This window comes from Streptomyces sp. NPDC058157, from assembly GCF_042884105.1.
Lineage (GTDB): Bacteria > Actinomycetota > Actinomycetes > Streptomycetales > Streptomycetaceae > Streptomyces.
This window is the reverse complement of the sequence record NZ_JBHVUQ010000033.1, coordinates 1-55,558: the sequence shown is the minus strand read 5'-3', so window position 1 is coordinate 55,558 and position 55,558 is coordinate 1. Positions and strand designations below refer to the sequence as shown.

Genomic DNA, 55,558 nt, shown 5'->3' with positions numbered 1-55,558 from the left:
GAACAGCACCCACAACTCATCCGGCACCAGCCGCTCAACAATCCCCGCCACAGCCGACAGCCTACCTGTCAGCCCAAATGAGATGAGGTCTAAGGTCACGGCTGCGAACGCGCTGATCAGTGCTCGTTTCAACTTGCAAGCCCTTTCGGTGATCGCCAGGTTCTGGAGCGGTCGCAGTCTAGGGCGTGGGTCCGGGTTGCGGGAATGGTCGACAGCAGGCTGCGCGGCTTTCTTCGGCGCATGCGGGGGCGGAGCCCTTCGTCTGCTGTCCGTTGACCGTTTTCCGAACGCCAAGACGGCGGCTGCATCCGGCAGTCTGGGGGGAGGGGAAGGGGGGCAGGGGAGGGGGCAGGGAAGGGGGCAGGGCAGACTGCAAGTGTCTATTCGGTTGTTTGTCAGCCTGTTTTTCGCCATGCGTGGGGCGTGTACGCGGTGCTGCTCCGCGAGGCGTATTCGATTTGTTCGGGGCGGCACGGCCACCTAAGATCAACTCTGTTGGCGGATCCCGTTTCGGAGGGGAAACGGCGGGATCGCATTCGCTTCTTCGTGAGGCGTTCTATTTCACACTTCCATGGGGGAAATCAAGTCATGAAGCCTGGCCTTTTTCGAGCCTCTGCCGTCGGCGCAGCAGTAGTCGCCTTTTCTGGAATCATCTCCGTTTCGCAGTCCGCCAGCGCCGCAGAGACGTGCACGACCGTCGAGAACAGCCGGATTCAGTCGATGCCCGGTGGCATACCCGAGGCCCAGCTGTACGTACCGACCTGCATCGAGGCGCTGCCCGGCGGCAAGGTCCGGGGGAAGGCGAGCGTCAACTGGAGTTTCATGAACGACGGCCAGTCCGACCTGAGCAGCAAGCGCTTCACCTCGTTCAAGGTGACCGTCAGGCTGAAGGGCCGGGTACCGGGTGGTACCGATGCCGTGGTCACCAGCAAGACCTGTGACGTCACGGCTCGCATCAACACGGCGGCCGCCGGGGATATGGACTGCCTGGCCCCGTCGACCGCACTCGACGCGAAGAAGCAGTGGTCCGGCGACGCGACTGTCGTGTACGACATTGAAGGCGACGCCAAGGGCTCCTTCACCTGGCAGCTCACGAGCTCGCCCTTGATGGGTTAATCGTCCGAGGCGCAGGGCCTTCCGGTGTGGCACGGCGGATGGGAATTCGGCCATGTCGGCGGGGGTCGAGGGTGACGGCCCGGGCGGGGCTGGGAGTGTGGTGCCGGTCGGGGCCGTGAACAATGCTCCGTACCTCTGAGCAGTCCATGTGGCGATGGATTGGACGTCGGGGTTGGAGGAGCCCTGTGCTGCCTTGGCCACGTGGGCGAGCAAGGGCCATGCCTCGGCTTGGGCCAGGAGTACCGCCCAGAGGCCGCAGCAGTCGTCGTCCTCGTCGGTGAGCTGACTGACCGAGCTCGGTTGTGAGGACCTTTTCGAGGCTCGGGAAGAGTTGCTCGCGAGGAATGTTGACGATGGCCCGGCGTGCTTGTCGGGTCCAGGCGGGCCTCATCGCCAGTTCGACGAGTTGCGGCAGCAGGGCGACGTCGGCATGCAATTCCGCAAGGAATGCCAATGCCGCCGCTCGCTGCCGACCGCCGGCCGACAGGGCAGCGCCGAGTGTCTCCGTCTTGCTGGTCGCCTACTGGAAGAACTCTGAGCGCCGACGAGCCAGCTGTTCCTCCGCGTCGACACAGGCTTGCCAGAGATTCTCGTCGAGATCGGGTCCTGGTGAAGTCATCCGGTCATGATGCAGGGCGTCGGGAATGTGGACGATCGAGTATCGAGCGATGGCAGTGGGCGGGGCGGCGGTGGCTGGTTGCCGACCCTTCAAGATCACGGCTGGTGGCTGGTGTGGTGTGGTGTGGTGTGGCGGTGCGCGGGGGCGGATTCGGGTGATGCCGAGGGTGCGGCGTCTTGCCGCGGCTCCTGAGGTGCCGTGTCGTCGTGCCGTGATGGAGTTGGTGGGGAGGCTGGCCTCGGAGGCGGAGGAGGTTTCCGGGCGGTTCCTCGATGCCGGTTGGCGGGCGGCGGGGGATCGGGCCCTGCCTGAGGTGCTGGGGCTGTTGGGGGATCCGGAGCCGTGGGCTCGGCGCGATGCCGCCGGAGGTGGTGGGGGGCTGCGGGAGTGCTGGTGAGCTGGTGCTGCCTTCGATGCTGGAGCGGTGGGAGGTCGAGGAGGATCCGGCGACCCGGCTCGATGTGGTCCTCGCGCTCGGGCAAGCCGTGTACGCCTCCGACGTGCTCGATCTCTTGCGGGGGCTGCTCGATGACCCGGAGCCTCAGGTGCGCCTGGCCGCGGTTCGCGCACTCGCCGTGAGCGAGCCGGGCCTTCCTGAGCGGCGGCTGGAGCTGTTGCCGGAGGCCGTGCGGGATCCCGGTGTCGGGCTGTGGCGCCACACCGCGGCGATGGGCTGCGGGGGTATGGGGGTGTGGGGTGTCCGGGAGCGGACCGCGGCTCTGTTGTGCGGGCCCTGGCCCGGGTAGCCGGGGTGCTGGCCGAGTGGCGCTCCCCCGTCTCCGATCTTCTTCCGTCTGTCGCGGGCCGTTGGGACGACCCTGCCTGCGAGGTACGGTTCCGGGCGGCCGAGTTGCCGGCCTGCCTCGGGACGGCTGCCGCCGCCTACGCCGACGAGGTGGCCGCGCTGCTCGGGGACGACGCGGATGCCGGAGACCGTCGGCGAGGCTGCGTTGTGGGCACTGGCCAGGATGAACGATGCGCGGTGTGTTCCGGGCCTGGTCGGGATGGTGGCGAAGTCCGGTGCGCGGTTCGGGTTCGCGTCGTATTTCGCGTCGGGGAGCATGTGCAGCTGCTGCCGGTGGTCTGCGAGGTGGTCCGTGCGAGCGTGGACCAGCAGGTGGTGCGTCGTTTCTGTCAGGTGCTCGCCGGGTGGGGTCCTGCGGCGGAGGCAGCGGTGCCGATGCTGCTCGGTCTTCTGGAGGACGACCTGAACTGGGAGGGGGCGGCAGGGCCCGGGAGCTGCTGCTCTGGAGACACTCGAGCGGGCATCGGCTCAGGGAAGTATTCCGCGTCCTGCCTTGAGCAGGCTCGCGGGGCTCGGCCCGCCCGCCGATCGCTTCGCGGGCGGCTCCGGGCTGGGCCCTGCGGCGTGGCCCGCCGCCCGGCTTCTGCACGCCGTGCCCCGCCAAGACCGGCGGCTGCGCAGCAGCGACGCCTGGCGGGGCTTCACCCAGGACCAGGAGATTCGCGCTGCCGTGGACGAACTGCTCGCGGTCTGCGAGTGAACGGTCGGGGACTCTGGCCGGCCGAGCAGCCCACAGCGCCGCCGACGGGCAGGCTCTCCCACTCCGGCACGGCGTCACAGCGGGCGTTCAGCGGGGGGCCAGGGAGATGGCCGTCAGGGAGGCGGCCAGGCCGAGGTGGGACAGGGTGAGGAAGGCCCATTGCAGGGTGTCCATGCGCCATCGGCCGTGGGCCAGCAGGCGCCACTCGTAGGCCGCGGAGCAGATGGTGAGGAGCAGGAGCGGTGCCCACAGCAAGGCCCACCAGGACCAGACTTCGGCGAGGCGGAGGGCGGCGCCGGCCAGTCCGGACAGGAGCAGCGGCACGGACCAGCCGGGCTTCTGCTGCTCGGTAGCGGCCTGCGGTGGTGGGGGTGGGGATGGGGGCGCTGGCATGTCATGTCCTCTGGTTCGCGGGCATCGGGCGGACCGTTCGGCGCGTGTAGGGGGAACGTAGCGCAGCCTTCTGATCGTTCCCGTGGGGTTCCGGCGACGTTTTTGCGTGGGTGCCGGTGCGGTCGTCGTGGTGGTGGAGGAGGCGGGGGGCTCCGGGGGCGGGAGTTTGGGCGTACGGTGCTGGTGTGATCACGACTGCACCGGGGACCGCGTTGTTGCTCGCCGCCGCGCCGGCGGGCAAGGGGCGGCTGATCGACGCCACACGCGTCCTGCCCACGCTGGCGGCCTGCCCGTCCGCGTCGCTGACCGGGACTGCCGCCGGGACCATCGTCGAACTCGCCGATCCGGTCGACCAGCAGACGGTACTCACCCGTATCCGGGCCGCCGCGGCCGCGCCGGGTCCGTTGACGCTGATCCTCGCGGGTCAGCTCCAGCTCGACACCAAGCAGTACGGGATCCATCTGGCCCTCGCCCGGGCGACGCCGTCCACCCTGCGGTACACGGGGCTTCCCTGGGCCTGGCTGGTCAGTGAGCTCAAGCCGCGGCGGGCGGGGAGCACGACCGTGCTGGTCGATCTGGTGGCGGCGCCCGATACCTGGCAGAGCGTGCGGGCGGGGGGTCTCGTGCTGGGCGATGGGATATCGCTCTACGGCCGTGTCGCTCCTTCGCTGCCCCGGCACCGGGTGGCGGCCCCGGCGTATCTGCAGGCCGTGGCCGGTATGTGGAGGAGCGGGCTGACCCCGTCGCCGGCCGAGCTGCATGCGCAGGCCGCCGCCCAGGTCGGGTCCGGGGAGGAGCTTTTCCTGGCGAGGGGGGCGGTGGAGGACGTCGTGCCGACTGCCGGTGGTTCTTCCGGTGCTGTTGAGGTGGGTGGGGATCCCCTGCCGGGCATCCTCGCCGCCGCGTGGGCTGGGGAGCACGAGCGGGCGGCGGCGCTCGCGGTGGAGTGGGAGGGCCGGGCGGCGCGGACGTACGGCGCGGGGTCGGTCCAGGCGATCCACTGGCTCGAGGTCCGTGCCGACCTCGCGCACCTCGCCGGTGACGCCGCGCGCAGCTGCGAGCTGTGGATGGCGGCGGGCGAGGCCCGGCTCACCCGGCACCAGCCGCCGGACGCCCCGGAGGTGGAGGCCGCCGTGGACCGTGCGCACCACCAGTGGCAGTCCGTCCGGGCCCCCGAGCGGGCACGGGCGCTGGGGCCGCGGCTGGTTTCCCTGCGCTGCCGGGTTCCGGGGCAGCGGCCGGGAGCGACGGACGCCGCTCGGCGGCGGCTCGAGTTGCTGCACGGCCTGCCCCAGGCGGCGGCCGGAGGCTGGTAAGACCGCCGGCCGTCCGCCCCGGACGATGGGGGCCGGGCCGGGCAGCCGGCGGCGGAATGCCGTGCGTGGTTGCGCAGCGCGCGGTTCACCTTGTCGCCCCTGACCTCGCGGCGCACGGCTGTGCCGGTCCGGCGTGCCGGGTGCCACGGCGGTGTCCGGCGACGGTCCTGTCGTCGTTCCTCGGTTCCCTCGAGGATCGGCGCAGGCGCGGCCGTCGTTGCGGGGCGCGGGAGCCCGGGCCTCGGCCGGGTGGTCAGGTCCAGTGCTGGGCGCAGCGCAGGAGTTCGGTGTGGAGCAGGGATAACCGGTAGTCCTGGAGGGCTCCGTTGCGGACCGCGAGGTAGAGGGTGTTGATGGGTGGTACCTCCGGCTCCAGCAGGGGGACCACTTCGCCCGCCTCCAGGGCCTGGTGGCTCAGGCAGCGCGGGAGGACCGCGAAGCCCGCTCCGGCGGACACGGCGGCGAGGATGCCGCGCAGGTCCGGGATGACCGCCCCCACGTGTACGTCGGGTTCGGTGTCGAAGACGTACCGCCAGTACTGGGTCACCAGCGGCAGGGTCTCCGCGTAGGCGATGAGGGGGACCTTCTCCAGGCGGGAGTCCCCGTACTCCCCGATCCCGCCGGCGAACGCCTCTTGCGCGAACTGCGGGGAGGCGACCAGCACCAGTTCCTCGTCGCACAGCGGGGTCGCCTCGATCCCGCGCCGTCTCGGGCGGATGGTCGAGATGACCATGTCCAGGAAGCCTTCGCCGAGGCGGGACAGCAGTTCGTGGCTGACTCCGGCCTGGATGCGGACGTCGGTGCCGGATGCGACCAGGCCGGCGACGGGCGGGATGACCCGGGTGGAGGCCAGTTCCGCCGTGGCGCCCAGGCGCAGCGGCCGGTCTCCTGCGACGGGTGAGAAGTGGCGGTCGATCGCCGCGTTCAGTTCGACGATGGAGTCGCGTACGTCCTGGGCGAGGATCGTGCCGCGCGGTGTGGGGACCGTTCCCCGTGTGGTGCGTTCGAAGAGTTGGTGGCCGATCTCCAGCTCCATGCTGCGGATCTGCTGTGTCACCGATGGTTGCGACATGCCCAGCTGTCGTGCGGCCTTGGTGATCGATCCGGTGTGGTAGACGGCCATGAACGTCTGAAGCCAAGACAGTTGCATCGAGAAGCCGGCCCCCAGCTTCCGGCTCTGTGCACGGCGCGCCGTTCGGCGTGGTCCGTGCTGCCCCCTCGGCGGGCGGGCGGCCGGTGTTGCCGGTACCCGCCCGCCGAGGCTCTCTCATAGCGCAAACTCGTGCCCCCCGTTCACGGGCCGGTCGCGCAGTACGCTGCGCCGGACCTTCCCCGAGATGGTCAGCGGGAGGCTGTCCGTGAAGTGTACGACCTTGATCATCTTTTCCGGAGGGAGCACGGCGGCCGCGTGTGCGAGGATCGCCCGCGCGCTGGACGCGTCCGGCTCCCAGCCGGGGGCGGGCACCACGAACGCCTTGGGGATGGACAGGCCCTCCTGGTGCGGGACCGGCACGACCGCGGCCTGGGCGACGGCCGGATGGCCGAGGATCGCGGTCTCCAGTTCGAGCGGGGCGATCCGGTGGTCGAAGGACTTGAACATGTCGTCGTCCCGCCCGCGGTAGGAGATCGCCCCCGACCGGGAGGCGGTGACGAGGTCCCCGGTGCGGTACAGGCCCCCGGCGAACGCCCGCGCGGTCCGCTCCTCGTCTCCCAGGTAGCCGGCCATGAGGCCGGCCGGGCGCTCCCGCAGGTCGACGCAGAGCTGTCCCTCCTGCCCGGGCTCGGCGTCCCGGCCGGTGGCCTCGTCGACGACCCGCATCCGGTAGCCGGGCATCGGCCAGCCCATCGCGCCCGGCTCCGGCACCCGGCCGGGCGGGTTGCCCACCTGGCAGGTGGTCTCCGTCTGCCCGTACCCGTCGCGCAGCCGCACCCCCCATGCGGCCCGGACCGCGTCGGCGAGCGACGCCTCCAGGGGCTCGCCCGCCGAGGTGGCTTCCCTGAGCCCGGTCGGGCGGGTGCCGAGGCCGGCCGCCAGCATGCCCCGCCATACCGTCGGCGGGGCGCAGAAGGTGCTCACCCCCGTCTCCCGCAGGGCGGTGAGGATCCGTTCCGGGCGTGGCGCCGGATCCCGGAAGACCACCAGCGAGGCTTCCGCGTTGAACGGTACGAACAGGGAGCTCCAGGCGTGCTTCGCCCAGCCCGGCGCCGAGATGTTCAGGTGGACGTCGCCGGGGCGCAGGCCGTTCCAGTACATGCCCGACAGGTGTCCGACCGGGTAGCTGGTGTGGGTGTGCACCACCATCTTGGGCAGCGACGTCGTGCCGGAGGTGAAGTAGCAGAACAGCGGGTCGTCGGCGCCTGTGGGGGTGTCCGGCTCGAATCCGGCCGGCTGTTGCCGGGACGCCTCGTACGGTACCCATCCGGGAGGCGCCGCCGCGGTGCACAGGGGCGTCCAGGAGCCGGGCACCCCGCGGAACTTGGGTGTGAGTTCCGGTTCGGTGACCACGTGCCGTACCCCGGCGCGGTGGATCCGGTCCGCGAGGTCCTGCGTGGGCGCCGAGGGGTAGGTGGGGACGAGGACCGCGCCCAGTTTGATCCCGGCGAGGATCGTCTCCCACAGCGCGACGCCGTTGTCCAGGCACACCAGCAGCCGTTCGCCGCGGCGGACGCCGTTCGTGCGCAGCCAGGACGCCACCTGGTCCGAGCGTGCCGCCAGGTCCTGGAAGGAGATGGACTCCTCGCCGTCCGGCCCCAGTACGCGCACCGCGGTGCGCGGGTTGCCGGACGCGATCACGTCGAACCAGTCCAGGGCCCAGTTGAACCGGTCCAGGCGGGGCCAGGAGAACAGGCGGTGGGCGCGGTCGAGGTCGGTGCGGGTCTCCAGCAGGACGTCGCGGGCGGCCCGGAACGCGGCCGTCGCCCCGGTGCCCTCGCCGCTCACGCGGCCCGCTCCTGTTCCTGCTCCAGCAGGCCGACGTCCTGCAGCACGGCTTCGGCGATCGCCGCGGCGTCCTGCCTGAACAGCGTGTTCAGCCCGGGCTTGCCGCTGCCCACCTGGGTGAACCAGCGGGTGTGCTCGGTGGGGATGCCCAGGGCGTACAGGTCGTCGTGCACCGTTCCGTCGGCGGCGACCACCCGGAACGGGGAGCGGGTGATGTTCAGTCCGCCCGTGGGGCGGCTGTCGCCGTGCGGGCCGGTGCGCCGGTACTCGGACACCACCCCCGACGCCAGCATCGACCGGGTCAGCCACGAGGTGTCCCGGCGCAGGTCGGGGGTGGGGATGCGGGCGTCGACCAGGACGGCCGCCCGCCGCCGCGAGCCCGCCACGCGCGGCGACGACACGGTGAACATGCCGGTCTTCTCGCACGTGTCGAAGCGCGTCTCGGGGCCGGCGATCTCGACCGTGCCCTCCTCCACGAGCGCCACCAGCTGCTCGACCCGCTCGACGGGCGGGCCGGCGGACAGCAGCGCGTTGCCGGGGAGGAAGTCGCGTACGAACTCGGTGTCGTGGCTGGCGGGCAGCAACCCGCCGAAGTCCGTGGCCTCCCGCACCACGGCCCGGGTGTCCCGCAGGACGTCCAGGGCGGCCTTCAGCGGGCCCCGGGCGTTCCCGAGGTGCGCCTGCCGCAGGTCCTCCCGCATCACCTCCAGCAGCCGGGCGTGGAACGCCTCGGGGGACGCGAAGCCCTCGCCGGTGAACGGCCGGGCCAGCTTCTCCAGGTCCAGCGGCGGCAGCGGGTCCCTGCCGCCGGCCTCGCGGTGCGTCTGCTGGTGGACGTGTTCGAGCTCCTGGAGGATCAGCGGCAGCACGTGCCGGGAGAACGACAGCTGTTCGTGTCCGTGCGTACGCCTCTGCCGCTCTTTGGCGGCCTCGATCGCCGACTTGGTCAGGAACACCGGCCGGTAGGTGTGGTCGGGGGCCTTCTGGTTCACCCCGCGGGCGGGGATCGGCAGGGAGCTGCGCGACCCGGCGACGATCCTCGGTTCCTGTCCGGACGGCAGGTACACCAGCCGGTCCTCGGTGTTCCGCTTGAACTCGCCGCCGCGTCCGACGGTCAGGGCGAGCATCACGTCGTAGAACGACAGTCCGAGCCCCTTCACCGCCACGGTCGTGCCGGCGGGGATCGTCCGCGTCCCGAGCGGCATGTCGGCGGCCGAATCGCCGTGCAGGTAGTGCACGGCGTCGCGGGTCTCGGCGAAGTCGAGCATGCGCTGCTCGAACGCGTCGGGGGTGTTGACCGGGTGGCCGGTGGCGAGGAGGACCTGGTTGGCGGCGACGAGGAACGGCGCCCGGTCCAGTTCCACCAGCCAGCCGCCCACGGGCCGCCGCTCCAGCCCGGTCACCCTGCGGTGCAGGGGAACCAGTTCCACGTGCGCGGGCAGGCTCCGGCGGACCGTGTGGAACACCGACTTCAGGTAGCGGCCGTAGGTGCGGCGGCTCGCGTAGTCGTCGGGCCCGAGGTCCTCCTCCCCCTCGGTGGCCCGGGCCCACTCGTCCAGGGCCGGGCCGGCGCCGGGCCGCCACGGTCCGCCGTCCGGGACACCGGAGTACATGGTGATCTGCCCGGCCACCGTGTTCATCGTGTACCAGTCGTCCTGGTCGGTGCGCCACACCCGCCCGGCACCGACCTCGGTGTCGTCGACGGCGTAGACGCGGAGCGGCTGGTCCGGGTCGCCGGCGGCGAGCCGGGCGGCCATGGCCTCCAGCACGGAGATGCCGCGCGGCCCGGTTCCGATCACGACAAGGGTGCGCGGCAGGCAACCGGCACGGGTGTTGGTCATCGTCGTCACACCTTCGAAGGAGAGGGGATGAGCGCGGCGCGGCCCGGGCCCCGTTCGAGGACGGGTCCGTCGAAGCGGCGCTGCACGTGGGAGAGCATCGTCAGGAAGCCGCCGGCGGTCAGCCGCCGGGGGCCGGCCGGGGCCACCGCCCGCACGGGCATGGATCCTGCGGACAGCCATTGCAGGCGGCCGCCCGGGTCGACGTAGGCACGGGTCTTCCCGGCGTTGTCGGCGTGCAGGCAGAACGGCACGTCCAGCAGGCCGCGGGAGAAGGCCTTCAGCAGGGCCCGGCCCACGTCGGGGTCGAGTTCGAGGACGCTCTCCACCAGGGTGCGGGCTTCCTCGTAGAGGCCGCTGTCGTCCGCGTCCGCCGCCGTGGCCGGGTCGGCGGCGCGGGCCGCCGCGGCGGCCTCCTCCAGGGCGTGCACGTTGTCGGCGACGGTCGGGATGCGGAACGCCTCCGCCGCGGTCTTCACGATCAGCCGCTCGGTGCCCGTCACCTGCGCCAGGACGGCGCTGGAGCGCAGCAGTTCCCCCGCGCCGGCCGCGGTCTGCGGGAACACGCCCATGTAGGTGTAGAGCACCACGTGCCAGTCCACGCCGTCCAGGTACTCGGAGGCCAGGCGGCGCATCGCCGCGAGCGCTTCGCGGTCCTGGGGGAAGCTGGTCTGCTGCGCGTAGCTGAGGGAGAGGCTGGTCAGCCCGTGCCGGCGGAAGAAGATCCCTTCCAGGACGCTGATCGCGACCAGCAGGCCGGGCGGGCACATCTGTCCGAGCATGCATCCGCCGAAGGACTCCAGGTGCGCGCCCGGCACCCGTTCGGCCAGGAGCTCGCAGCTGCGGGCCCAGGCGTCCACGGCGTCCTTCAGGGGCGTGCGGCTGTACGGGAGGCAGTAGGAGACGGGGCCGCCTTCGGTGGCGTCCAGCCCGGCGTCGGCCAGGGCTTCGACGATCCCCAGGGGCAGCGGCGAACCGTGCCGGACCTGGATGGCGAACCGCGGGTCGTCCAGGGTGTCGATCATCCGGCGGGTGAGCTCCGCGCCGTGGGCGACGAGGGGGTAGCCGTTCAGGTCGCTGCCCTCGGCGAGGGCCTTGCGGGCGGAGGCGTGGTCGCCCACGCGGGTGTAGCTGTCGAGGGTGATGGTGCCGACGGTGGCCGCCCGCGCCCGGCGTACGGCTGCCAGGCCGGCCCGCATGTCGGCCGGCAGCGGCATGCCCATGCGCGGCTGGACCACCAGCTCCCCCCGTGCCGCGGCGGCCGCGACGGCCCCGGCGAACCGTCCCCGGCGCGGTACCGCGGTGCCGGTCATGCGGTGGCCTCCAGCTCGACCGCGTGCGGCGCCGACTCCAGGTAGGTGCGGAACGGCTCGATGCCGGCGGAGTCTTCGAAGACGGCGTCGAACCCGGCGTCCATCAGCCGTTGCCCGAACACCGACGAACCTCGGGTACCGAGCTTCCCGCCGATGACCACCGGCAGCCGGGACAGGTCCGGCTCGGCCCGCAGCGCGGTGATCAGCCGTTCGCCGTCCAGCGCGCCGTGGCCGTTGACGCTGGAGACCACCACCATGTCCGGGCGGTGGCGCCGGCACTCGGCGATCAGCAGGTCGTCCGGGACGCAGGAGCCGATGTTGACGACGTCGTTGCCCATCTCCTCCAGCAGCAGCTGAAGGAAGACGAGGTTCCAGTGTGCGAGTCGGACGAGGTGCTGGAGACCAGCACCCGGGGTTTCCCCGCGTAGGCAGGGTGGCTACCCTTTGCGGTCGAGGGCAGAGCCATGGTTTCACTCCCAAAGCGTGAATCGGACGGTTGTGCCTGTGACAAGGGCTGCGCCCCCGGGACTGTCCAGAGACCCGGGGGCGCAGCCGTTTCCGCAGCCGTACGGGGCGTCAGGCCGCGGGGGCCACCTCGCGGATCGGCTTGCGCGGTGTGCGCGCCTCGGCCGGCTTCGTACGGATCGCGAGCACGGTGCAGCCGGAGGCCGACGACATGCGGTGCTCGGTGCCGGGGCCCTCCACCACCAGGTCGCCCTTGACGTACGAGGTGCCGTCGGAGTGGTCGAGCTGCCCGTCGAGGACCAGCATCAGCTCGTATCCGGTGTGCTCGTGGAAGTCGCCGTGGGCGGTCGGCGGGAACCGCAGCAGCAGGCCCACGGAGTCCTCGCCCTGCTCGGCGTCCGGAGCCCACAGCACGTGGTGCTCGACGCCGATCCGGCCGGGCTCGTCCCATGACGTCCACTCGATGTCCGTCAGCTCGAAGCCGCTGCGGAACACGTTCCTGATGTACTCGATCTCAGCCGACATCGGTTCCTCACTCTCGGGTAGGGGGTTTCAGCGGCCGTCGCGGTGCGTGCCGTTGAAGTAGGTCTGCGCCTCGCGCCACACGTCGCGTGCGAGCTTGCGGCCCTGGGTGTCGGCCACGGTGTGGTCGAACTCCCAGTGCACGCCGCCGTACAGACGGGAGTCGCCGACCTCCTTGGCCGCGGCGCTGAACGTGGGCCACTCCAGGGGGATGTCCTGGGCGGGCATGTTCTTTTCGATCTTCGAGCTGCCCGCCTTGATCAGGCCGCTGCCGCCGAAGGAGTCGGAGCCGGTGTACTGCTTGAGGATCTCCGCGCCGGCGGCGGTGAACCCGGTGTGCCCGGAGCCGTACGCGGCGAACGCGGGGGTCTTCAGGTAGGGCTGCCAGGCGGCGCCGTCGATGGTCTGCGTGCCCTGGTTCGGCCCGGCGTAGCCCTGGATCTTCTGGCCCGCGTACATGTAGCGGATCATCGTGACGGGGCGGCCGTAGTCGTAGGAGACCTTCGTCTGCCAGTCGGCGCGCCCCTCGTCGCCTTCGGCGATGTTCAGCGCGAAGAACATCTTCACGTCCTCGTCGAGGCCGTGCCGGTCGCGGTGGGAGACGAACGCCGCCCACTCCTGCGGGATCGACGAGGACGTGCTCGCGCCGTACTGCCAGTACTCGGCGAGCGCCTTCTCCTTCTCCGTCAGGTTCGCGTTGCGTTCCATCTGCTTGGCGATGGCGGCCAGGGACTCCTTGCTGCCGTACGCCGGCGGCGGGGGCGGGAGGTAGCGGTCCGGGTTCTTGACGAAAAACGGCTTCATCGAGGCGAACTGCGGGGTGAGGAAGTCGTGCACCGTGCCGTTCACCCGCTGCGGCGCCCAGCGGGACGGGTCCACGATCGCCGACTTGTCGAAGGCGGCCACGTCCTGCGGCGGGTTGACCGGTGCGTAGTAGTTCTCGGGCACCGCGTACGGTGGCGTGGCCAGCTGGTTGGAGCCGTCCTCGTGACGGACCTGGGCGATCGCCGCGACGGCCTTGGCCGCGACGTCCGCCGGGGAGCCCCTGTGCGGCGCTGTGGCCTCGGCCGGGTCGTAGCCCAGCGCGGTGAGCTTCGCGTCGAAGGCGGCCTTCTGCCGGGGGAACAGGTCCGTCAGGGCGAGGGCCGCGGCGAACGACACCGCCTCGCGCTTGTTCGCGTACGTCCGCTCCGCACGGGGGCGGCGCAGCCCGTCGCCGAGCTGAGTGCCCACGGCCTTGGCGTCGTAGGCGGCCCACGCGTCGTAGATCGCCTCGTGCACCACGGCGAACGTACGGGCGCCGACGGGGGGCGGGGTCGGGTGCTCCGAGCCGATGTGGTCGACGGTGAGCGCCGTGGATGTCTCCTTGTTCCACTGGAGGACCACGTTCTCCGCGTCGGTCCCCGCGGCGGCGTGCTCGTGGGGGACGGCCGCCTGCGCGGGGAGCGTCACGGCCGTCAGGGCGACGGCGACGGCCGCGGACAGCACCAGGCGGCGGTGCGGGGCGTGCTTGCTCATGATCAGGGGGTCCTTTGCTCTACTCGGCCCAGGCGGAGTTCTTGATGACGTCCACGAAGTTCGGGCGGACGTAGCCGTCGGTGTAGGCGGCGAGCACGTCGGCCTTGACGTTGCCGAAGGTGGTGCCGGGGCGGCGGGTGATCCCGTCGTTGAAGGCCTGGAGGATGTTGTTCTTGAAGTCGGGCCGGGGGTGGGCGGCGACCACGGCGGCCCTGGTCTCCTCCGACACGTCGTGGTAGCCGATGCCGAGGACGTCGAGTTCCACGCCGGCCGTGACGAGGGCGATCTCCGGAGCCATGAGGCCGGGGATCTCCGGGGTCGTGTGCAGGGCGATCGCCTCCCACACGATCCGGGCGCTGTCGGCGTCCACGCCCCGGGCGAGGAGGAACGCGCGGGCCTCGTCCGCGCCGTCGATCTCGAACCGCCGGTCGTTGTCCCGGTAGGGCTCGGTCAGGCCCAGGTCGTGGAACATCGCCCCGACGTAGAGGAGTTCGGGGTCGAAGGAGAGGCCGCGGTTCGCGCCCTGGAGCGCGCCCCACACGAACACGCGGCGGGAGTGGTGGTAGATCAGGTCGTCCGTGGCCTCACGGACCAGCTCGGTCGCCTCCTGGGCGAGCTTGCTGTCGGGAATCTTGATACCGGCGATCTCGCTCATCGATGACCCTTTTCAATGCGAATAAACGGAGGGGATGACGGGGAAATGCGGTGGGGGTTCACCACCAGTACGCGGGGTATCGGGAACCGGCCCCGGTGCGCCCGGCGATGTTCCCGATCAGGACGAGGACGACCGCGGCCAGCACCAGAAGCGGAAGGAAAACCAACGCGTCGGGTTTTGTGGCCACCACGATCACCGCCGTCGCCGCGGCCGGCGAATGCGGAGTTCTGGCCAGCTGCATCACGCCCAGCGCCAGACCTCCCGCGACCGCCGCGGCCCACGCCGAACCGCCGGCGGTCCACAGCACGGCGAAACCGGTGAGGGCTGACAGGAGCTGCCCGCCGATCACACTGCGCGGCTGGGACAACGGCAGCCCGGGAGCGCCGTAGACCAGAGCGGCGCTCGCCGCCAGCGGCGGGATCAGCACGACCTGTTCCATGGCTTTCCCCACGGCCACGAGGGCCACGAGCCCGGCGACGGAAGCCGCGGTCGCGGTGGCGACCACCCTCCAGCCGGGGCGTGACGGCGCCTTGCCCGCCCAGGCCCTCGAACGCTCCCGAGGTGCCGCGGGCGACGGGGAATTCTCTGTGGACACTTCGGATGCGGCGATTTCTTCAGCCTCCTTGATATCTGCGGACACCGAGGAGAAGCACCAGCCTGAAAACAGCAGAGAACGGCCGCGCATGGAACGGATGCGACGGGCCGCCTTACCTGGCAGGCCGGTGCGCACCGTGGTAAATCCCCCGGTTTTGCGACGCCTTGCGGCGATGACCGAAAACTACGCGAGGGATTTCCGGACATCAAACAAACAACAGCGCGAGGGGGCATAGGCAGGCTTGCGCACAAGTCTGCCTATGCCCCCTCCAGGTGTTTCTATGGTCATCCTCTAGCCCGGCCTGACCTGCGGCGCGATCACACCGCGCCGGTGACGCGTCGCGGGGTCGGCGCCTCTGTGCCGTCCACATGCCGAGCATGGAGACGGGCGTCACTCGGCGGCCCGTACCAGTGGCGGAGGCGCAGGTGGGGCGGGGTTCAGGGGAGGAAGGTCACCGCCGGGAAGGCCGGGGTGGGGCCGTCGAGGAGGTGGCCGGGGTGGTGGCGGAGGTGCTCGTCGAAGAAGGCGAGGGGGAAGGCCTGCTGGATCCGCACCGCCTGGACGGGGTCGAGGGTGCCGATCGCCTGCCGGAGCTGGTCGGCGCTCCAGCCCTTGATCTTCGCCACCTGCGGGAACAGCGCCTCGTTGTCGCCGTACGAGATGTGGACGGCGCCCTGGGCCTGGACGTCCAGCCGCCAGCCGCGCAGGTGTGGCCAGAACGCGGCGGCCGCGGGGTTGGCGGCGCGGGCGAACCGGGCGGACATCATCATGAAGGGGCGGTGCAGGTCGCCGGTGAGCGGCGGGTTCATCTGCATCGGGCCGTCGAGGCTGAGCCCGGCCCGGATGCGTTCGTCGGCGAGCATGGCGCAGGCCGTGGCCGTGCCGCCCTTCGACCAGCCGAGGGCGCCCGTGCGCCGGGGGTCTAGGGAGCCGGGCAGTCCGGCCGGCAGCTCCTTGCCGTCGACGTCGGGGTTGTGCCCGGCGGCGAGTCGCTCGACGCAGTCGAGGAGGAAACGCAGGTCGGCGGCGAAGTCCGCGGGCAGGGTCGGGGCCTGCGGGTCGAAGAGGGGGACGGCGGTCCTGCCGTCGGGGTACTCGGTGTACGTGTCGTACTGGTGGGCCACCGTCAGCACCGCGTAGCCGTGGCTGGCGAGTTCCTGGACGATGACGGTGTGGTCGCCCTGGTGGCTGTGCGCGCCGTGGGCGAAGACGATGACGGGCAGTCGGCGGCCGCCCGTGCGCAGTACCGGGGCGCCCACGTGGCCGGCGGTGAGCGGTCCCAGGGGGGCCAGTTCGGGGAAGCCGACGTCGGTGAGGAACGCCTGGAGGGCGCCGGGCGGCATCCAGGGGGCGAGGGGGTACCGGGCGGTGTCGCGGGCGGGGTACCAGACGGTGGCCATCAGGTCGCGGAAGTGCCCGGGGCCCGCGACGGGGTCCGGGCGCGAGCGGTCGACGAGGTGCAGGGCGACCGTGCCCACGGGGTGCGGGCCGGTCGGTGCGGGCAGCGTCAGGCGGGCGGGTTCCGGTGTGGGGGCGGGGGTGCGCGGGGCGGCCCATGCCGGGGCCGTCGCGGTGGCGAGCGGTATGGCGGCCCCGGTGGCCAGCGCGGCTCCCAGCACGCTGCGGCGCGTCATGCCGTTCGGGCTGATCGGCGTGGTGGACAAGGTGTCTCCCCTGGTGATGGATCGTCAACTGTGCCGTCACGGGCGGGCCGTGGGCATGGGGGAACCCTGTCATGGGGGCGTTGGGCGGGGCATCGGCTCACGGGTTTACGCCCTGCGGCCGATGTGGGGGGTGAGGGGTGAGGGGTGTCATGTCGTGGGTGACTGTGGCTTCGCTGCCGGTCCCGGTCCCGCTCGCCCCGGTCTCTCCCGCGGAGCGTGGGTGCCGGCGGAGCCTACGCGGGCGGTGTGCCGTCGGTGAGGAGGCGCCAGGTGGTGAGGGCGAGGGCGGCGCGGAGGCGGCCGGTGGGGTTGGTGAGGTCCATGGCGAGGGTGCGTGTGATGTGGTCGAGGCGGCGGGAGACGCTGCTGTGGTGGAGGTGGAGGAGTTCGGCGGCTCGGCGCAGGGAGCCCGTGGCGCAGTAGGCGTCCAGGGTCCGCAGGTCCTGGGGGTCGTCCGCGAGGCGGGCGACGGCCGCCACGTCCGGGTTGGCCCGTACGGCGTCCTCGGGGATCTCCGCCAGCAGGGCGAGTGCGCCGAGGTCGGCGTGGCGGACGACGGGTTCGAGGGGGCCGGTGAAGCGGAGGGCCGCTCGGGCCCGGCGCCAGGAGAGGTCGGGGGTGGTGGCGGCGCCGAGGCCCGCGCGGGCGTCCGCGGGGAGGCGGGACGGGTCGAGGGCGGTGGCCAGGATGACGCCGACGTCGTCGACGAGCGCCGCCTTGACGGTGCCCGCCGGGCAGACCAGGGCGGCCGTGCGGTCGAGGGGCAGCGGTGAGCGGACGGCGAGGACGTGGAGCGGCGCCCCGGCGGGGAAGCCCAGCAGCCGCAGGGCGCGGGCCCGGTCGGCCGCGTCGGTGTCGGGGCTGATCGCCAGTTCGACGAGGGCGGGGTCGGCCATGGTGGTGCGGGCCGGGCCGTACCGTTCGACGGCTCCGGCGGCGGCGAGGGCGAGCCGGTCGAGGAGCACCTCGTCGAGGGGGCCGGGCGGGCCGGGGCGCTCCAGCCACACCGTGCCGATCTCCTCCTCGTCGAGGGTGATGGGGGTGGTGGTGGACGGGGGCGGCGGGGGGCCGGGGGCGGGGCGGCCGTCGGGGGTGGTGCGTACGACGCGTCCCGTGCCGTGGAGCCGGAGGCCGACCACGCATTCGGCGAGGGCGGCGGAGGCGCGGCCGAGGGCGGGCAGGTCGACCCGCCGGCGCATGAGCGTGTCGTAGAAGGCGACGATGCGCATCGCGCCGTCCACGTACGGATCGAGTCCCGACAGGCGTACGGCCAGTGCCTCCATGCCAGAAGGGTAAGGGGATGGTACGGGGCGGGGGCCGCGCCGGGTGGTGCGCGTCCGGGGGCGGTCGCGCGACGGGCGGCGGGCGACGGCGCCGGGTGCGGGCGCCCAGGATGGTCGGCATGGATCCCGAACTCGAAGCATTCGTCCCGCTGTTCCCGGTCTCCGACTGGACCGACCCGGTCGCCGACCGCAAGGCCTACGCGGAACTGGCCGCCGCTCGGCCGGCCCCCGACACCTCCGGCCTGCTCGTCGAGGACCGGCTGGTGCCGGGCGGCCCGGACGCGCCCGACGTGCCGGTCCGGCTCTACCGTCCGCAGCGGCCGCAGGGCGCCGTCGTCTGGATGCACGGCGGCGGGTTCGTCGTCGGTGACCTGGACACCGAGCACCGGTGGGCCGCCTGGATCGCCGTGGCCACGGGTGCGGTGGTGGTCTCGGTGGGCTACCGGCTCGCGCCCGAGCACCGCTACCCGGCCGCGCTGGACGACGTGTGGGCGGTCCTGGGCTGGACCGCGGAGCACGCGGCCGGTCTCGGCTGCGACCCGGCCCGGATCGCGGTCGGGGGGCACAGCGCGGGGGCGAACCTCGCGGCGGCGGTGGCCCTGCGGGCGCGTGACGAAGGGGGCCCGGCGGTCTGCTTCCAGCTGCTGAACGAGCCCGGGCTCGACGACCGGCAGGAGACCTGGTCGCAGGAACGGTTCACCGACACGCCCTGGATGACCCGGGACAAGCTGCGCGCCTCGTGGCGGCACTACCTGGGCGGCGGGCCCGCGACCGGGTACGCCGCGCCCGCGCGGGTGGGTGACCTGGCCGGGCTGCCGCCCGCCTACGTCGCCACCGCCGAGCTCGACCCGAACCGTGACGAGGGGATCGAGTACGGGCTGCGGCTGCTGCGGGCGGGCGTCCCGGTCGAGCTCCACCAGTGGCCGGGCACCTTCCACGGCTCCCTGGCGATCCAGTCCGCCGAGGTGTCGCAGCGTCAGATCGCGCAGCTGGGGACGGCCTTGCGGGGTGCGCTGGCCCCGTGAGGGGGGTGCGGGCGTGGGGGGGCGGGGCGGGTGGCTCGGGTGCGGGCGCGGGTGCCGGGGTGGGTGCGGGGCTCGCGGTGGTTCGGGCGTCCCCGTCAGGGGGTGGTGCGCTTTTCGAGGCGGGTGCCGTTGCGGAGGGTGATCGACACGAGGTCGGTGGGGCCGTCGAGTTCCAGGCGGTGCCAGCGGCCCCGGGGGACGATCGCGGCCGTGCCCGGCCGTAGCCGCACCGGGTCCCCGGTGTCGTCGCCGGGGGTGGCGGGGCGGAAGTGGAGGCGGGCGCCGCCGGTCAGGCAGCACACCGCTTCGTCCGCGTGCGGGTGCATCTCCCAGTGGTCGGCGTGCACGTCGGCGTCGGTCTCCACGTGGAACGCCGCGAACTGCCAGGCGCCGGGGTCGCCGTCCGCCATCCGTCGTCCGGCGGCCCGGACCTCGCCGTCGGGGTGGAAGTGCAGGGCCGAGGCGAACAGGTCGGTGGTCGTGGTCGTGGGCGGGTTCATGACGGTGTTCCTTCCAGGTGGCGGTGTGCGGGGGCGGTGGGCCGGGGGGCGGGCGGGGCGCTCCGGGAGCGGGGCAGGACGGCGACGGCCACCGCCGCCGCGAGGACGAACAGGGCGGCGGCGACCGCCAGGCCCAGGGCGTAGCCGTCGCTCAGGGCGGCGGGGCCGGCGGTGGTGCCGGTGCGGTGCGCGGCGAGGGTGGCCAAGGCGGCCAGGCCGACGGAACCGCCGAGCTGGCGGGAGCTGTTCATCAGGCCGGAGGCCATGCCCGCCTCGTGCGGGGTCACGCCCGTGGTCGCGGCCGCCACGATCGGGGCGATGACCATTCCGACACCGGTGCCGGTGACCAGGCAGGGGCCGAGGACGTCGGTGAGGAAACCGCCGCCGGGGCTGATGCGGGCGAACCAGACGAGGCCGGAGGCGGCGAGCAGGGCGCCCGGTATGAGGGCGGCGCGGGGTGTGCGTGCGCTCGTGACGCGGGTCGCGACGACGGTTCCGGCGATCAGGGCCAGGGAGAAGGGCAGGAACGCGGTGCCGGTCGCCGAGGCGCTCATACCGAGGACCTGCTGCATGTACAGGGACACGAAGTAGAACGCCGCGAACTGGCCGGCCGCGGCCAGGAACACGAGTACGTTCGCGCCGACGACCCAGCGGCTGCGCAGCAGGCCGAGGCGCAGCAGCGGTGCGGTCGTCTTCAACTCGGCCAGGACGAAACCGCCCAGCAGCGCGGCCGCGAGGGTGAGGGTCGCCCAGGTGGCCGGGGCGCCCCAGCCCAGGGTGTCGGTGCGGACGACGCCGAGGATCAGGAGTCCGGATCCGCAGGTCGCCAGGACCGCGCCCGGCACGTCGAGCCCCTTGTGCCGGCGGGCGGATGACGACCCGGCGGGAGGGAGGGCGGGGACGAGCGCGAGGGCGGTCGCGACGATGGGGAGGTTGACCAGCATGACCCAGCGCCAGCCCGCGTACTGCGTCAGCAGCCCGCCGGCCAGCACGCCCAGCGCGCCGCCCGCGGCGTTCACCGCGCTCCAGACCCCGAGCGCGCGCACGCGCCGGGGGCCTTCGGTGAAGGTGCTGGTGAGCATCGCCAGTGCGGCCGGTGCGGCCGCGGCGGCGCCCAGGCCCTGCCCGGCGCGGGCGGCGATCAGCTGCCAGGGCGCCTGGGCGAGTCCGCCGGCCAGCGAGCACAGGCCGAAGAGGGGCAGGCCGAGGGCGAGCATGCGGCGTCGGCCGTAGAGGTCGCAGGCGCGTCCCCCCAGCAGCAGGAAGCCGCCGAACGTGAGCGCGTACGCGTGCACGACCCACGACAGGTCGAGCGGGGCGAACCCGAGGGACGTGCGGATGGCCGGTAACGCGACGTTGACGACGGACATGTCCAAGGCGACGACGAACTGGGCGAGGGCGGCCGTCGCCAGCACCCGAGAGTTTCTATACATGTAAGAAAATCTAGCCGCGGGCGGGTGCGATGTCGAGGCCCGGGGAGGGAAGTGGGGCGCGGGGTGGGGATGATGGGGGCATGCCGCAACCTTCCGCACCGCGCAAAACCCCGGGCCGACCTGCCCGGATCTCCCGCGAGGAGATCATCGAGACCGCCCGCCGGATCGTGACCGAGGGAGGGGTCAAAGGGCTGACAATGCGTCGGCTGGCCACGGAGGTGGGCAGTACGCCCATGGCCCTGTACCACCACGTCCGCGACAAGGAGGAGTTGCTCGTCCTGCTGCTCGACGACTACGCCGCACGGACGCTGCGCCGGTTCGAGCCGCCTGCCGACCCCCGCGAGCGGGTCGTCGCCGCCGCAGGCGCGGTCCACGGGGCGCTCGCCGACTGCCCCTGGATCGTGGAGGTGCTGACCGCCGACGACCTGATGTCCACGTCCGCGCTGTGGTTCGTGGAGCAGATCGTGGACGGGCTGGTCGCGTGCGGTCTCCCCCTCGACCGGGCCGTGCACGGATACCGTGCGATCTGGTACTACACCGCCGGAGAGATCGTGGTCAGGGCGACGGCGGCGCGGCGGCGCGCGGACGACGGCCGGACGACGTACCGCGAGCAGGTCTTCGCCGAGCTCGACCCGGGGGAACTGCCGCGCTTGGCGCAGGCCGCGGGGCGTTGGGCGGAGCTGACCGCCGAGGACGCGTACGAGGACGGGCTGCGGGCCCTGGTGGACGGGCTGCTGGGCGGCGGCCGCCCCGCCTCCTGAGGGTCACCGGGGCGTCGGGTCGGCGGGGCGTCTGGGCGTCGGGTCACCCGGTTGTCGGGTCACCGGGGCGTCGGACGCGCCGACCAGGTGACGGTCGGGGGGCGGACGGCGGCGCAGCGGGGGTGGCCGTGGGCGTCGGTCAGGCCGAGGCGGGCGATCAGCAGGCCGCCGTCCAGCGCCGCTTCGGCCACCGACGGGTCCACCGCGTCCAGCATGAGCTTGGCCCGGCGGAACATGGTGGTGGTGCCGGTGGCGTCGGTTCCGTTCCAGCCGAGGTAGAGGAAGCGCTGCCCGGGGCGGCCGTGGATCCAGGGGCCGGTCAGGTCGACGCCCCCGGGAGCGGTGCGGCGCGCGGTGCAGTCCAGCGTCCAGGATGCCGAGGGGGCGTCGCCGGGGTGGGGATCGAGCGGTCGGGCGTCCCGGGCACGGGGCTGGACGGCGACGTGGACGTCGCCGTATCCGGGGAACCCGGGGGCGGGGGCGCAGGTGCGGCCCGGCAGGTCGAACGCCTCGATCCGGATCTGCATGGGGACAGTCTGCCGGGCGACGGCCGGTGTGGCGGAGAGGGCAGGATTCGAACCTGCGTGGGTCCTGGTGGAACCCGAACGACCAGTGGCCGGTCCCCGATCAACCGCTCCGGGCACCTCTCCCTTGTGACCTGGAACCAGGATGCACGAGGGGGGCTGACGGCCCGCTGACGGCGGTTGGCTTGCCCAGTGCCCTGTTCTCAGGTCAGGTCAGGTCAGGACGACGCAGCCGCGCTGCTCCAGGCGGTGGAGGAGCGGGAGGGAGGGGTCGACCGGGTTCCAGCGCAGGTCGAGCTTCTCCAGCGCCGGCATCGCCGCGAGCCAGTCGGGCAGGTGGCGGAGGCGGTTGCCGCGGAGGTCGATCTGGCGCAGTCGGGGGAGGCCGGCGAGTGGCTGCGGTACGGCGGTGAGGGAGTTCTCGCGCAGGTCCAGGTGGCGGAGTTCGAGCAAGTCTCCCGTCGACGGGGGGAGGTCCTCGATGGCGTTGCCCCGGAGCCAGAGCTCGCGCAGGCAGCGCAGCCGCCCGACGGCGTCGGGGAGGGCGGTGAGCCGGTTGTGTTGGGCCCTGAGCTCGACGAGGCCGGTCATCCGGCCGACCGTCTCCGGGAGGCGGGTGAGGGCGTTCTCGCCGACGTTGAGGTAGCGCAGGCGGGTCAGGGTGCCGAGGGAGTCGGGGAGCCGGGTCAGGTGGTTGTCGTGGAGGTAGAGGCAGCCGTCGAGGTCGGTCAGCCCGCCGAGTTCCTCGGGGACGGAGGTCAGGGCGTTGTGGCCGAGGTCGAGGGTGCGCAGGTGGCGGAGCCGTGCGATGTCCGGCGGGATGGCGGTGAGTCCGTTGTCCGCGAGGATCAGTACGCGGAGCTCGGTCTGCTGCCAGACCGCGGGGGGCACTTCTCCCAGGTTGTGACGCCAGAGGTTCAGCGTCTGGTACACGGCGTTGGCTCCTTCGCGGAATGGGAGGCCCGATCGTGGAGTTCATTCGACGGCGGAGGCGGAAAGCATGAAGAGGGCGGTCGCCACGCTTACTTCGACCGCCCCTTCACGTCAGGGCTTGCAGAGTTCGCGGGACGGATGCATGAAGTCCTCCCGGTCCATCGCCCTCCCATCTCCGTTTCCACTGAAGACCTGCCCTTTTCCAAGGTGCTCAAGATCCGCAACGGTGAAGGCGACCCGGCCGGACAGACCTCTGGAGTTGATGGATCCGGATACCGTGGCCACATACTTTCCGGGGGTGCGCAGTTCTGTCAGCGTGGAGTCGTAGACCTTCCAACCCTCCAGCGGCTTGAACAACTCGACCTGCCCCGGCGAGCCGGAGTTCAGCTCACTGGTCAGGGCCCAGCTCCGGAGTCCTTGTGAGTCCTCGTCCAGAAACACCGACAGATCATCCGCGTCGTAGCCCGGGCACGGGGCGATCAGAACGCGGGTGGCGCCGTTGTCGGCGCGCTCCACGGCCAGCAACGACTTCTCCGCCGGTGTGCATGCCGCCAGCCCTGAAAGTACCAACACGACCCCACCCAGCAGGAACATCCGACTCGGGGAACTCCGCCTCATATTACTTCCAATTCCGATATCGACCCCACCACAGATTTGCCTCCATTTCATATCGGTTCATGAGCGCGGGATCACCGCCGGTCGCCAGCTTAGACTTGAACGACTCGACTGCATAGTCGGCAATGAACTGGGCAGCCGACGGACTTCTCGCCCATTGCTGAGAATGGATGGCTTCATGCGATTCGAGGTTCGGGCCGAACTCAGCCGCTATATCGAACCCGGATTCCTTTGCAATCTTCCCGCGCTCCACGTTCTCTTGGTTCAACTCCCGCGCAAAGGAGATCTTGCTGTAAGGGTAGAAGTGGACGTCACCCACGGTCATCGACTGGCTTCCGCCGGGCGAATTCCCGAAACAGACGTATTGGGCGGCGCGCTTGGTGCAGCTGTCGGCGAGGGCGGCGTAGCCGGCGGCCAGTTCGTTCGCTCCGTTCCAGACGTTCTGCTTGTGGAACGGGGCGTCGAGGAACTCGTCCGGGCGGCCGATGTCCGTCATGCACTCGAACCGCATGTCGTCCGCCCTGCAGTCCGCCGGCTTGGGCTTCTCGGTGATCAACGGCATCGCGGTGGGGAGCCACGGAGGTGCCGGGAGGGGGGTGGGCGGGGGCGGGGCCTTGGGGCCGCCGCAGCCGTAGCGGGTCAGGCTGCAGTTCATGGAGCGGCCGCCTACGGGTGAGGGGCGGTGGCTGTTGCCGTAGTCGGAGCCCTTGCCCGAGCGGGTCGCCGGGTCGCCTGAGCCGCTGCCCGGTTCGCCGTCGCCCGGCCCGGGCTCGTGGCCCGGGGTGGTGTTGTGGCAGGTGGCGCAGGGGCGGGTGGGGCAGTCGAGTTCGGCGCACAGGCCGGTGGGATCCGAGGTGGTGAGGGGGTTGTTGTTCGCGTAGCCGTAGGCGTTGAGGGACTGGCCGGAGCCCGGGGTCAGGACCGGGTCGACGCTGAGGAAGGTGCCGGTGCGCGGGTCGTACTCGCGGGCGCCGAGGTGGGTCAGGCCGGTGGCCTTGTCCTGCGTTCCGCCGACGAAGCCCTTCTCGCCGGGCCAGGAGGGGGGTGGGGTGCCGCGTTCCTCTCCGAAGGGTTTCGTGGCGCGCCGCTGGGCCTGGAGGGTGGTGGCGTCGACGGCCGTGGTGCCGGTGTTGTGGTGGTCGGCGATGACGTAGAAAAGCTTGCCGTCGGAGGTGCGGACGACGGCGGGGCCGCCGGGGGTGGCGTAGTAGCGGGTTCCGGTGACCTTGTTCGTCGCGGTGTCGAGGGTGAGTTCGGTCGAGCCTAGGGTGAGGGTGGTCCTGCCGGGGTCCCGGCGCAGCAGGCGGTTGCCGGCGGCGTCGTAGACGTAGGTGGAGGTGCCGGTCTGGTTCGTCGCGGAGGCGAGGTGGCCTTCCTCGTTCCACGTCAGGGTCTGGGTGCCGCCGGCCGCGTCGGGGCGGGTGAGGGTGTTGCCGGTGTCGTCGTAGGTGACGGGGAGCGTCGGGGCCGGGCCGGTGCCGGTCTGCCGGGTCGTGGTGGCCGGGGCGTGGGGGCGGGCCGAGCCGGGGGCCGGGAAGGTCGTGGTCGTGGTGACGGACTTGGCCGGGTCGCCCGCGGGGTCGTGGTCGGTGAGGGAGGTGCGGTTGCCCGTGACGTCGTAGCCGAACGCCTGGCGGTAGGGGGCGGGGCCGCCGATGGCGCCCTGCTGCGGGGCGGTGCGGGCGCAGCCGCCGATGCCGGGGACGGAGGGGCCGGGGAGGGTCGAGGTGGTGCCGGTGTCCGTCCAGGCGTCGGTGAGGCGGTGGAGGTGGTCGTAGCCGAAGCACTGGAGGTCGCGGACGGGGCCCTGGGTGCTGTCGGCCGAGGTGACGTCGCCGGACGGGGTGTAGGTGTAGGCGGTGGTCTCGAGCGGAGTGGGCTGGTCCTGCTTGTCCAGGCGGGTGCCGAGGAGCCGGCCGGTCGCCGGGTCCTGGATGGTGGTCAGGCTGACTTGCCTGGGGACGTCCCCGAGGGTGGTCCGCAGTATGGTGCCGCGTTCGTCGTAGTCGATGAAGTTGACGTAGTCGGTGGTGTCCGAGCCGTAGGAGACGGGGAGTCCGTTGACGTTGCGGCCGGCTTCGAGGCGTTCCGAGGGCAGGCCGCCCGCGGCGGGCAGGGTGGTGCGGCGCTCCAGGCCGGTGACGGGGTCGTAGGTGGTGGAGAGGGTGTAGGTGCCGGTGAGGGCGCCTTCTCCGTCGGGAACGGTCAGCTTGGTGCCGGTGGGCCGGTACCCGATGTCGTAGCCGGTGGTCTCCTGGCGCCAGGCTTTGCCGTTCACCCAGCTCGTGGCCGCCGTGGGCTGTCCGGGGAGCAGGGTGTCGTACTCGAACGTCGCCAGCTTGGGGCCGTCGGTCGCGCCCAGGTTGCGGGAGGTGGGGCGGCCGAGGACGTCGTAGCTGCTGAAGACGGTGGTGCCGCGGGCGTCCTGGGCGGAGAGGATCCGGCCGGCCTGGTCGTACGTGGTCGTCGAGACGCCCTTGTCCGGGTCGGTCGAGCGGGTGCGGCGGCCGTGCGCGTCGTAGTCGTAGGTCCAGGTGTTGCCGGCCGCGTCCGTCAGGCCGGTCATCTCGCCCGTCGTGGAGTAGGCGTAGCGGATCGCGTCGTACTCGCCCTGTGCGTCGCGGCCCTTGTAGGTGCGCCGCTCGACCGTGCGGCCGCGGGCGTCGGTGAGCGCGCTCGACGCGGTGTCCCCCATGGGCGGGAGGGTATCGGTGCGGTCGGCTCCGGGGTAGGCGGTGGTGGTCCGCCACTGCTCCTTGGCCTTGGAGAGGAACACCGAGGCGGTGGTGCGGCCGAGGCCGTCGTAGACGGTCACCGTCTGGGCGGGGACGGTGTTGTCGTCGGCGACGAAGCGGGTGGCGACCGGTGCCGAGTCCCTGTTGATGTAGTTCGGGCTGGTCTTGACGGCCAGTCCGTGGCTGTCGTAGGCGGTGTCGGTGATCAGGCGGCTGGTCGCAGCCCCGTTCTGTGCGACCGTCTGGAGCTGCACCTGCTGTCCGAAGGCGTCGTCGATGGCGATGGACGTGGCGTAGGACTGGTCCGACCTGAGCGACTGGGTGGTGACCGAGCTGGTGGTGGTGTTGGAGAGCGCGTAGGTGTAGAGCGTGCTCGCGCTCGCGTCCCTGGCGCGGCCCGGCAGCCAGACCGCGGTGGTGCGGCCCAGGGCGTCGTAGGCGCCTTCGGTGGTGCGGCCGTTCTGGTCGACGGTCTTGACCGGGACGCCGCGCAGGGGGTGGAGCGTGGTGGTCGTCGTCCAGCCCTTGGCGTTGGTGACCTTGGTCGTGGCCGGGGGGACGAGGGTGGCCGGTTCGTAGACGGTGGTGGTCTTGGCGCCCGCCGCGTCGGTGGTGCTCGTGGTCCGGCCGTAGGCGTCGTAGGTGAGGGTGGAGGCGGTGGTGTACCTGGGCCGGCCGGATTCGAAGCGGTCGAGGTTCTCGGTGGTGGTGGGCAGGCCGGGGCCGGTCAGGGTGCCGTTGGGCTGGTTGTCGTAGGAGGTACGGTCGCGCGCGAGGGTGTTCGTCGCGTTGGGGGTCGTCGTGCAGTCGCCCTGGACGCGTACGGTCTCGGAGACCCGGTCGAGGATCCACGTCGTGGTGTTGCGGGCGTACGAGGTGGTGGTGCAGGTGTCGGGCAGGCCGTCGGCACGGTCGAGGGCCTTGAGGGGCATGCCGTACGTGGTGTCGTAGGTGGTCGCCTGTGAAGTGGTCCGCCAGGTCTTGTCCGCGCGCAGGGCCTTGTTCTCGGAGGCTCCGGTGCGCTGCATCCGCGCGGTGAGGGCGGGGAGTTTCGAGCCGCGGCCGTGGGTCGCGGTGGCGTTGGAGAGCCAGGGCTCGGAGCGGGACACCGAGGTGAGCTCGCCACCGTCCGAGGCGAAGGTCTGGGTTTCGCGGACGGCGCCGGCGAGGGGGTCCGAGTCCTTGAGCGTGGTCCCGGAGACGCCGGTGAAGACCGCGGTGCGCTTGCTGCCGTCGGCCTTGGTGTCGCCGTCCATGCCGCGCAGGTAGAACGTGGCCGACTTGGACACGGCGTCGGGGGCGGTGCCGGTGCGGGTGACGACCTGTTCGTAGCCGCGGAACTGGTTCCAGGTGCGGCGCTTGTCCTCGGTCAGTTCCTCCTCGTCGCGGTGCCAGGCGGCGGGGCCGGCGTATTCGTAGCGCACTTCCCGGGGGCGGGAGCCGCCGAAGGGGTCGGTTTCGGTGATGCGGGTGACGACGTACTTGTGGAACCAGTCGAGGGTGGGGTCCAGCGGGCTCTTGTCGTCGGGATTCCAGTAGACGGGGTAGCAGCGGGTGGTGTTGGTGTCCTGGGCGGTGGGCAGGCCGCTGCCGGGGGCGCAGTCGGGGTCGGCGTATCCGATGTCGGTGACCTTGCCGGTCTCGGTGGTCACGCCGGTGAGACGGCGCCGGTTGAGGGCGGGCTTGTTGTCGGTGCTCGAGTCGACCCGGTTGTTCATCAGACGGCCGGTGAAGGTGACCGGCGGGGTGGGCAGGGCCACCGCTCCGTCGTGGCCGGTGCGGGTGACGGAGGCCAGCCACAGGGCGGGGGCGGTGCCGTCCTGGGGGTTGGGGAACTCGTGCTTGAGGTCGTAGGAGTCGACGTCGCCGTAGCCGCCGCTGCCGTTCAGGACCTGGGTGGTGATGGTGGTGAGGCGTTTGGTGGTCCAGAAGGTGGCGGCCGTGTTCTCGCAGGTGCCCGTCGCGGTGCAGCTCTGGTCGAAGGGGACGTCCGGCCACTTGGGGGCGTTGGCCTTGGTCAGTTTGGCGGGGGCGCAGTCGAAGGTGGCGTCGGGCAGGCAGCGTTCGGCGGTGGTGAAGAGGATCTGGGCCGTCGGCTTGACCGTGTCGGGGTCCGTCAGTTTGGAGCCGTAGGTGATCCGGCTGAGGTTGCCGCCGCGGATGTAGGGGGTGCGGGTGCCGTCGGGGGCCGTGGGGGTGGCTCCGCGCTTGTAGTGGTTGGTCTCGGTGTCGTACCAGTGGGTGATCAGGCCGCCGCGCGGGTCGACGACGAAGTCGAGGTTCCAGCGCCATGCCTGCTGGCACCAGGACGCGGCGAAGGTGGACTGGTGGCACTCCTCGCCGGTGTTGTTCCCGTAGACGGGGGTCGTCCAGGTGGAGTTGGTCGCCGGGGCCGTGGGGCTGCCGGGCTTGCGGCCGGCGCCGAAGTAGTACTGGGTGCCGTCCGCGGTCGTGATCTTCCAGTACTCGCCGTTGTTGTCCCCGTTGGCCGCTCCGGTCAGCCGTTCGACCTTGGAGGCGTCGTCGTCCTCCAGGCGCCAGGTGCCCGAGGCGTCGTCACGTACGAGGGTGGAGGACTTGCCGTTGAGGGAGAAGGTGGCGTTGTCACCGGCGAGGCACTGCTCGTTGGAGCCCTCCTCGCCGTCCTTGGCGCAGGGCTTGAAGCGGCGCTCGACGAAGCCGGGTGAGTAGTCCCAGCCCTCGCCGATCCAGGACGCCTGGTTGTTCGTGGCCGCGGTGCGGCCGTCGACCGACTGCGAGCGGTAGGAGAGGGAGATGCCCGGCTTGGTGCCGCCGAGCCCGTCGGGGACGGCGATGGGGTAGTTCCAGGAGAGCCCGCCGGTGTTGGCGCCCGCGCTCCAGGTTCCGGACGGGGCCAGGCCGGTGGCGGTGTAGGTACCCGCGGGTCCTGCGGGGGCGGCCGTCGCCGCGAGGACGGTGGCTGCGGGGGCGGGGGCGGTTGCTGCGGGGGTGGTTGCGGCTCCGGACGGGGCTGCGGTGGATCGCTGTGCGTCGGCCTGGGCCCCTCCCGCCGTGCCGAGGGGCACCTCGGTGCTGAGCAGGCCGGGCCGGTCGCCGTCCCTGGCGGTCGGCAGCGGGGTCTGCGTACGGCATTCGGCGCGGTCGGGCGTGGACAGCGCGCACTCGGGCAGCCGGACCAGCCGGGCGCGGGAGAGCCAGTCACCGCCGAAGGCGCCGGCGATGGAGGAGAGGTCTACGGCGACCTTGGCCGGGGTCTCCCCCGCCGGTCCCTGCGTCGGCCGGACGGCGAGCAGCAGGCCCTGGACTCCCGCCCGCTCGGCGGCGGTGCGGTCCGTGAGCCGGACGGACGCCTTGCCTGCGGCGGCCGGGGCGCGGTCGCCGGCCGGGGCATTCGTACCGGTCGCAGCACTCGTACCGGAGCGGGTCACCCACACCGGTGCGGCGCCGGCGCGTCCGGGATCGCGGAAGGGGACCGCCGGAACACCGGCCGAGGCGGTCGCCCCGGGCGAGGCGAACGGTGAACGGGAAGGCGGTCCGGCGGGGACGGCGCCCAGATCGACCTCGGCCTGGGCGGGCGCGGGCCAGGTCACCGGCTGCGGCTTCCAGGGCCCGGCCCGGTCGCCCGACGGAGCTTTCAATTCCGCCTTTCCGGAATTCCTGCCGCGGACCGATTCCGTTTTCTTCACATCCCCCGGCGACCAGCGTCTGGGATCTTTCGGTTTCCAACCGGAGGCGGCTTCCGCCGTTCCGGTAGCGAAGATCAAAGAAATGATGATCAAGAGAGCAGTGGCAATGCGATGCCGGACCCCCCGGCTCCTTCTTGCCGATAAAAGATCATGCGGTGCCGACACGGCACGCCCCCCACGGTCGCCGAGCAGAGCAATTGACCCGGGAGCCTAGCCCGTTCGCACAACGAAAAATAGGGATCAACGCGGACAAGAACTGCCTGGCAGGTACCGGTAGTTCGGAAATCTGCCCGAAAATAACTCCTTCACTTACGCGATGGCTCATTTTCGTCAGGCGATTGGTCGGGATTATTCGATTAAACCTCCGGGAATCCGGAATTCCGCATCACGGCGCATACGGAACGACGGCATCGAGCTGTTAGCGTTCGCGCCCAGTTGCCATTCACCACCACATTGGGGAGGCTGCCGTGGGGGGCATGCCGAGAAAACGACGGCCGGCCGGGAGGCCACTCGCCCTGGCCGGGCTGATCGCGCTGGCCATGACCGTCACCACGATTTCCGGAGCGCAAGCGGCCCCCGCCGCCGCCCTCGGAGAACCGCGTGCGGCGAACACCTCACCACCTCCCGAACGGCCGTCCTCCGAGCGGGAGCGCGCGGAGGACGCCGCTCTGGCCGAAGCACGGCGCAGCGGCAAACCCGTCCCCGTCCCGGCCGCGACGACCGAGACCGACACGGTGCTCGCCCGCCCCGACGGCACCCTGGCTCTGAGCCGCAGCGTCATACCCGTCCGCACGAAGCAGGGCAGCGGGTGGGCCGACCTGGACGCGACCCTGGTCAAGGACCCCGACGGCACCCTCCGCCCGAGAGCCGCCACCAACGGCCTGAGCCTTTCCGGCGGAGGCACGGGCCCGCTCGCCACCCTGGAGCAGGACGGCAGACGCCTCACCCTGAGCTGGCCGGAGCCCCTCCCCGTACCGGTGCCGGAGGGACGGAGCGCCGTCTACCGCGAGGTCGCCCCGGGGACGGACCTCAAGGTCACGGCCGAGGAGAGCGGCGGGGTCTCCGAGGTCCTCGTGGTGAAGTCGGCCGAGGCCGCCCGGCATCCCAAGCTGGCCAGACTGACCATGGGCCTCAGGGGGGACGGGGTCACCGTCTCCGCCGACTCCGCCGGAAACCTCAAAGCCGACGACGCCTCCGGCCGTACGGTCTTCCAGGCGCCCGCCCCGACCATGTGGGACTCGACGTCCTCGGCCGCTCCCCCACCGGGCCCGACACCGCCCTCCGCCAAGGCATCGGCCCCCTCCGCCCGCAGCGCCGCGGACGGCGGTATGACCCCGCCGGCTCCGGAGGCGGCCAAGCCCTCCTCCGACACCGACGGCCCCGGGGAGACCGCCAAGGTCGCCCGCCTGCAGACCGAACTCGGCAAGGACTCCGTCGCCCTGACCCCCGACCGGGGCTTCCTGACCGACCCGTCCACCACCTACCCGGTCTACATCGACCCGGCCTGGCAGCCCACCAACCGCGGCACCCAGCACTGGGCCTGGGTACAGGAGGCCTACCCGTCGGAGATCCATTACGACGACTACGGCGACACCTACGACCCCGGAGCCGGCTACCAGCACTGGCGCTCGCGCATCGGCCTGGAGCGGTACTACGTCCAGGTCGACACCGGTGACCTGCGGGACAAGAGCATCAAGAAGGCCTCCTTCTTCGCCACCCAGTCCTACGCCGCCGACGCCACCTGCAGCCGTACCCACACCGTGGACCTGCACTCCACCGAGCCCCTGCTCTCCAACATCACCTGGAACACCCAGCCCCGCGACTGGGAGGTCCTGCGCACGACCGCGCTCAACAGCGCCGGCGGCCCCGGCTGCCCGGACGCGACCACCCGCGGCGAGTGGGACGTACGCGACCACCTCATCGCCAACGAGTGGCGCGGCAGCCTCACCTACGGCCTCTTCGCCTCCGACGAATCCCGGAGCAGCTCGAACAACTCCTTCAAGCGCTTCACCCGGGACAAGAACAACCTGCCGTTCCTCTACGTCGAGTACAACCGCGCGCCGTACGCCCCGTGGGCGCTCGGCACCAGCCCCGCCCCGCAGAACGCGAACGGCAACGGCTGCGGCTGGGTCGGCGCCACCGCCTCCGCGGGACTGAGCATCGGCGCCTGGATCGGAGACCCGGACAACCAGCCGGTCTCGGCGCTGTTCTACGTCAACGACACCGCCGGTGGCGCCCTCGCCTACGACAGCGGCCGCGTCGACGAGGCCACCGGAACCCACTGGACCTCGGTCCACCCGACGAACCTCGCCGACGGGCACACCTACTCCTGGCGGGTCGGCGCCCATGACGGAGACATGGACTCCGCCTGGACCACCGGCTGCACCTTCACCCTGGACACGCAGCCGCCGTCCGTTCCCGTCGTGACATCGGCGGAGTACCCGCCCTCCGGCACCCTCCCCGGCTCCACCCGGCACATCGGCCAGGGCGGCACCTTGACGGTCAGGTCGGCCGACACCACCAGCGGAGTCCTGTACTACGAATGGGCCTTCAACTCGGCCATCCCCACCGGCGGCGCCAACCGCGCCGGGCCGGCCGCCGACGGCAGCGCCGCCATCCCCCTCACCCCCACGGCCTGGGGCACCAACGTCCTGCGGGTCCAGGCCGTCGACCGCGCGGGCAACCGCTCCCAGCAGCAGACGTACACCTTCTTCGTCCCGGACGACCCGGCCGCCAAGACGACGCTCGGCGACATCACCGGCGACGAGCGCGTCGACTTCCTCGCGCCGGCCGACAGCGGTGACCTCGTGGTCTACCCGACGGCAGCCGACCCCGCCGCCGGCGGGGTCCTGGCTTCCGACGTGGCCAACAGCCCCGGCGGCAAGGGCTGGGGCAACGGCACCCTCACCACCCACCGCGGCGGCAACGGCATCCGCATCGACGACCTGTGGGCCTACCGCGACGGACAGCTCAAGCTCTACCGCAACTCCCTCACCCAGGGCGGCCTCGCCGCCAACCACGGCCTCTACTACACCGCCGCCAACGCCACCGCCGTGCAGCGCCCCTACGCGGAGGACTGCACCGTGGCCGCGACCGGGCGGCCCTGCGGCACGGCGTACGCGGAGGACTGGAGCCGGGTCAGGCAGATCCTCGCCGTCGGTGACGCCCTGCCCGAACAGGGCGTCGAACCCCGTAACGACCTGCTGACCGTCGAAAGCAACGGCACGGGCGGCTCACAGCTGGTCCTGCTCCAGGGCAAGGCCTCGACCGGCACCCTGCGCGACCCCGTCGTCCTCGTCCTCAGCGCCTCGGGGTGGGAGAACCTCACCCTCATCGCTCCGGGCGACGCCACCGGCGACGGGCTGCCCGACCTGTGGGCCCGCGACAACACCACCGGTGACCTGTACCAGTACGCCAACGTCGCCGGGAACCCGGCCGCGCTCGGCGACCACTCCAAGCGCACCCGGATCGGCGGCGGTGTCAGCGCCGCCACCCACCCCGTCCTCGGCTCCTCCGGCGACACCAGCGCCGACGGCGCCCCCGACCTGTGGGCCCTCGACAGCCACCACCGCCTGCTGACCTGGAACAGCACCACCACCGGCGGCAAGGTCACCGGCTTCGGCAGCTCCCGAACGATGGGCGACTCCCGCATCTCCACCGGCGCGTGGAAGCTGGACGAGGGCACCGGCACCACCGCCGCCGACCTGCGCGGCCGCAACAACGCCGCACTCACCGGTGCGGGCGCCACCTGGGCCGACGACACCGTCGCCGGCGCCGCCACCAAGGTCGTCGACCTGGACGGCAGCGGCGCCACCGTCACCGCCACCGGGCCCGCCCTCGACACCAGCCGCAGCTTCACCGTCTCCGCCTGGGCCAGGACCGACAAGACCGGCGGCGTCGTCGTCAGCCAGGACGGCCGGCGCTCCAGCGGGTTCATGATCTGGTCCGACCCCGACGGCACCTGGCGCTTCGCCCTGGGCCGCGCCGACGGCGACGGCTGGAACTACGACCAGGCCGACGTCCGCAACGCAGCGGCGAAGGTACAGCTCGGGGTCTGGACCCAGCTCACCGCCGGCTACGACGACACCACCGGCCTGATCGCCCTCTACGTCAACGGAACCCCCGCCGCCACCGGCTACCACCCCAAGGCCAACGCCTGGAACGCCACCGGCCCCCTGGTCCTCGGCCGCTACCAGTACCAGGGCGGTCCGGACTCCTTCCTCGACGGCCGGATCAGCGGCCTGACCGTCCACGACCACTCCACCGTCCCCTCGGCGGCCGGCACCGCACTCGTCTCCGGCGTCAGCGACGCCAAGTGCGCCGACGACAACACCGGAGGCACCGCCGACGGGAACCGCATCCAGATCTGGGACTGCAACGGCAGCGGCCCCCAAACCTTCGAGGTCCGCGAGAACGGGGAGCTCCGCGTCCTCGGCAAGTGCGTGGACGCCGCGAACCACGGCACCCTGGTCCAGCTGTGGACCTGCAACGGCACCGGCCCCCAGCAGTGGCTGCCCCAGGCCGACGGCAGTCTCTACAACCCGGTCAACAACCGCTGCATGGACCTGCCCCAGGGACGCACGGAGAACGGCGTCCAGCTCCAGCTGTGGCCGTGCAACGGCACCAACCCCCAACGCTGGTCCGCCGCAGGCCTCTCCGCCCCGCTGGGCGCCGCCGTCTGACGCGGTGTTCTCCCTGCCGGCCCGCCTCCCCCGGTACCTCCGGCGGAGGCGGGCCCTTTCCGGGTCAGGGCAGGGGAAGGAAGTTCACGGTGGTCGGTGGGAGGGTGCCGGCGTTGCAGACGTTGCCCGTTGCCGGGACCGTCGTGCCGTCCAGCATCCTGGTGAGGTCCACGACGGCCATCCGGGTCGCCCCGTCGTTGACCATGAGGGCGATGGCGTGGCCGCCGTTGGGTGACTGGTACGCGATCAGGGTGTGCGGGTCCAGTCCCATCTGGAAGTCGCCGCCGGTCTCGCAGGTCACCCAGTTGCCGATGGCGGGGACGGCCCCGGTGCCGGAGGTCGTGGGGAGTGCGATGGCCGTCAGGGCGTCGCCGCCGAACTCGCCGGTGATGACGCCCGTGTGGGTGCCCTGCGCCACCGACGCCGCGGACGCGCCCGCGCTCAGGTTGGAGCCGGTCAGGGTCTGCACCTGCGAGGGCGCCGTCCAGGATCCGGGCGTGCCGGGGGTGAAGACGGCGCGGGGTGCGGTGCCCGGGTTGTTGACGTCCGCGAGGAAGACCTGCGAGGGGCCGCTGAACTCGGCGGGGGCCAGGATGATGCCGGTGGAGCAGTCCTCGGCGGCGGAGTCGAGTTCGCCGTCCGCCGTCACCGGGTGCTCGAAGAACTGGGGCGAGGTGGTGTTCGCGACGTTGACGATCTCGTAGTTGTTGTCCTCTGCCGGGGACAGGAGGAGGTTGCGGACGGGGTCGACGAGGGGGTCCTCGGAGATCTGGCCGCCCGGGTCCCGCGTGGCGAAGGGGGGCTCGAAGGTGTTGGTCGCCAGGTTGAGGTACTGGAAGCCCGCGGTGCCCCCGATGCTCAGGCCGATCAGGGCCTTGTTGTGCACGGCGTCCATCGCGACGCCGGTGCTGGTCGCGGAGCCGCCGGAGAAGCCGATCTGGCCCGTGCCCGAGTCGGTGAGGGGGTTGGGCGAGACGGAGGGGTCGAGTCCGGTGCCCTTGAGGACGTAGACGTGGTTGTTGTTCGCCGTGGCCACGGACTGTCCGGTCACGGAGTTCGTGGCGATCGAGTTGATGACGTCGGTGCCGGTGTCGATCTGCGTGTTGGTGATGCTGGTGCCTTCGACGTTGACCACGTCGATGCCGGTGGCGGTGCTGCTCCACGCGCCCTTGGGGACGTACGCGGTGACGTCGGTGCCGTGGACGTACGCGGAGAGCGAGCCCGAGGCCTCGCACGATCCCTGGGGCACCGAGGAGGCCGGCTGCCCGCAGACCAGGTAGTGGCTGATCGTCGCCGGCTTCCCGCTGGCCGCCAGCGGGGAGTGCAGTCCGGTGTCGGAGGGGTGGTTGGGGTGGGCGGTCGTGCCGGTGTAGCTGTAGGTGTCGTAGGCGGCGGTGCCCTTGACGTAGACGGTGAAGTTCGGCGAGTTGGTGGTGAAGCTCAGGTACTTGCCGGTGGCGTCGACGGTCGTCGTGAAGGAGGTGGGTCCGTTCACGTAGCTCTTGCCGACGTTGCCCGGGTCCAGGTTCGAGGTGTTGATGAACGTCGTCGTCCCCGACGGACACCTCGTGATGTTGCCCCGGGTGTAGGTCGGCTGGACGTGGTGGGTGGTGGTCGGCGGTCCGGCGGGGCTCGCCTGCGCCGTCGCCCCCGCCGGCATCGCGGCGGCTCCCAGGGCCATGACGGCGCCCAGGACGGCCAGTCCCCTGAATCGATGCGTTCGGCCAGTTGTCGTTGTCAACTCGGTCCCTCGCGTGCGTGGTGGGTGTCGCGCCATGGCTCGGCTCCGCACAGTGAGGGAGCCCCGTGGCCGCGTTACGCAGAGTGTTGAAGAACGGCGAGGGGTTGTCATCGGCCGAATGTGTGGGATCGCCGCCCGTCCCTGGCCGGAGAGCCGCCGTGGGACCGGGACGGGTCATGCAACGCGTTCCGACGGCGCGGCGAACGCGTCCGCGGGCGGTGGTGGTTCTAGCTTCGGTACATGGCTGACATGTTCGAGCACGCCCCGCAGGTATGGACCGCCGCGCGGCTGCGTGAAGCTCTCGCGGAGCTGCCCGACGAGACACCGATCCACATCGGAGTCGCGGACGGGCCGGGTGACTTCGACGGGTACGGCGAGTACGTCCTGGTGGACGCCGAGCCCGTCGAGATGGACGGCGAAGGCGAGGAGGGCACACCGCACGTACAGTTCACGCTGTTCGCGGACGCGCGGGCGGGCGCCTACCACCTCGACGTCGACTGATCCCGGGGAGGTGACGGGCGGGGCGGAGGGTCCCGTCCCCCGTCGCCTCGTCCCGACGCCGGTGGACGGCAGGTTCCTGCCACGGCTGTGGCAGGCTGGCCGGAGATCCGTCGTGCGGCTGCCACAGGTGTGGCAGGATCGGCGGAACAGGGCCCCCTGTGGCGGGCCTTCACACGCGGTGCCCCCGGGGGGAGCCGTCCGCGTCGACCCGGGAGAGCAGTCGGTGACAGAAGCCTTCCCCGTACCGCCCGCGGCCCTCCCCCAGCCCGCCGCCACCGTCGAACGGATCGTCCGCCTCGGAGCCCGGCTCGGCCGGAGCCGTGACGAAGTCCTCCGCGCGGAGACGCTCAGCCGTGCCTGCGGGGTCCCCGTCGAGGTGGTCCGGGCGCTCCTCCAGGGGCGGGCGGCCGGTGAGCCGGACATCCACGAGCGGTTCCGGCAGCGGCTCGACCTGCTGCACGAGACCCACCGCAAGGACGACGGGCGCAAGTTCTCACACGGGGAGATCGCACGGCAGAGCGGCATCTCCCGGCAGCAGGTCCAGGCACTGCTCTGCGGAGACCGCCGCCCCACGATGGACCACTGCTCCCGGCTGGAACGGTTCTTCAACCGGCCCGCCGGGTTCCTCCAGTCCGAGGACGCCGAGGCCCTGAGCTGCGCCCTGGCCGGCATCGAGAAGACCCTCCTGCGGGAGTGCCAGGAGCACAGCGAGCGCGACGCCCTCGCGGCGGCGTCGGCCGGGGCGGGAAGGCGGCCGAGCCTCTACGAGCGGCACGGCGTCGACGGCATCGCACTGCGCGCGGCCCTGCTGCCCGACCGCGGGCGCACCAAGCTGCTCGAGTGGCTCGACACCTACATGGAGGAGGAGGCGGCCGAGCGGAGGTCCGGCTCGGCCGGCGAGCAGTCCTGAGGAGTTCGGGAGTTCGGGAGTTCGAGAGTTCGGGGAGGGCCCCGTGGCCGGTCATCGCGGCGCGGGGGCTTGTCGAGCGGTCGGCCGTCGTGCGGACGGTACGGGCCGGTCGTGTGGAATCCGCGGGGGTACCGGTTCTGGGAACCGCCCCGTGCGGAAGAGGGCATTGGGGAGTCGCGTGTTCAAGCAGCGGGAATTACGGCAGTCCGTCAGCGCCATGGTGGGCGGGCTCGGTCATCTGAAGTCCCCGGTGGCGGCCGAGGTGATCTGCCTCGCGCTCTGCGACGCCATGAGCCGGCGCCGGGGCGGCCGGAAGATCGAGTTCCGCAGCACGTCCTTCCCGCCGGGCACCGTCAGCGGTCTCGCCCTCAACCTCGGGGACCGGGACCTGATCGTCGTCGAGGAGCGGACCGTCGCCGACCACCGGATCGTCATCACCGGGCACGAGCTGCGCCACCTGGAACTCGGGCACTGCCACGAGCACGTCGCCGAGGGCGCCGTGGCCGCGCGTCTGCTCCACCACGACGCCGACCTCCGGCAGGTGGTCGCGTCGGCGCTGGCGGTCGCCGGCCGGCAGGGCCCCGTGCTGCTGGAGGAGGACGGGACCGCCGCCCGCAGGCACCGGATGCAGGAGCAGGCGGCCGAGCGGTACGGGCTGGAGCTGGCGCACGCCGTACGCCATCTCCTGACGGTGCCCGAGGCTCCCGAGCTCGACCGGAACACCCGCTCCGGCCGGATAGAAGCGGCGCTCTGCAACCACGGGATCCGAGGCTGAGCGTGCCTGATCCGACCGTTCTCTTTCCCACGGTGCTCGGCGGCGTGGCCGCCCTGCTCAGGCTTCCCGGCCTGCTGAGGAACCCGCACGATCCGCTGCTCCGGGCGGTCATGGCCATGCTCGTGGCGGGCGTGGGGGTGTTCTTCTTCACCTCCGTCCCCGTGGTCGCCAAGGTCAACGAGGTCACGGGCGTTCCGAACGCCGCTGCCCCCTTCGACTACTTCTGGGCCATGGCCTGCGCGGCGTCGGGCATCGTGCTGATCATCAACTGGCGGGGCGGGTCCCCCGAGCGCATCCGGCGGGCCACCCGCTGGTGCATCGCGGCCTACGGGACGCTCTGCGGCGCGCTCGCCGTGCTGTTCTCGCTCGCGGAGGCGCCCGTCGAGCGGCTGCGGGACCTGGACACCTATTACGCCAACACCCCTTACATGCGCGAGATGATCGTCCTCTACCTGGTCGGCCACACCGCGGCCTCGACCGTCATGGCCACCCTGTGCTGGCGCTGGCTGCGCCATGTGGGAGGGGAGCTGAGGGCGGGCCTGGCCTTCATGGTGACGGGCTACGGACTCGCGATCTGCTTCGGCGTCCTCAAGTTCACCGCGCTGGGCGCGCGGTGGACCGGAACGGACTGGGACGTGCTCAGTACCGAGGTGGCACGGGCCTGCACCTCGGTGGCCGCCCCCCTCATCGCGATCGGCATGGTGCTGCCCATCGTCGTACGGAGCTTCCGTGGACGCTGGCGGGACTGGACCCACTACCGGCGGCTGGAACCGCTGTCGCAGCTGGTGGGAGGGCTGGCACCGACGACGGTCAGCGTGCCGCTGCTGGCGTCGGTGGGCGTACGGCGCCTCCAGCGGGAGTCGCTGATCCACGACGGACTGCTCACCCTCAACCCCTACTTCGACCTCGGCCTCCGGGCACGGGCACTGGCCGAAGCCGTCGCGGGTGGCGCCCCCAGCGCCCACGCGGAGGCCGGTGCGGACGCCGTCATGGTCCTCGCCGCGGTCGAGACGATGCGCGCCGACCCCGAGGGGCACGTCATCGCCTCTTCGCAGGCCCTCCAGGAACCGGCGGGCGAGAACCGCGACCTGATCCGCATCTCGCAGGCGCTCGTGCACACCTCGAAGCGGGCCGCCGGCAGGCCACGAGCCGCGGGGGCCACACGTTGAGCAGCGTCTACTACTACCTCCCCGCCGTCCTGCTCCTCCTCTCCTTCGCGCTCCGGGTGCCCGGGCTGGTCCGGCACTGGCGTGATCCGCTGGTCCGTTCCGTCGGCGTGGTGATCCCCCTCGGCGCGGTCGTCTTCTTCTTCGCCGCGCCGCCGACGGTGTCCGAGGTGAACGCGCTCACCGGCGTCGCCAACTTCTCGGCCCCGCTGGTCTACGCCGTCGTCACCGCCGGGAGCGCCGCCGTCATCAACCTGATGCTGACCTGGCAGGGCGGGCCCGAGGAACGGCGCCGGGCGGCCACCCTCTGGTGCGCCGGGGCCTACGGGGCGGTGATCGTCGCGCTGCTCGCCCTGTTCGCCCTCGGCGACGCCCCCGACGAACGCCTCCGGGACTTCGACACGTACTACTCCACCACGCCGTACCTCCGCGAGATGATCGTCCTCTACCTCGTCGCCCACGCGGTGGCGACGGCCGTCCTGTCGGTCCTGTGCAGGCGGTGGGCGCGGGAGGTGACCGGCCTCCTGCGCACCGGGCTCGTCCTCATCGGGTCCGGAGGGGTCCTGGGCCTCGGCTACACCGTGGGCAAGCTCCTCGCCGTCGGCGCGCGCTGGAGCGGCCACGACTGGGACGGGATCAGCACGACGGTGGCCCCGTCCATGGCCGCCCTCTCCTCGCTGCTCCAGTGCGTCGGTTTCGCCCTTCCCGCCATCGGCGGGAGCCTGCGCAGGCAGTGGGGCCGGTGGTCGCGGTACCACCGGCTGGGTCCCCTGTGGGAGACCGTGCGCGCGGTCGTCCCGTACGAGCTCGTGCGCATCCCCCCGTGGTCCTCGCTGAGCAGGCGCCACCTGCGGCGGACGTGCGACATCCGCGACGGGCTGCGGCTGCTCACGCCCTACCTCGAAACGGTCCCGGTGGCGGACGCCCCTGAAGCCGTTTCCGGCCGGGGGGCGTGGGGGCGGGAGGCCGGCGTGCACGCCGCGCTGGTCGTCGCGGCGTTCGACTCCCTGCACGGCGGTCCCGGGGCCGCCGGCGGCGGCAGTGTGCAGAGCCTGATCGACAGCGACGACGGACTCGTGCGCCTCTCGGACGCGGTACGGGTCCTGGCGCCCCGCCGGGGAGGCTCTGACGCGGGCCACGGCCGGGGTGGGCACGGCCCGTCGGCGGCCCCGCAGAAGGCCGTGTCATGAAGGGTGTGCGGAGCGTCATGAAGGGTGTGCGGAGCGCGGGCGGCCGGACGGTCGGCCGGCGCGCGGTCGTCATCGGCGGGGGGTCGGCGGGCATGTTGGCCGCCGCCGCGCTGTCGGGCGCGGTCGACGAGGTCCTCGTCGTCGAGAGCGACGAGCTGCCCGACGGGCCGCTCCCCCGCAAGGGGCTTCCCCAGGCACGGCACGCCCACATGATCTGGAGCGGCGGCGTCCGGGCCGCCGAGGCGGTCCTGCCCGGGATCACCGGCCACTGGCTGGCCGCCGGCGCGAACCGCATCCCGACCCCCACGGGGATGGTCGCGCTCACCTCGCAGGGCTGGCTGAGGCGCTGGGACCGTGAGACGCACTTCGTCCTGGGGTGCAGCCGCGACCTCCTGGACTCCGTCGTGCGTGACCACGTCCTGGGCCGGGAGGGGGTATCGGTCCTGCGCCACACCCGGGCCGAGGGCCTGACGGGAAGCGCGTCCCGCGTCACCGGGGTGCGGGTGCGCGGGCGGGACGGCCGCGAGGAGGTCCTGGAGGCCGACTTCGTCGTCGATGCGAGCGGGCGGGCCTCGCGGGCGCCCCGCCATCTGGAGGAGCTGGGGGTGCGCCGGGCGCCCGAGCGCTCCTTGGACCTCGGCCTGGTGTACGCGACACGGGTCTTCCGCGCTCCGGAGGGGGCGGAGGGGTTCCCCATCGTCAGCGTGCAGTCCGATCCGCGCAGCGGGCGCCCCGGGCAGAGCGCGAGCATCCTGCCCGTGGAGGGCGGGCGGTGGATCGTCACGGAGACGGGGACCAGGGCGGGTGCGCCGACGGGGGACGCCGAGGACTTCGCGGCGTTCCCGCTCGGGCTCCGTCATCCCGTGGTCGGGGAGATCATCTCCCGCCTCGAACCCCTCACTGGTGTGGCGCTGAGCCGGAGCACGCGCAATACACGGCGGTACTTCGAGCGGGTGCGGGGCTGGCCGGAACGGTTCGTCGTCCTGGGCGACGCCCTGGCGGCGTTCAACCCCCTGTACGGGCACGGCATTTCCGTCGCCGCGCAGACGGCCGCCGTGCTGCGCGCGGAGGTGGGGGCGGGCGGTGTGGACGCGCCCGGTCTCGCGCGGCGCGTCCAGCGGGCCATGGCGAAGCCGGTCGGCTCGGCGTGGGACCTGGCCATGGGGCAGGACGTGTTCTACCCGGAGGTCCAGGGCGGTGCTCCCGGCCTCCGGGACCGGGTCCTGGCCCGGTACGTGGACCGTCTGGTGAGGACGAGTTGCGGGAGGTTCAGCATGGTGCAGGACCTCACGGACGTCACCTCGTTGCAGGCTCCGCTGACCTCGCTGGTGAGCCCCCGGGTGCTGCTGGGAGCCGTACGGGGGCCGCGGTTCCCGCCGCTGGACGGGCCGCCCCTGACGGCGCGGGAGCTGGCGCTCGTCAGGGGCGGGGCACGGGGGTGACCGGGCCTCGGCGGCCCGGGAGGGTGTGAAAGGGTTCGCGTCGGCGCCGCGCCGCTCCGACGCGCCAGCTCCCCGGACCCTTTCGCGGACGGCAGTCCGAGGGGAGCAAGATGGGACCGGGCGGAGGCGCACCGCCTTGCGGGGCGTGATCTCAGTGGGGTGAGGAAGATGGGCTGGCGGCACACGGACGCGGAGACCCTCGTACGACGCGGCGCCGACGGGCAGTTCTACGTGGCGGCCCAGGACGTCACCGCGATCCTCCGCGACATGGCGCGGACCTTCGATCTGCACGCGGAGTCCGACGGGGCCGTCTGGACGGCGGAGGGCCGGGCGGCCCCCGTCCGGCTGGACGAGGAGACGATGCGGACGGTCGCGAGCATCCTGCGGGCGCAGGCCGACGAGATGGACGTCCAGCTCATCGAGATCGCCGCGACCAGCGCCCCTGCCGACCGGCCGGGCGGCACGCCTTCGGCTTCGGCCGGGCGCGCGGACCGGCCGAAGCCGCCCGCGAAGGGGCGGCGACCGGCAGGGCCCTGACGGGCGTCAGGGCCGGTCCAGGCCCCAGGTCTGGAGGGTGTACGGGCGGCCCTTCTCCTCGCCCGTGATCGGCGGTACGTCGAGCAGGCGGAAGCCGGCCTTGCCGGCCACGGCGACGCTGGCGGCGTTCTCGGCCTCCAGTTCCAGGATCACCCGCTCCGCGCCCCACTGCTCGAACGCGTACGCGGCCATCACGCGCACCGCGCGGGCGGCCAGGCCCTGGCCGCGGTGGGCCGGGCCCACCGCGTAGCCGATCTCCGTGCCCTCGGGGGCGCGGCGCAGCATGATCTCGCCGAGCGGGGTGCCGCCGTCGAGGGTGATGGCGAGGAGGACGGTCGTGCCCTCCCGGCGCAGTTCGCGGTCGCGGACCAGCCGGGCGCGGGCGGCCGCTTCGTCGAAGGGCGTGACGATCGGGGTCCAGTACGCGATGTCGGGGTGGTCGAACAGGCCGGGCATCGCGGCCAGGTCCGCCTCGGTCCAGTCGCGCAGGACGAGCCCCTCCCCCGACAGTTCGATCCGTTCGGGCAGGGACGACGTGGAGCTGCTCATGCGGGAGGACCTCTCTGGCCTGTTCAGGACAAGGCAAGATACCCGGGGGCGGGGCGGGCGCACGCATGGTTTTCCCGCGGGACGGCGGACAGCGGACGGCGGACAGCGCCGGTATGGTCACGGCCGGTCCTCCCACGGCCGCACCCGGCCGACGACGTACGGCCCGTCGCCCGCGGGAGCCCTCAGCGCGGCGAGTACGCCCGCGCTGATCTCCCCGTGGTCCAGCCAACGGGTGTGCGGTTCCCGGCCGGTGAACCCGAGGACGACGGCATGGTAACGGGCCCGGACCAGTGCCCCGGGCCGGCTGGGGGCGGGGGCCGTAGGGGCCGCGGCTCCGCTTCCGAGGACCTCGAGCACCGACGCGCCCTCCGCCAGGGTGTCGGCGACGGCGGCGTACGCGTGGGGCCGCCCGTGGGCGTGCACCCACAGAACGGCCTGCCGGAAGGGCCCGGTGCGTGCCGCGACCCGGCGCAGCGCCGCCGCGAACGGGAGGGGCCGGGTGTAGTCCGCGGCCACCGTCAGCAGCCGTCCGCCTCCGGTGCCGAGGTCCCCGAAGGCGCCTGGCCCGGCCGGTTTCCGGGCCACGACCACCACCGTCAGCCCCGCGCGGACCAGGCCGCCCACCGTCCCGGCGAGCATCCCCGTGCCGCCCACGACCAGCACCGGACCGGACCGGGACGCGTCGTCGGTATGCATCCGGGGATGCTCGCACGGCAGGGCGGCGGGCAGCACCCCCGACGTCGCGGGCGTGGGATCCGCAGCCGGCCGGAATACTGTCCACCTCTTCCGGCTCCGGCCAGTTTGCCCCGGTCCGCGTGGCGGGTCGCGACCGGACTTCGATTCCGCTTCGAGGGGTTCTCGCTCGGTGTGTGAAAACTTCGTTGCGCCAGGCTCCGCTGGGGACGAAAGGACTCTCCAAATGACCAAGTCAGGGCGCAAGTTCGGCATCGGCGCCACGGTGGCCGCACTCGTGGCAGTGATGATCACCGTCGTGGGCCCGCAGGGAGCGAGCGCGCAGGACCAGGCCCGCAAGGGCTGGGACCACTTCGGGTTCGGGGTGCCGTGGGAGGACTCCTACGGGTACTCGCAGGCCATCCGAGCCGGTGACACGGTCTACATCTCGGGGCAGCTGTCCCACGACGCGGCCGGCAACATCGTGGGCGTCGGCGACTTCGAGAAGCAGGTCCGCCAGTCGTTCGCCAACCTGGACAAGGTGCTCGCGCACTACAAGATCCCGCGCAGCCAGATCATCAGCATGAAGATCTACACCAAGGACCTGCGCAAGAACTTCGACACGGCCGCGCGCCTGCACAAGGAGTACAACGGCAACCACCGCACGACCGACACCATCCTCGGCGTCAGCGACCTGGCCTTCCCCGACCAGCTCGTGGAGATCGAGGCCGTCGCGCTGGTGAAGCCGCGTTCCTGACGACCGACCGAGCGGGCCGCGCGGTGACCACCGCGCGGCCGCTCAGTGCGTTGTCGCCCCTGCCGCCGTTCCGGGCGTCGGGCGCCGTGCGCCGTGCGCCGTGCGCCGTGCGCCGTGCGCCGGACGGCTACAGACCTGCCCGGGTGAGGAGTTCCTCGGCCTGGGCGCGGGTGCGTGGCGTTGGGGCCGGTGTGGGGGGGGCAGGCAGTCGCGGGTGGTTGGCCACGGCCTCGCGGACCTCGTGGTCCGGGTCGGTGGCCAGTTCCCGGGACGGCTCGGCGTGGCGGGCCGCCGCGGTGCGGGTGTGCGGATCCGCGAGGAGGCCGGGCAGGAGGTCCGCGGGCGGCGGGTACGCCCCGGCCGCGGCACGGCGGACGCCCGGATCGGGATCGGTGAGCAGGGCCCGGCGCGAGGGCTCCGGCACGTGCCGCGTCCGTGCGACGAACAGCGACCGCACGCTCGGTGCGGGGTCCGCCGCCAGTGCGGCCGCCGGCTCCGGAGGCAGGTTCTCGTTCATCGTGAGGAACTCGCGCACCACGGGCTCCGGATCGGCCGCCAGGCGGGCCAGGAGCCCGGGCGGTTCGTCCGTGACGCTCGCCGCGGTGGCGGCCCGGACCGAGGGGTCGGGATGCCCCGCCAGGCGGGCCCTGACCTCGGCGGGCAGCGAGCCGTTGGCGGCAAGGGTCCGTACCGGGCCCAGCCGGATGATCTCCTCGATCATGTCCGGGGTCAGGTCCTTGCGCAGGAGCGCCGCCGAGCGGCGGGCCTCCGGGTGCCGCAGCAGGCGGCGCAGGAGATCGGCGGGGAGGTCCTTCTGCACGGCGAGGGCGGTCAGTTCGGCGTCCGTGTCCATGGGGCGCAGGCTAGACCGGGCCGGTGGTCATCTTCCGCGCAGGGGGCGGACGGCGAGGGCGAAGAGGACGGCCGCCGTCAGCAGGGCCAGGGAGGCGGCGAAGGCGGGGGCGGATTCGCCGGGTGGCAGGAGGAGGGCCCACGGCTCCGTGCCGGCTCCGCGCGCGCGTCGGCCCGCCGCCGCGCACAGCATGGGGAAGGCCGCGGTGGCGAGGGCCGCGGGCCGGTGGCCGAGGAGCGGCTCCAGGATCAGGGCGAGGGCGAGGAACACCAGGGTGTTGCGGCCGACCGCCAGGGCGGTGCCGCCGGCGCCCAGGGCGTGGCCGAGGAGCGTGACGGCCAGGACGGCGGCCGCGAGGGCCGCCGCGAGGGCGGTGTCCCAGCGCCGGACGGGCCGGACGGCCGTGGCCTCCGTACGGGGTCCCGCGCGCCCGGTGCCGGACAGCCACAGGGCGGCCGGCACCACCGGGAGCAGTCCCGCCAGGAGGAACCGCCCCGTGGCGCCGGTGAACGAGGGCAGCGGGAGCACGGTGCCGCCGAAGGCCAGGCCGGCCAGGGTCGTCAGGAGGGTCCAGCCCCCGAGGGCCAGGACGCCCCGGGACTTGAGCCACCAGGTCATCCCGTGCCCCCGGGGACGGTGAGCAGCGCGGGCCGGTCGCAGGTGGTGAGGGCCTCGCGGTTGTACTCGAACCAGGCCAGCTGCCGTTCATGGGGCGCGCCCAGGACCTGCCGGACGAGGGCCGTGTCGTCCGGCGAGAGCTGTCCGGGCCGGGGCGGGGACTGCAGGGCGACCGCCGTCAGCCAGGCCGAGAGCGGGGCGGAGGCCCGGATGGCGGGGTACCGGCCCGTGAGCCGGGCACATTCGGGCAGGCCTTGGGGCGGCAGGAGCGCGGACGTCAGGCTGCTCGCGAGGTCCTCGGCGCCCCGCGGGTGGTTCCTCAGGCCGAGGCGGGCCTCGCCCGGTCCGAGGGTGCGGGTGTCGGTGAGGGTGGCGGGCATCGGTACTCCCGCCTTTTCGAGCCGGGCGGCGAAGGTGCGGGTCTGCGCCACCACCCGCCCGTCGGCCGCGACCTCGGGCCACAGGCAGACCCGGGGCCGTCCGGCCGTGTCGCAGACGAGCTCCGCGTCGGGGCGGGCAGTGACGGAGTAGTAGCCGAGGCCGTGGGCCGACGGCAGCGCGGCCGCGGCGCCGGCGGCGGCCAGCAGGAGGGCGAGCGCGCCGTTGCGGGGCGTCGGCCGGTGGACGAGCAGCAGCGCCGCGGCGCACAGCCCGCCCGCGAAGATCAGCGGCGCCCAGACGGCCCGGGGGTCGATCACGGAACCGGTCGAGCAGCACATGGAGAACTCGCCGGCGACCAGCTGCCTCGGCCAGGCTCTGTCCATCGCCGCCGGGAAGGCCGCCAGGCAGAAGCCCGCCGTCAGCGTGACGGGTGCGGCGACGATGCCGGGCAGGAGCCGGCCGGCGAGGTACCCGGTCAGGGTGGCAGCGGCCGCGAGGAGTCCCTCGGCGCCCAACATCCCGAGGTGCGAGGGGGCGGGGGCGGCCCCGGAGGCGACCGCCGAGATCACCAGGGCCGCCAGGAGCCCTGACACGCCCATCAGCCACACCGGCACCAGGACCGGGAGCACGATGCCCAGCCGGCCGCGCACCGGTGCCTGGTCGAAGACCCCTGCGCGCCGCAGCCGCGCCCCCTCCCAGGCCGCGCTTCCCGCACAGGCCGCGATGACGAAGGGCAGGGCGTAGGCGGCCTGGCCGAAGACGGCGGGCCCGTACCCCTTCAGGACGTTGATCCTGAGGTTCGCGTGGACCGCGAGGAGGTTGAAGCAGAGCAGAACCGGCAGCAGCACGGTGGCGGAGGAGGAGCGCAGGAGCGTCCACGGCTTCACGGCTCAGACCTCCTGTCCGACGAGCCGCCCGTAGGCGGCCTCCGCCCGCTCCCGCCCGCCGGCGGCGCCGGCCGGGGCGAGGGTGAGGAAGTCGGCCGGGCCGCCCTGGAACCGTACGGCGCCGCGGTCGAGCACCACGACCTGCTGGTACAGCTCGGAGAGGTCCTCGGTCTGGTGCGTGGACACCAGCACCTGGACCGGTCCCGACAGTTCCGCCACCAGGTCGCGGAAGACCTGCCGTTGCGTCGGGTCCAGCCCGGCGGTGGGCTCGTCCATCAGGATCAGCTCGCTGTCGTGGGTGAGGGCCCCGGCGATGCCCATGCGGCGCAGCTGGCCGCCGCTGACCTGGTGGCTCTTGCGGCCGGCGAGGGGTGTCAGGCCGACGCGCGCGAGCGCTTCGGCGGAAGCCTCCCAGGCCGCGGCGCGGGGCATGCCCTTGAGCCAGCCCGCGTACGCGACCTGCTCGCGGACGGTGAGTCCGGGCACGGGCGTGATGTGCTGCGGGATCCAGGCGACCCGTCTGCGGTACCCGGCCAGCCCGCGCCGCCGGTCGGGGCGGCTGCGGCCGAAGGCCACCGTGCCGGCGGCCGGGCGCAGCCGGGAGGCGGCCAGTCCCATCAGGGTCGACTTGCCGGCTCCGTTGGGGCCGAGCAGCACGGTGGCCGGGGCGTCGACCGTCAGGTCGAACGCGTCGAGCACCGGGGCCTGCCGGCCGTAGCGGAACCTCACACCATCGAAGACGAGAGCCATGGAGCGACGCGCAATCCGCCGTCCTCCGGGGGAACGGCTTGTTCTCGGGGGCAGCGTGGCGGAGGGGACGAGGCCCCGCCGAAGACTCGAACGCTAGTGCCGGAAGGGGCCATTCCCAGCAAACCGCCCCCAACCTGGCCTGAACGCGCCGCTGGCCGGAACCATGGTCCTGGCAGGGCCAGGCTGCGTACCGGGGGCGCGGGTCACAATCGGGGGCATGACCGTGAACCCGTCGGCGGGCGCCGCCGCGACCAGCCTGGGCGACTTCCTGCGCACCCGCCGCTCCCGTCTGACGCCCGAGGACGTCGCGCTGCACGACTACGGGGGCCGGCGCCGGGTCGCCGGGCTGCGGCGGGAGGAGATCGCGCGGCTCGCCGGGGTGAGCGTGGAGTACTACACGCGGATGGAACAGGGCCGGGTGCCCAACCCCTCGGCGGGGATCCTCGACGCACTCGCCCGGGCGCTGCAGCTGAGCGGGGACGGGACCCGGCACCTGCACCAGCTCGCCCGGCCGGCCCGCCGGGAAGCCGGTGGGGCGGCCGGGCGGGAGGGTGAGGAGACCCAGCGGGTGCGGCCGATCCTGCGGCTACTGCTCGGCGAACTGCGCGACGTGCCGGCGATGGTGATGGGCCGCCGGATGGACGTCCTGGCCCTGAACGCGGCCGGGCGCGCCCTGCTCGGCGACTTCGGCGCCCCGGACGGGCCGGGCGGCGGGCCGGGTGGGGGGCCGGGTGGGGGGCCGGGTGGGGGGCCGGGTGGGGGGAACATCGCGCGGACCACCTTCCTCGACCCGGCGGCGCGCGAGCTCTACGCGGACTGGACCGGCTGCGCCCGCGAGAACGTGGCCTACCTGCACCTGGAGGCCGGGCGCCGGCCTCAGGACCCGGAACTGGCGCGGCTGATCGGTGAGTTGTCGATGCGCAGTGCGGAGTTCCGCCGCTGGTGGGCGGAGCACCCCGTGCAGGACAAGACCTCGGGCCGCAAGCGCTTCCGCCACCCGGTCGTCGGTGAGCTGGAGCTGTCGTACGAGACCCTCCGCGCGGCCGACGACCCCGACCAGGCCCTCATCACCTACACCGCCGAACCCGGCACCCCCGACCACGACGCCCTGCGCATGCTGCTCGCCTGGTCGGCGTCGTCGGGCTGACCGCCGGAGCGCGGTCAGCCGGCCGTGGGCGGGCCGAGGTAGGTGCCGCCGGAGACGTCGATGGTCTGGCCGGTCACCCAGCGTCCCCGCGGGCCGGCCAGGAACCCGACGGCGTCCGCGATGTCCTCCGGCTCGCCGACCCGGCCGAGGGCGGTCATCGCCTCCAGCCCGGCGACCGCTTCGGGGACGTCCAGGTAGGCGGCGATCATGTCGGTCCGCACCACGCCGGCGGCGACCGTGTTCACCGTGATGCCGCGCGGGCCCAACTCATGGGCGAGGGAGGGGGCGAGGGCGGCCAGGGCGGCCTTGGTGACGGTGTAGCCGATCTGGACGGGGCTGGCGATACGGGTGGCGGCGGAGCCCATGTTGACGATCCGGCCGCCGTCCCTCAGCAGCGGGAGGGCGCGCTGGACCACGAAGAGGGGGGTGCTCACGTTGACCGCGAGGAGCTGGTCGAACTCCTCCTCGGTCAGCCGGCCGATCGGACTGACGGAGTGGATGCCGGCGTTGTTGACCAGGATGTCCAGGCCGTCCGCGCCGTGTTCCGCGAGCCCCGTGGCGAGCCCTTCGAACAGCCGGTCCAGCGCGCCGCTCTCGCCGAAGCGGGCCCGCACGGCGAAGGCCCGGCCGCCGGCGCCGGATATCCGCGCCACCGTCTCGGCGGCGGCCGCCTCGTTGCCGCCGTAGTGGACCGCGACCAGCGCTCCGTCGGCGGCGAGGCGCAGCGCGACCGCGCGCCCGATCCCGCGCGAGCCGCCGGTCACCAGTGCGGTACGGCCGTCCAGTTCGCCCATCGTCGCCTCGTTCCTGTGTGGGGCCACGGTCTCGGCCGCGGCCGGGAGCGTTCAGGGTAGGCGTGCGGGGCCCTGCCCGGGGTCGCGGGGCAGGGCGGTTTTCCGTCAGGCGCGGACCCAGAGGACGATGACGTCCTGGCGGTCGGAGCTGAGGGGCTCGCAGAGGAAGATCGGGCCCCAGACCTGGTAGCCGGCCTTGCCGGTGGCCTGGCAGTCGGCGTACGACGTGTGGTGGCTGCGGGCGTACCACCCGGGGCCGGGGGCGGCTTCGGCGGTGCCGGCCATGCCGAGCGCCAGGGCTCCGGCGGTGGCGGCGGTGGCGAGGGCGGCTGCTGCGCGGCGGTACATGGCATGTCCTCCTGGGAATGCCGGGAAGTCGGAGTCCCGGCGGAACGGCGGTGCGGCGGAACGGCGGTGCGGTGCGATGCGATGCGGTACGTGCGGCTGCGCAGCCGAAAGCGAACGTACCGGTGGCGAGAAGGGCACACAATAGGTCTAGGCCAATACGGCCGAGCGTCCCACATACCGGTCAGCGGACGCGCGGCACGGGCGTCAAGAAATTCTTGACAAGTGCGGCGCGTCAAGGTTTCCTTGACGCATGTCGATCTTGAAGTCGAAGGCGTCGCGGTCCACTTCCGCCGACGCGTCCCTGGCCGCCGTACTGCCCCTCGCCGCCATCCTCCCGGCCCTCGCCGTGCTGTTCGGCGACCGGATCGGGGGGCTCGCCTCCGGCGCCCTCGTGGTGCTGGGGCTGGTGCTCGTCGCCCGGGCCGGCGCCCTGGTCGCCGCCGGGGCGGCGGAGCGTGAGGACCGTGACGAGGCCGTGCTCGACGGGCTCGAGCCGCTGCACGGGCTGCACCGGTGAGCGCCGCGCCGACGGGTGACGGGCCGCTGCTGGAGCCGGCCGAAATGGACCGGATCCGGGAAGGGATCGCCTCGGCCGTGCTCGGGGCGCCCGAGGGACTCGCCGAGTCGCTCGAGCACGATCCGCACGGGTACCTGCGCCTGCTGGACGCCTCGCGCGTCGGTGCCGAGGAGGCGAGCCGGCTGCTGCGCGAGGCGGTCCAGGGTGCCAGGGCCGCGGGCCACAGCTGGGACACCGTGGGCCGGGTGCTGGGGGTGAGCCGTCAGGCCGCCCAGCAGCGGTTCGCCAGCAAGGCCGCGGCCGCACCGGCCGCCGCGGGGCCGGGCGCGCCGAAGCGGCGCACGCTCGGCGGGCTGACCGCGTTCAACGAGATGGCCGCCCTGGAGGAGGCCGGACGGGACGGCTGGCACATGGTCGGCTACGGGCCCTTCTTCCACGAGGTCGAGGCGTCGGGCCACCCCTGGGAGCACTGCCGCGTCACCCTCCCCTCCACTGCGCGGCACCGGCGGATGGAGTCGGAAGGGTGGGTCCCGGTGGGTGCGGGGTGGTTCCCGTGGCGGTACTACAAGCGGCCCGTGCGCCCGGTCGGCTGACGGACCGGGCGGGCGGACCTGACCGGCGGACCTGACCGGCGGACCTGACCGGCGGAAATTCCGTGCCCGGTGCTCGGCGGGCGGAGCAGAATCAGGCCATGGCGGACATCGGGGAGTTCAGGGAAGCGGTGGCCAGGGCGGTGGCCGGCGGGGACGGGAGCGGCCTCGCGGAGGCGGCCTCGGGGGTGCGGGGCGTGGTGCTGGTGGAGGGGCCCAGCGACCTCGCCGCGCTGGAGGCCCTGACCGGGCGGCTCGGCCGGGACCTGGGGGCCGAAGGGGTCTGCGTGCTGTCCATGGGCGGGGCGATGAACGTCGGACGGCACGCCGGGCTGCTGGGGCCGCCGGGGCTGGGGCTGCGCCTCACCGGGCTGTGCGACGAGCGGGAACGGCCCTTCTACGACCGCGCGCTGGAGCGCGCCGGGGCGCCCGGCCGGGAGGTCTTCGTCTGTGTGAAGGACCTCGAGGAGGAGCTGATCCGGGCGCTGGGGGTGGCGCGGGTCGAGGAGATCGTCGAGGCCGAGGGCGAGCTCACGCCCTGGCGGACCTTCACGCGCCAGCCCGCACAGCGGGGGCGGAGCCCGCAGGACCGGATGCGGCGGTTCCTCGGCACGAAGAAGGGGCGCAAGATCCGTTACGGACAGCTCCTGGCCGGGGCCCTCGATCCCGCGCAGCTGCCCGGCCCCCTGGACGCGCTGCTCGGGCGGCTGTAGCCGGCCGCGGCCGGCCGCGACCGCCCGGGCGGGACCGGGCGGGGTCAGCGGTCGTCGTGGAGTTCCTGGTGCATCTGGGGCTGGTCGTCCTGGCGCCGAGGAGATCGCCGCTGACAGGGCCGCCGGCCCGCGAGAGGGGCCCGTCGTCGGCGCTAGTCCACCCGCAGGGCCGCCAGGCGTTCGGCGAAGGGGGTGAGGGTGGCGGCGGCCGTGGGCGGGAGGGAGGTGATCGCGCCGGTCGGGGAGCGGGGCGCGGCCACCGCGGCGGTGGTGTCCACGTCCGGGGCGGAGGCGGCCGCCGGGTGGGCGGCGGCGGGCAGGGAGCGGGCCAGTTCGGTACCCGCGCGGGTGATGCGGCCGGCCAGGCCGTCCTCGCCCCAGTCCTCGGAGGCGGCGTAGACGGCGGTGGGCAGGACGAGGGCGCGCAGGTAGGAGAACAGGGGGCGCAGGGCGTGTTCGGTGACCAGGGAGTGGCGGGCGGTGCCGCCGGTCGCGCCGAGGAGCACGGGGGTGCCGGTGAGGGCGTCCTTGTCGAGGAGGTCGAAGAAGGACTTGAACAGGCCGCTGTAGGAGCCGGCGAAGACCGGGGTGACGGCGATCAGGGCGTCCGCGGCCGCCACCGCGTCGAGGGCGGCGGCCAGGCGGGCGGGCGGGAATCCGGCGGTGAGGTGCTGGGCGATCTCGGTGGCGAGGTCGCGCACTTCGACGACCTGGACCTCGAGGTCCGGGCGGCCGGGGCCGGCGGCCGCGAGGGTCGCGGCCGTGAGGCGGTCGGCGAGCAGGCGGGTCGACGAGGGGGAGCTCAGGCCGGCGGAGACGACGACGAGCTTCATGCGCGGGTCTCCTCCTTCGGGGTGGCCGCGGCGGCCGCGACGCGGGCCGCGTGGGTGGGGGCGTCCGGGACGCCGGCGGGGCGGAGGTTCGCGAACTCCTTGCGCAGGACCGGGACGACCTCCTCGCCGAGGAGGTCGAGCTGCTCCAGGACGGTCTTCAGGGGCAGCCCGGCGTGGTCGACCAGGAACAGCTGGCGCTGGTAGTCGCCGGCGTAGTCGCGGAAGGCCAGGGTGCGTTCGATCACCTGCTGCAACGAGCCGACGGTGAGGGGGGTCTGGGAGGTGAACTCCTCCAGGGAGGGGCCGTGGCCGTACACGGGGGCGTTGTCGAAGTACGGGCGGAACTCGCGGACGGCGTCCTGGGAGTTCCTGCGCATGAAGACCTGGCCGCCGAGGCCGACGACGGCCTGCTCGGGGGTGCCGTGGCCGTAGTGGGCGTAGCGCTCGCGGTACAGCTCGACCATCTGCCGGGTGTGGGAGGCGGGCCAGAAGATGTTGTTGTGGAAGAAGCCGTCGCCGTAGTAGGCGGCCTGTTCGGCGATCTCGGGCGAGCGGATGGAGCCGTGCCAGACGAAGGGGGCGACGCCGTCGAGGGGGCGGGGGGTGGCGGTGAAGGACTGCAGGGGCGTGCGGAACTTGCCCTTCCAGGTGACGGTGTCCTCGTCCCACAGGCGGCGCAGGAGGGCGTAGTTCTCGATGGCGAGGTCGATGCCGTCGCGGATGTCCTTGCCGAACCAGGGGTAGACCGGGCCGGTGTTGCCGCGGCCCAGCATCAGGTCGACGCGGCCGTCGGCGACGTGCTGGAGCATCGCGAAGTCCTCGGCGATCTTCACCGGGTCGTTGGTGGTGATCAGCGTCGTGGAAGTGGAGAGGATCAGGTTCTCGGTGCGCGCGGCGATGTAGCCGAGCAGGGTGGTCGGCGAGGAGGGGACGAACGGCGGGTTGTGGTGCTCGCCGGTGGCGAAGACGTCGAGACCGACCTCCTCGGCCTTCTGCGCGATGGCGAGCATGGCCTTGATGCGCTCGTGTTCGCCGGGTGCGCGTCCGGTCGTGGGGTCGGTGGTGATGTCGCCGACGGTGAAGATCCCGAACTGCATGGCTCCCCTTCCAGGGTTGTTGAGAATTCAACTATACCCGGGAACCGAGGGTGTCGCCGGGGTATTCCCGGGGACGGCGGTAGGGTGCGGGGCGTGTCCGGGACTGAGCGTGATCTCGTCGGTTACGGGGCCCTGCCGCCGCACGCGGGGTGGCCCGGTGGGGCGCGGGTGGCCGTGAGCCTCGTGCTGAACTACGAGGAGGGCGCCGAGCGCAGCGTCCTCGACGGGGACGCGGGCTCCGAGGGGTACCTGCACGAGATCGTGGGCGCGCCGCCGGTGGAGGGCGGGCGGGACCTGAACGCCGAGTCGATGTTCGCCTACGGGGCCCGGGCCGGGTTCTGGCGGGTGCACCGGACCGTCTCCGCGCACGCCGCGCCGCTCACCGTGTTCGCCGTCGGTCAGGCCCTGGAGCGCAATCCCGGCGCGGCGCGGGCGATGGGGGCCGCGGGGTGGGAGGTGGCCGGTCACGGATGGCGGTGGACCGACTACCGCGAGGTGCCGGAGGAGGTCGAGCGGGCCGACATCGCGCGGACGGCCGCGACCATCGAGAGGCTCGTGGGGCGCCGGCCCGTGGGCTGGTACACCGGGCGGACCAGCGCCCGGACGCGGCGGCTCGTGGCGGAGGAGGGCGGGTTCCTGTACGACTCCGACGACTACTCCGACGACCTGCCGTTCTACGTCGCGGAGGGCGGGCGGCAGCACCTCGTGGTGCCGTACGGCCTCGACGCCAACGACTTCAAGTTCCTGATCGTGCACGGGTTCACCACCGCGGACGACATGCTCGCGTACCTGGTCGACACCTACGACACGCTGCACGCGGAGGGGGCCGACCGGCCGCGGATGATGAGCGTCGGCCTGCACGGCCGGATCATCGGGCGGCCCGGGCGGATCCGGGCCCTCGACGGCTTCCTGCGGCACGTCGCGCAGTTGGGCGGGGGGTGGGTCGCCACACGCGAGCAGATCGCGCGGCACTGGCTCGCCGCGCATCCCCCGGCCTGAGCCCCGGGCGCGGCGCGCCGGTGCCGGTGCCGGTGCCCTGGTGACGGGGCGCCGGCAGCGGGGTCACCGGGGAGGGCCGGCCCTCAGCGGGCGGCCGCCGGGGCCGGGGCGGCGGGGGCCGGGGCTGCGGAGGCCGGGGCCGGCACGGGGACTGCCGGGGCCGGGACTACGG

49 protein-coding genes and 1 tRNA gene are annotated in these 55,558 nt (G+C 72.8%); 20 read left to right on the top strand and 30 right to left on the bottom strand.

Translation table 11 applies throughout. The annotated features are described in order from the left end of the window. The first annotated feature begins 720 nt into the window (after window positions 1–720). From ACFVXK_RS11450 to ACFVXK_RS11440, 3 genes are all read left to right on the top strand, one after another. Window positions 721–1,116 carry a hypothetical protein gene (locus tag ACFVXK_RS11450; protein WP_389611286.1) on the top strand — a complete coding sequence of 132 codons (396 nt, stop codon included), beginning with the start codon at window positions 721–723 and terminating at the stop codon, window positions 1,114–1,116. 975 nt (window positions 1,117–2,091) lie between these two features. Continuing rightward, window positions 2,092–2,481, top strand: coding sequence for a HEAT repeat domain-containing protein (locus ACFVXK_RS11445; protein WP_389611285.1), 390 nt, complete (start codon window positions 2,092–2,094; stop codon window positions 2,479–2,481). Window positions 2,482–3,033: 552 nt separating this feature from the next. Continuing rightward, the gene (locus tag ACFVXK_RS11440; protein WP_389611284.1) at window positions 3,034–3,240 is read left to right on the top strand and encodes a hypothetical protein; all 207 of its coding nucleotides are present in this window, start codon (window positions 3,034–3,036) and stop codon (window positions 3,238–3,240) included. Window positions 3,241–3,327: 87 nt separating this feature from the next. On the opposite strand, the gene ACFVXK_RS11435 is transcribed toward ACFVXK_RS11440, so the two are convergent. Next, on the bottom strand, window positions 3,328–3,633 hold the full coding sequence (locus tag ACFVXK_RS11435; RefSeq protein WP_389611283.1) for a hypothetical protein: 306 nt from the start codon (window positions 3,631–3,633) through the stop codon (window positions 3,328–3,330). 185 nt (window positions 3,634–3,818) lie between these two features. Here ACFVXK_RS11435 and ACFVXK_RS11430 point away from each other — a divergent pair, with 185 nt between their 5' ends. Beyond that, window positions 3,819–4,949: a hypothetical protein gene (locus ACFVXK_RS11430; protein WP_389611282.1), complete on the top strand. Its 1,131-nt coding sequence runs from the start codon at window positions 3,819–3,821 to the stop codon at window positions 4,947–4,949. 253 nt (window positions 4,950–5,202) lie between these two features. On the opposite strand, the gene ACFVXK_RS11425 is transcribed toward ACFVXK_RS11430, so the two are convergent. The 11 genes from ACFVXK_RS11425 to ACFVXK_RS11375 all read right to left on the bottom strand — a co-directional run bounded on the left by ACFVXK_RS11425 (window position 5,203) and on the right by ACFVXK_RS11375 (window position 17,743). After that, window positions 5,203–6,099: a LysR family transcriptional regulator gene (locus ACFVXK_RS11425; protein WP_389611281.1), complete on the bottom strand. Its 897-nt coding sequence runs from the start codon at window positions 6,097–6,099 to the stop codon at window positions 5,203–5,205. 117 nt (window positions 6,100–6,216) lie between these two features. Continuing rightward, complete coding sequence (locus ACFVXK_RS11420; RefSeq protein ID WP_389611280.1) at window positions 6,217–7,890, bottom strand: AMP-binding protein; 1,674 nt, start codon at window positions 7,888–7,890, stop codon at window positions 6,217–6,219. After that, window positions 7,887–9,731, bottom strand: a complete 1,845-nt coding sequence (locus ACFVXK_RS11415; RefSeq protein ID WP_389611279.1) for an FAD/NAD(P)-binding protein — start codon at window positions 9,729–9,731, stop codon at window positions 7,887–7,889. Before ACFVXK_RS11415 ends, ACFVXK_RS11420 begins: the two co-directional genes overlap by 4 nt. A 5-nt stretch (window positions 9,732–9,736) precedes the next feature. After that, window positions 9,737–11,041 carry a methylaspartate mutase gene (locus ACFVXK_RS11410; protein WP_389611278.1) on the bottom strand — a complete coding sequence of 435 codons (1,305 nt, stop codon included), beginning with the start codon at window positions 11,039–11,041 and terminating at the stop codon, window positions 9,737–9,739. Next, a complete protein-coding gene (locus tag ACFVXK_RS11405; RefSeq protein WP_389611277.1) occupies window positions 11,038–11,379 on the bottom strand; it encodes a cobalamin B12-binding domain-containing protein in 342 nt (113 codons plus the stop codon). The genes ACFVXK_RS11410 and ACFVXK_RS11405 overlap by 4 nt, the downstream gene beginning before the upstream one ends. Window positions 11,380–11,617: 238 nt before the next feature. Further along, a complete protein-coding gene (locus tag ACFVXK_RS11400; protein WP_389611276.1) occupies window positions 11,618–12,031 on the bottom strand; it encodes a cupin domain-containing protein in 414 nt (137 codons plus the stop codon). Between the two features lie 27 nt (window positions 12,032–12,058). Further along, entirely contained in the window at window positions 12,059–13,546 is a 1,488-nt protein-coding gene (locus ACFVXK_RS11395) for a vanadium-dependent haloperoxidase (protein ID WP_389611275.1), read from the bottom strand. Window positions 13,547–13,565: 19 nt separating this feature from the next. Beyond that, on the bottom strand, window positions 13,566–14,201 hold the full coding sequence (locus tag ACFVXK_RS11390) for an HD domain-containing protein (RefSeq protein WP_389611274.1): 636 nt from the start codon (window positions 14,199–14,201) through the stop codon (window positions 13,566–13,568). A 58-nt stretch (window positions 14,202–14,259) separates the two neighbouring features. After that, window positions 14,260–14,931 (bottom strand): HPP family protein, encoded by a 672-nt coding sequence (locus tag ACFVXK_RS11385; protein ID WP_389611273.1) that lies wholly within the window; start codon window positions 14,929–14,931, stop codon window positions 14,260–14,262. Window positions 14,932–15,233: 302 nt separating this feature from the next. Next, window positions 15,234–16,460 carry an alpha/beta hydrolase family protein gene (locus ACFVXK_RS11380; RefSeq protein ID WP_389611272.1) on the bottom strand — a complete coding sequence of 409 codons (1,227 nt, stop codon included), beginning with the start codon at window positions 16,458–16,460 and terminating at the stop codon, window positions 15,234–15,236. A 233-nt stretch (window positions 16,461–16,693) separates the two neighbouring features. Continuing rightward, complete coding sequence (locus tag ACFVXK_RS11375) at window positions 16,694–17,743, bottom strand: helix-turn-helix domain-containing protein (protein ID WP_389611271.1); 1,050 nt, start codon at window positions 17,741–17,743, stop codon at window positions 16,694–16,696. A gap of 119 nt (window positions 17,744–17,862) precedes the next feature. On the opposite strand from ACFVXK_RS11375, the gene ACFVXK_RS11370 reads away from it, so the two are divergent. Continuing rightward, on the top strand, window positions 17,863–18,768 hold the full coding sequence (locus tag ACFVXK_RS11370; protein ID WP_389611270.1) for an alpha/beta hydrolase: 906 nt from the start codon (window positions 17,863–17,865) through the stop codon (window positions 18,766–18,768). A 95-nt stretch (window positions 18,769–18,863) separates the two neighbouring features. Here the strand turns inward: ACFVXK_RS11370 and ACFVXK_RS11365 are convergent, their stop codons facing one another. Together ACFVXK_RS11365 and ACFVXK_RS11360 are read right to left on the bottom strand one after the other, a co-directional pair. Further along, a complete protein-coding gene (locus tag ACFVXK_RS11365) occupies window positions 18,864–19,268 on the bottom strand; it encodes a cupin domain-containing protein (protein ID WP_389611269.1) in 405 nt (134 codons plus the stop codon). After that, window positions 19,265–20,701, bottom strand: coding sequence for an MFS transporter (locus ACFVXK_RS11360; RefSeq protein WP_389611268.1), 1,437 nt, complete (start codon window positions 20,699–20,701; stop codon window positions 19,265–19,267). Before ACFVXK_RS11360 ends, ACFVXK_RS11365 begins: the two co-directional genes overlap by 4 nt. Window positions 20,702–20,781: 80 nt before the next feature. Between ACFVXK_RS11360 and ACFVXK_RS11355 the strand changes: the two genes are divergently transcribed. After that, window positions 20,782–21,462 (top strand): TetR/AcrR family transcriptional regulator, encoded by a 681-nt coding sequence (locus ACFVXK_RS11355; protein ID WP_389611267.1) that lies wholly within the window; start codon window positions 20,782–20,784, stop codon window positions 21,460–21,462. Window positions 21,463–21,521: 59 nt separating this feature from the next. Here ACFVXK_RS11355 and ACFVXK_RS11350 read toward each other — a convergent pair whose 3' ends face one another. The 5 genes from ACFVXK_RS11350 to ACFVXK_RS11330 all read right to left on the bottom strand — a co-directional run bounded on the left by ACFVXK_RS11350 (window position 21,522) and on the right by ACFVXK_RS11330 (window position 29,841). Then, window positions 21,522–21,989: a DUF5990 family protein gene (locus tag ACFVXK_RS11350; protein WP_389611265.1), complete on the bottom strand. Its 468-nt coding sequence runs from the start codon at window positions 21,987–21,989 to the stop codon at window positions 21,522–21,524. 29 nt (window positions 21,990–22,018) lie between these two features. After that, window positions 22,019–22,112 (bottom strand) — tRNA-OTHER (locus tag ACFVXK_RS11345). Window positions 22,113–22,199: 87 nt separating this feature from the next. Further along, window positions 22,200–22,919, bottom strand: coding sequence for a leucine-rich repeat domain-containing protein (locus tag ACFVXK_RS11340; protein WP_389611264.1), 720 nt, complete (start codon window positions 22,917–22,919; stop codon window positions 22,200–22,202). Window positions 22,920–23,030: 111 nt separating this feature from the next. Beyond that, entirely contained in the window at window positions 23,031–23,513 is a 483-nt protein-coding gene (locus tag ACFVXK_RS11335; RefSeq protein WP_389611263.1) for a hypothetical protein, read from the bottom strand. Between the two features lie 25 nt (window positions 23,514–23,538). Beyond that, window positions 23,539–29,841 (bottom strand): RHS repeat-associated core domain-containing protein, encoded by a 6,303-nt coding sequence (locus ACFVXK_RS11330; protein ID WP_389611262.1) that lies wholly within the window; start codon window positions 29,839–29,841, stop codon window positions 23,539–23,541. Window positions 29,842–30,413: 572 nt separating this feature from the next. Here ACFVXK_RS11330 and ACFVXK_RS11325 point away from each other — a divergent pair. Next, window positions 30,414–34,619: a ricin-type beta-trefoil lectin domain protein gene (locus ACFVXK_RS11325; RefSeq protein WP_389611261.1), complete on the top strand. Its 4,206-nt coding sequence runs from the start codon at window positions 30,414–30,416 to the stop codon at window positions 34,617–34,619. Window positions 34,620–34,683: 64 nt separating this feature from the next. Here the strand turns inward: ACFVXK_RS11325 and ACFVXK_RS11320 are convergent, their stop codons facing one another. Next, window positions 34,684–36,300 (bottom strand): hypothetical protein, encoded by a 1,617-nt coding sequence (locus ACFVXK_RS11320; RefSeq protein ID WP_389611259.1) that lies wholly within the window; start codon window positions 36,298–36,300, stop codon window positions 34,684–34,686. A gap of 300 nt (window positions 36,301–36,600) precedes the next feature. On the opposite strand from ACFVXK_RS11320, the gene ACFVXK_RS11315 reads away from it, so the two are divergent. From ACFVXK_RS11315 to ACFVXK_RS11285, 7 genes are all read left to right on the top strand, one after another. Next, window positions 36,601–36,861: a DUF6225 family protein gene (locus ACFVXK_RS11315; RefSeq protein WP_389611258.1), complete on the top strand. Its 261-nt coding sequence runs from the start codon at window positions 36,601–36,603 to the stop codon at window positions 36,859–36,861. A 223-nt stretch (window positions 36,862–37,084) separates the two neighbouring features. Next, window positions 37,085–37,771 (top strand): helix-turn-helix domain-containing protein, encoded by a 687-nt coding sequence (locus tag ACFVXK_RS11310; protein ID WP_389611257.1) that lies wholly within the window; start codon window positions 37,085–37,087, stop codon window positions 37,769–37,771. Window positions 37,772–37,949: 178 nt separating this feature from the next. Further along, window positions 37,950–38,546, top strand: coding sequence for a toxin-antitoxin system, toxin component (locus tag ACFVXK_RS11305; RefSeq protein WP_389611256.1), 597 nt, complete (start codon window positions 37,950–37,952; stop codon window positions 38,544–38,546). Between the two features lie 2 nt (window positions 38,547–38,548). After that, window positions 38,549–39,715 (top strand): MAB_1171c family putative transporter, encoded by a 1,167-nt coding sequence (locus tag ACFVXK_RS11300; RefSeq protein ID WP_389611255.1) that lies wholly within the window; start codon window positions 38,549–38,551, stop codon window positions 39,713–39,715. Next, window positions 39,712–40,902, top strand: a complete 1,191-nt coding sequence (locus tag ACFVXK_RS11295) for an MAB_1171c family putative transporter (RefSeq protein WP_389611254.1) — start codon at window positions 39,712–39,714, stop codon at window positions 40,900–40,902. Before ACFVXK_RS11300 ends, ACFVXK_RS11295 begins: the two co-directional genes overlap by 4 nt. A gap of 17 nt (window positions 40,903–40,919) precedes the next feature. Next, window positions 40,920–42,344 carry an NAD(P)/FAD-dependent oxidoreductase gene (locus ACFVXK_RS11290; RefSeq protein ID WP_389611253.1) on the top strand — a complete coding sequence of 475 codons (1,425 nt, stop codon included), beginning with the start codon at window positions 40,920–40,922 and terminating at the stop codon, window positions 42,342–42,344. Window positions 42,345–42,512: 168 nt separating this feature from the next. After that, window positions 42,513–42,881 (top strand): hypothetical protein, encoded by a 369-nt coding sequence (locus ACFVXK_RS11285; RefSeq protein ID WP_389611251.1) that lies wholly within the window; start codon window positions 42,513–42,515, stop codon window positions 42,879–42,881. A gap of 6 nt (window positions 42,882–42,887) precedes the next feature. Here the strand turns inward: ACFVXK_RS11285 and ACFVXK_RS11280 are convergent, their stop codons facing one another. Next, window positions 42,888–43,430 carry a GNAT family N-acetyltransferase gene (locus ACFVXK_RS11280; RefSeq protein ID WP_389611250.1) on the bottom strand — a complete coding sequence of 181 codons (543 nt, stop codon included), beginning with the start codon at window positions 43,428–43,430 and terminating at the stop codon, window positions 42,888–42,890. A gap of 117 nt (window positions 43,431–43,547) precedes the next feature. Next, window positions 43,548–44,126 (bottom strand): hypothetical protein, encoded by a 579-nt coding sequence (locus ACFVXK_RS11275; protein ID WP_389611249.1) that lies wholly within the window; start codon window positions 44,124–44,126, stop codon window positions 43,548–43,550. Between the two features lie 223 nt (window positions 44,127–44,349). On the opposite strand from ACFVXK_RS11275, the gene ACFVXK_RS11270 reads away from it, so the two are divergent. Further along, window positions 44,350–44,859, top strand: coding sequence for a RidA family protein (locus ACFVXK_RS11270; protein ID WP_358893418.1), 510 nt, complete (start codon window positions 44,350–44,352; stop codon window positions 44,857–44,859). A 127-nt stretch (window positions 44,860–44,986) separates the two neighbouring features. Here ACFVXK_RS11270 and ACFVXK_RS11265 read toward each other — a convergent pair whose 3' ends face one another. Genes ACFVXK_RS11265 through ACFVXK_RS11250 form a run of 4 tightly spaced genes read right to left on the bottom strand, consistent with a single transcriptional unit; the run spans window position 44,987 to window position 48,348 of the window. Continuing rightward, the gene (locus ACFVXK_RS11265; RefSeq protein ID WP_389611248.1) at window positions 44,987–45,712 is read right to left on the bottom strand and encodes a hypothetical protein; all 726 of its coding nucleotides are present in this window, start codon (window positions 45,710–45,712) and stop codon (window positions 44,987–44,989) included. A 27-nt stretch (window positions 45,713–45,739) separates the two neighbouring features. Next, the gene (locus tag ACFVXK_RS11260; protein ID WP_389611247.1) at window positions 45,740–46,330 is read right to left on the bottom strand and encodes a hypothetical protein; all 591 of its coding nucleotides are present in this window, start codon (window positions 46,328–46,330) and stop codon (window positions 45,740–45,742) included. Beyond that, entirely contained in the window at window positions 46,327–47,598 is a 1,272-nt protein-coding gene (locus tag ACFVXK_RS11255; protein WP_389611246.1) for a hypothetical protein, read from the bottom strand. The genes ACFVXK_RS11260 and ACFVXK_RS11255 overlap by 4 nt, the downstream gene beginning before the upstream one ends. A 3-nt stretch (window positions 47,599–47,601) precedes the next feature. Continuing rightward, window positions 47,602–48,348: an ATP-binding cassette domain-containing protein gene (locus ACFVXK_RS11250; protein WP_389611245.1), complete on the bottom strand. Its 747-nt coding sequence runs from the start codon at window positions 48,346–48,348 to the stop codon at window positions 47,602–47,604. 217 nt (window positions 48,349–48,565) lie between these two features. Here ACFVXK_RS11250 and ACFVXK_RS11245 point away from each other — a divergent pair, with 217 nt between their 5' ends. Next, entirely contained in the window at window positions 48,566–49,495 is a 930-nt protein-coding gene (locus tag ACFVXK_RS11245) for a helix-turn-helix transcriptional regulator (RefSeq protein ID WP_389611243.1), read from the top strand. A gap of 14 nt (window positions 49,496–49,509) precedes the next feature. On the opposite strand, the gene ACFVXK_RS11240 is transcribed toward ACFVXK_RS11245, so the two are convergent. Next, on the bottom strand, window positions 49,510–50,289 hold the full coding sequence (locus ACFVXK_RS11240; protein WP_389611242.1) for an SDR family oxidoreductase: 780 nt from the start codon (window positions 50,287–50,289) through the stop codon (window positions 49,510–49,512). A 105-nt stretch (window positions 50,290–50,394) separates the two neighbouring features. Beyond that, complete coding sequence (locus ACFVXK_RS11235) at window positions 50,395–50,637, bottom strand: hypothetical protein (protein ID WP_389611241.1); 243 nt, start codon at window positions 50,635–50,637, stop codon at window positions 50,395–50,397. A gap of 250 nt (window positions 50,638–50,887) precedes the next feature. Here ACFVXK_RS11235 and ACFVXK_RS11230 point away from each other — a divergent pair, with 250 nt between their 5' ends. From ACFVXK_RS11230 to ACFVXK_RS11220, 3 genes are all read left to right on the top strand, one after another. Continuing rightward, window positions 50,888–51,154 carry a hypothetical protein gene (locus ACFVXK_RS11230; RefSeq protein ID WP_389611240.1) on the top strand — a complete coding sequence of 89 codons (267 nt, stop codon included), beginning with the start codon at window positions 50,888–50,890 and terminating at the stop codon, window positions 51,152–51,154. After that, the gene (locus ACFVXK_RS11225; protein ID WP_389611239.1) at window positions 51,151–51,747 is read left to right on the top strand and encodes a hypothetical protein; all 597 of its coding nucleotides are present in this window, start codon (window positions 51,151–51,153) and stop codon (window positions 51,745–51,747) included. The genes ACFVXK_RS11230 and ACFVXK_RS11225 overlap by 4 nt, the downstream gene beginning before the upstream one ends. A gap of 98 nt (window positions 51,748–51,845) precedes the next feature. Further along, on the top strand, window positions 51,846–52,457 hold the full coding sequence (locus tag ACFVXK_RS11220; protein ID WP_389611238.1) for a TOPRIM nucleotidyl transferase/hydrolase domain-containing protein: 612 nt from the start codon (window positions 51,846–51,848) through the stop codon (window positions 52,455–52,457). 152 nt (window positions 52,458–52,609) lie between these two features. Here ACFVXK_RS11220 and ACFVXK_RS11215 read toward each other — a convergent pair whose 3' ends face one another. Continuing rightward, complete coding sequence (locus ACFVXK_RS11215) at window positions 52,610–53,290, bottom strand: CE1759 family FMN reductase (protein ID WP_389611237.1); 681 nt, start codon at window positions 53,288–53,290, stop codon at window positions 52,610–52,612. Beyond that, window positions 53,287–54,387 (bottom strand): LLM class flavin-dependent oxidoreductase, encoded by a 1,101-nt coding sequence (locus ACFVXK_RS11210; protein WP_389611236.1) that lies wholly within the window; start codon window positions 54,385–54,387, stop codon window positions 53,287–53,289. The genes ACFVXK_RS11215 and ACFVXK_RS11210 overlap by 4 nt, the downstream gene beginning before the upstream one ends. Window positions 54,388–54,480: 93 nt before the next feature. Between ACFVXK_RS11210 and puuE the strand changes: the two genes are divergently transcribed. Further along, a complete protein-coding gene (puuE, locus tag ACFVXK_RS11205) occupies window positions 54,481–55,386 on the top strand; it encodes an allantoinase PuuE (RefSeq protein WP_389611235.1) in 906 nt (301 codons plus the stop codon). The last annotated feature ends 172 nt before the right edge of the window (window positions 55,387–55,558 follow it).

Bases quoted from the DNA above. Each gene is read 5' to 3' on its own strand.
- ACFVXK_RS11215 (WP_389611237.1), bottom strand. From the start codon at position 53,290: ATGAAGCTCGTCGTCGTCTCCGCCGGCCTGAGCTCCCCCTCGTCGACC.
- ACFVXK_RS11395 (WP_389611275.1), bottom strand. From the start codon at position 13,546: ATGAGCAAGCACGCCCCGCACCGCCGCCTGGTGCTGTCCGCGGCCGTC.
- ACFVXK_RS11220 (WP_389611238.1), top strand. From the start codon at position 51,846: ATGGCGGACATCGGGGAGTTCAGGGAAGCGGTGGCCAGGGCGGTGGCC.
- ACFVXK_RS11390 (WP_389611274.1), bottom strand. From the start codon at position 14,201: ATGAGCGAGATCGCCGGTATCAAGATTCCCGACAGCAAGCTCGCCCAG.
- ACFVXK_RS11245 (WP_389611243.1), top strand. From the start codon at position 48,566: ATGACCGTGAACCCGTCGGCGGGCGCCGCCGCGACCAGCCTGGGCGAC.
- ACFVXK_RS11250 (WP_389611245.1), bottom strand. From the start codon at position 48,348: ATGGCTCTCGTCTTCGATGGTGTGAGGTTCCGCTACGGCCGGCAGGCC.
- ACFVXK_RS11400 (WP_389611276.1), bottom strand. From the start codon at position 12,031: ATGTCGGCTGAGATCGAGTACATCAGGAACGTGTTCCGCAGCGGCTTC.
- ACFVXK_RS11360 (WP_389611268.1), bottom strand. From the start codon at position 20,701: ATGTATAGAAACTCTCGGGTGCTGGCGACGGCCGCCCTCGCCCAGTTC.
- ACFVXK_RS11435 (WP_389611283.1), bottom strand. From the start codon at position 3,633: ATGCCAGCGCCCCCATCCCCACCCCCACCACCGCAGGCCGCTACCGAG.
- ACFVXK_RS11445 (WP_389611285.1), top strand. From the start codon at position 2,092: ATGCCGCCGGAGGTGGTGGGGGGCTGCGGGAGTGCTGGTGAGCTGGTG.
- ACFVXK_RS11375 (WP_389611271.1), bottom strand. From the start codon at position 17,743: ATGGAGGCACTGGCCGTACGCCTGTCGGGACTCGATCCGTACGTGGAC.
- ACFVXK_RS11325 (WP_389611261.1), top strand. From the start codon at position 30,414: ATGCCGAGAAAACGACGGCCGGCCGGGAGGCCACTCGCCCTGGCCGGG.
- ACFVXK_RS11350 (WP_389611265.1), bottom strand. From the start codon at position 21,989: ATGCAGATCCGGATCGAGGCGTTCGACCTGCCGGGCCGCACCTGCGCC.
- ACFVXK_RS11410 (WP_389611278.1), bottom strand. From the start codon at position 11,041: ATGACCGGCACCGCGGTACCGCGCCGGGGACGGTTCGCCGGGGCCGTC.
- ACFVXK_RS11320 (WP_389611259.1), bottom strand. From the start codon at position 36,300: ATGGCCCTGGGAGCCGCCGCGATGCCGGCGGGGGCGACGGCGCAGGCG.
- ACFVXK_RS11365 (WP_389611269.1), bottom strand. From the start codon at position 19,268: ATGAACCCGCCCACGACCACGACCACCGACCTGTTCGCCTCGGCCCTG.
- ACFVXK_RS11425 (WP_389611281.1), bottom strand. From the start codon at position 6,099: ATGCAACTGTCTTGGCTTCAGACGTTCATGGCCGTCTACCACACCGGA.
- ACFVXK_RS11280 (WP_389611250.1), bottom strand. From the start codon at position 43,430: ATGAGCAGCTCCACGTCGTCCCTGCCCGAACGGATCGAACTGTCGGGG.
- ACFVXK_RS11370 (WP_389611270.1), top strand. From the start codon at position 17,863: ATGGATCCCGAACTCGAAGCATTCGTCCCGCTGTTCCCGGTCTCCGAC.
- ACFVXK_RS11260 (WP_389611247.1), bottom strand. From the start codon at position 46,330: ATGACCTGGTGGCTCAAGTCCCGGGGCGTCCTGGCCCTCGGGGGCTGG.
- ACFVXK_RS11285 (WP_389611251.1), top strand. From the start codon at position 42,513: ATGGGCTGGCGGCACACGGACGCGGAGACCCTCGTACGACGCGGCGCC.
- ACFVXK_RS11210 (WP_389611236.1), bottom strand. From the start codon at position 54,387: ATGCAGTTCGGGATCTTCACCGTCGGCGACATCACCACCGACCCCACG.
- ACFVXK_RS11270 (WP_358893418.1), top strand. From the start codon at position 44,350: ATGACCAAGTCAGGGCGCAAGTTCGGCATCGGCGCCACGGTGGCCGCA.
- ACFVXK_RS11335 (WP_389611263.1), bottom strand. From the start codon at position 23,513: ATGTTCCTGCTGGGTGGGGTCGTGTTGGTACTTTCAGGGCTGGCGGCA.
- ACFVXK_RS11240 (WP_389611242.1), bottom strand. From the start codon at position 50,289: ATGGGCGAACTGGACGGCCGTACCGCACTGGTGACCGGCGGCTCGCGC.
- ACFVXK_RS11275 (WP_389611249.1), bottom strand. From the start codon at position 44,126: ATGCATACCGACGACGCGTCCCGGTCCGGTCCGGTGCTGGTCGTGGGC.
- ACFVXK_RS11355 (WP_389611267.1), top strand. From the start codon at position 20,782: ATGCCGCAACCTTCCGCACCGCGCAAAACCCCGGGCCGACCTGCCCGG.
- ACFVXK_RS11415 (WP_389611279.1), bottom strand. From the start codon at position 9,731: ATGACCAACACCCGTGCCGGTTGCCTGCCGCGCACCCTTGTCGTGATC.
- ACFVXK_RS11450 (WP_389611286.1), top strand. From the start codon at position 721: ATGCCCGGTGGCATACCCGAGGCCCAGCTGTACGTACCGACCTGCATC.
- ACFVXK_RS11235 (WP_389611241.1), bottom strand. From the start codon at position 50,637: ATGTACCGCCGCGCAGCAGCCGCCCTCGCCACCGCCGCCACCGCCGGA.
- ACFVXK_RS11290 (WP_389611253.1), top strand. From the start codon at position 40,920: ATGAAGGGTGTGCGGAGCGCGGGCGGCCGGACGGTCGGCCGGCGCGCG.
- ACFVXK_RS11230 (WP_389611240.1), top strand. From the start codon at position 50,888: ATGTCGATCTTGAAGTCGAAGGCGTCGCGGTCCACTTCCGCCGACGCG.
- ACFVXK_RS11265 (WP_389611248.1), bottom strand. From the start codon at position 45,712: ATGGACACGGACGCCGAACTGACCGCCCTCGCCGTGCAGAAGGACCTC.
- ACFVXK_RS11405 (WP_389611277.1), bottom strand. From the start codon at position 11,379: ATGGGCAACGACGTCGTCAACATCGGCTCCTGCGTCCCGGACGACCTG.
- ACFVXK_RS11315 (WP_389611258.1), top strand. From the start codon at position 36,601: ATGGCTGACATGTTCGAGCACGCCCCGCAGGTATGGACCGCCGCGCGG.